General features: G+C 56.0%; 55 protein-coding genes (2 of these 55 cut by a window edge). 12 read left to right on the plus strand and 43 right to left on the minus strand.

Annotated features, from left to right (window positions below):
• Together phoQ and DW56_RS18795 are read left to right on the plus strand one after the other, a co-directional pair.
• On the plus strand, nucleotides 1–862 hold the 3' portion of the coding sequence (gene phoQ, locus DW56_RS18790; RefSeq protein WP_024551763.1) for a two-component system sensor histidine kinase PhoQ. Its footprint begins 644 nt before the window's first position; only the last 862 of its 1506 coding nucleotides appear in the window; its start codon lies off the left edge, out of view; its stop codon occupies nucleotides 860–862.
• Between the two features lie 49 nt (nucleotides 863–911).
• Nucleotides 912–2033, plus strand: a complete 1122-nt coding sequence (locus DW56_RS18795) for a ribosomal protein uL16 3-hydroxylase (RefSeq protein ID WP_024551762.1) — start codon at nucleotides 912–914, stop codon at nucleotides 2031–2033.
• Between the two features lie 105 nt (nucleotides 2034–2138).
• Here the strand turns inward: DW56_RS18795 and pepT are convergent, their stop codons facing one another.
• Nucleotides 2139–3365, minus strand: coding sequence for a peptidase T (gene pepT, locus DW56_RS18800; protein WP_024551761.1), 1227 nt, complete (start codon nucleotides 3363–3365; stop codon nucleotides 2139–2141).
• Nucleotides 3366–3521: 156 nt separating this feature from the next.
• A complete protein-coding gene (locus tag DW56_RS18805; RefSeq protein WP_029590173.1) occupies nucleotides 3522–4976 on the minus strand; it encodes a sugar porter family MFS transporter in 1455 nt (484 codons plus the stop codon).
• A 467-nt stretch (nucleotides 4977–5443) separates the two neighbouring features.
• Here DW56_RS18805 and potA point away from each other — a divergent pair, with 467 nt between their 5' ends.
• The 4 genes from potA to potD are packed head-to-tail and all read left to right on the plus strand — an operon-like array spanning nucleotide 5444 to nucleotide 9234.
• Complete coding sequence (gene potA / locus DW56_RS18810; RefSeq protein WP_024551759.1) at nucleotides 5444–6562, plus strand: spermidine/putrescine ABC transporter ATP-binding protein PotA; 1119 nt, start codon at nucleotides 5444–5446, stop codon at nucleotides 6560–6562.
• On the plus strand, nucleotides 6546–7403 hold the full coding sequence (gene potB, locus DW56_RS18815) for a spermidine/putrescine ABC transporter permease PotB (protein ID WP_024551758.1): 858 nt from the start codon (nucleotides 6546–6548) through the stop codon (nucleotides 7401–7403). The genes potA and potB overlap by 17 nt, the downstream gene beginning before the upstream one ends.
• Nucleotides 7400–8191 carry a spermidine/putrescine ABC transporter permease PotC gene (gene potC, locus DW56_RS18820; RefSeq protein ID WP_024551757.1) on the plus strand — a complete coding sequence of 264 codons (792 nt, stop codon included), beginning with the start codon at nucleotides 7400–7402 and terminating at the stop codon, nucleotides 8189–8191. Before potB ends, potC begins: the two co-directional genes overlap by 4 nt.
• Entirely contained in the window at nucleotides 8188–9234 is a 1047-nt protein-coding gene (gene potD, locus DW56_RS18825) for a spermidine/putrescine ABC transporter substrate-binding protein PotD (RefSeq protein ID WP_024551756.1), read from the plus strand. Before potC ends, potD begins: the two co-directional genes overlap by 4 nt.
• A gap of 108 nt (nucleotides 9235–9342) precedes the next feature.
• On the opposite strand, the gene cobB is transcribed toward potD, so the two are convergent.
• Genes cobB through lolC form a run of 5 tightly spaced genes read right to left on the minus strand, consistent with a single transcriptional unit; the run spans nucleotide 9343 to nucleotide 14245 of the window.
• A complete protein-coding gene (gene cobB, locus DW56_RS18830; RefSeq protein WP_024551755.1) occupies nucleotides 9343–10164 on the minus strand; it encodes a Sir2 family NAD+-dependent deacetylase in 822 nt (273 codons plus the stop codon).
• A 14-nt stretch (nucleotides 10165–10178) separates the two neighbouring features.
• On the minus strand, nucleotides 10179–11090 hold the full coding sequence (nagK, locus tag DW56_RS18835; protein WP_024551754.1) for an N-acetylglucosamine kinase: 912 nt from the start codon (nucleotides 11088–11090) through the stop codon (nucleotides 10179–10181).
• A 14-nt stretch (nucleotides 11091–11104) separates the two neighbouring features.
• Nucleotides 11105–12346, minus strand: coding sequence for a lipoprotein-releasing ABC transporter permease subunit LolE (lolE, locus tag DW56_RS18840; protein ID WP_024551753.1), 1242 nt, complete (start codon nucleotides 12344–12346; stop codon nucleotides 11105–11107).
• Between the two features lie 2 nt (nucleotides 12347–12348).
• On the minus strand, nucleotides 12349–13053 hold the full coding sequence (gene lolD, locus DW56_RS18845) for a lipoprotein-releasing ABC transporter ATP-binding protein LolD (protein ID WP_024551752.1): 705 nt from the start codon (nucleotides 13051–13053) through the stop codon (nucleotides 12349–12351).
• On the minus strand, nucleotides 13046–14245 hold the full coding sequence (lolC, locus tag DW56_RS18850; RefSeq protein WP_024551751.1) for a lipoprotein-releasing ABC transporter permease subunit LolC: 1200 nt from the start codon (nucleotides 14243–14245) through the stop codon (nucleotides 13046–13048). The genes lolD and lolC overlap by 8 nt, the downstream gene beginning before the upstream one ends.
• 140 nt (nucleotides 14246–14385) lie before the next feature.
• Between lolC and mfd the strand changes: the two genes are divergently transcribed.
• Together mfd and ldtC are read left to right on the plus strand one after the other, a co-directional pair.
• Entirely contained in the window at nucleotides 14386–17832 is a 3447-nt protein-coding gene (gene mfd / locus DW56_RS18855; protein WP_024551750.1) for a transcription-repair coupling factor, read from the plus strand.
• Nucleotides 17833–17974: 142 nt separating this feature from the next.
• Complete coding sequence (ldtC, locus tag DW56_RS18860; RefSeq protein WP_024551749.1) at nucleotides 17975–18946, plus strand: L,D-transpeptidase LdtC; 972 nt, start codon at nucleotides 17975–17977, stop codon at nucleotides 18944–18946.
• Nucleotides 18947–18989: 43 nt separating this feature from the next.
• On the opposite strand, the gene bhsA is transcribed toward ldtC, so the two are convergent.
• Nucleotides 18990–19247 carry a multiple stress resistance protein BhsA gene (gene bhsA / locus DW56_RS18865; protein ID WP_024551748.1) on the minus strand — a complete coding sequence of 86 codons (258 nt, stop codon included), beginning with the start codon at nucleotides 19245–19247 and terminating at the stop codon, nucleotides 18990–18992.
• Nucleotides 19248–19493: 246 nt separating this feature from the next.
• Between bhsA and DW56_RS18870 the strand changes: the two genes are divergently transcribed.
• Entirely contained in the window at nucleotides 19494–20129 is a 636-nt protein-coding gene (locus tag DW56_RS18870) for a TetR/AcrR family transcriptional regulator (RefSeq protein ID WP_024551747.1), read from the plus strand.
• Nucleotides 20130–20689: 560 nt separating this feature from the next.
• Here the strand turns inward: DW56_RS18870 and DW56_RS18875 are convergent.
• The 22 genes from DW56_RS18875 to yceD all read right to left on the minus strand — a co-directional run bounded on the left by DW56_RS18875 (nucleotide 20690) and on the right by yceD (nucleotide 39365).
• A complete protein-coding gene (locus DW56_RS18875; RefSeq protein WP_024551746.1) occupies nucleotides 20690–21229 on the minus strand; it encodes a glycine zipper 2TM domain-containing protein in 540 nt (179 codons plus the stop codon).
• Between the two features lie 196 nt (nucleotides 21230–21425).
• A complete protein-coding gene (locus tag DW56_RS18880) occupies nucleotides 21426–22730 on the minus strand; it encodes an NAD(P)/FAD-dependent oxidoreductase (RefSeq protein WP_024551745.1) in 1305 nt (434 codons plus the stop codon).
• 221 nt (nucleotides 22731–22951) lie between these two features.
• A complete protein-coding gene (gene ycfP / locus DW56_RS18885) occupies nucleotides 22952–23494 on the minus strand; it encodes an alpha/beta hydrolase YcfP (RefSeq protein ID WP_024551744.1) in 543 nt (180 codons plus the stop codon).
• A 42-nt stretch (nucleotides 23495–23536) separates the two neighbouring features.
• On the minus strand, nucleotides 23537–24562 hold the full coding sequence (nagZ, locus tag DW56_RS18890; RefSeq protein WP_024551743.1) for a beta-N-acetylhexosaminidase: 1026 nt from the start codon (nucleotides 24560–24562) through the stop codon (nucleotides 23537–23539).
• A gap of 26 nt (nucleotides 24563–24588) precedes the next feature.
• On the minus strand, nucleotides 24589–25404 hold the full coding sequence (gene thiK, locus DW56_RS18895; RefSeq protein WP_024551742.1) for a thiamine kinase: 816 nt from the start codon (nucleotides 25402–25404) through the stop codon (nucleotides 24589–24591).
• The gene (gene lpoB / locus DW56_RS18900) at nucleotides 25382–25999 is read right to left on the minus strand and encodes a penicillin-binding protein activator LpoB (protein WP_110875991.1); all 618 of its coding nucleotides are present in this window, start codon (nucleotides 25997–25999) and stop codon (nucleotides 25382–25384) included. Before lpoB ends, thiK begins: the two co-directional genes overlap by 23 nt.
• A 52-nt stretch (nucleotides 26000–26051) precedes the next feature.
• A complete protein-coding gene (locus DW56_RS18905) occupies nucleotides 26052–26429 on the minus strand; it encodes a YcfL family protein (RefSeq protein ID WP_024551740.1) in 378 nt (125 codons plus the stop codon).
• Between the two features lies 1 nt (nucleotide 26430).
• Nucleotides 26431–26790: a purine nucleoside phosphoramidase gene (hinT, locus tag DW56_RS18910; RefSeq protein WP_024551739.1), complete on the minus strand. Its 360-nt coding sequence runs from the start codon at nucleotides 26788–26790 to the stop codon at nucleotides 26431–26433.
• Nucleotides 26791–26937: 147 nt separating this feature from the next.
• Nucleotides 26938–28371, minus strand: a complete 1434-nt coding sequence (gene ptsG, locus DW56_RS18915) for a PTS glucose transporter subunit IIBC (protein ID WP_024551738.1) — start codon at nucleotides 28369–28371, stop codon at nucleotides 26938–26940.
• Between the two features lie 300 nt (nucleotides 28372–28671).
• Nucleotides 28672–29466 carry a metal-dependent hydrolase gene (locus tag DW56_RS18920; RefSeq protein WP_024551737.1) on the minus strand — a complete coding sequence of 265 codons (795 nt, stop codon included), beginning with the start codon at nucleotides 29464–29466 and terminating at the stop codon, nucleotides 28672–28674.
• An 8-nt stretch (nucleotides 29467–29474) separates the two neighbouring features.
• On the minus strand, nucleotides 29475–30482 hold the full coding sequence (holB, locus tag DW56_RS18925; RefSeq protein WP_024551736.1) for a DNA polymerase III subunit delta': 1008 nt from the start codon (nucleotides 30480–30482) through the stop codon (nucleotides 29475–29477).
• Nucleotides 30482–31120: a dTMP kinase gene (tmk, locus tag DW56_RS18930; protein ID WP_024551735.1), complete on the minus strand. Its 639-nt coding sequence runs from the start codon at nucleotides 31118–31120 to the stop codon at nucleotides 30482–30484. The genes holB and tmk overlap by 1 nt, the downstream gene beginning before the upstream one ends.
• Nucleotides 31110–32132 (minus strand): cell division protein YceG, encoded by a 1023-nt coding sequence (yceG, locus tag DW56_RS18935; RefSeq protein ID WP_024551734.1) that lies wholly within the window; start codon nucleotides 32130–32132, stop codon nucleotides 31110–31112. Before yceG ends, tmk begins: the two co-directional genes overlap by 11 nt.
• Before the next feature lie 9 nt (nucleotides 32133–32141).
• The gene (gene pabC, locus DW56_RS18940; protein ID WP_024551733.1) at nucleotides 32142–32942 is read right to left on the minus strand and encodes an aminodeoxychorismate lyase; all 801 of its coding nucleotides are present in this window, start codon (nucleotides 32940–32942) and stop codon (nucleotides 32142–32144) included.
• A gap of 108 nt (nucleotides 32943–33050) precedes the next feature.
• Nucleotides 33051–34292, minus strand: a complete 1242-nt coding sequence (gene fabF / locus DW56_RS18945; protein WP_024551732.1) for a beta-ketoacyl-ACP synthase II — start codon at nucleotides 34290–34292, stop codon at nucleotides 33051–33053.
• Nucleotides 34293–34380: 88 nt separating this feature from the next.
• Nucleotides 34381–34617 (minus strand): acyl carrier protein, encoded by a 237-nt coding sequence (gene acpP, locus DW56_RS18950; protein WP_000103754.1) that lies wholly within the window; start codon nucleotides 34615–34617, stop codon nucleotides 34381–34383.
• Between the two features lie 154 nt (nucleotides 34618–34771).
• A complete protein-coding gene (gene fabG / locus DW56_RS18955) occupies nucleotides 34772–35506 on the minus strand; it encodes a 3-oxoacyl-ACP reductase FabG (RefSeq protein WP_024551731.1) in 735 nt (244 codons plus the stop codon).
• Between the two features lie 13 nt (nucleotides 35507–35519).
• Nucleotides 35520–36449: an ACP S-malonyltransferase gene (gene fabD / locus DW56_RS18960; protein WP_024551730.1), complete on the minus strand. Its 930-nt coding sequence runs from the start codon at nucleotides 36447–36449 to the stop codon at nucleotides 35520–35522.
• Between the two features lie 18 nt (nucleotides 36450–36467).
• Nucleotides 36468–37421, minus strand: coding sequence for a beta-ketoacyl-ACP synthase III (locus tag DW56_RS18965; protein WP_024551729.1), 954 nt, complete (start codon nucleotides 37419–37421; stop codon nucleotides 36468–36470).
• Between the two features lie 79 nt (nucleotides 37422–37500).
• Nucleotides 37501–38580 carry a phosphate acyltransferase PlsX gene (plsX, locus tag DW56_RS18970; RefSeq protein ID WP_024551728.1) on the minus strand — a complete coding sequence of 360 codons (1080 nt, stop codon included), beginning with the start codon at nucleotides 38578–38580 and terminating at the stop codon, nucleotides 37501–37503.
• A 73-nt stretch (nucleotides 38581–38653) separates the two neighbouring features.
• Nucleotides 38654–38827: a 50S ribosomal protein L32 gene (rpmF, locus tag DW56_RS18975; RefSeq protein WP_024551727.1), complete on the minus strand. Its 174-nt coding sequence runs from the start codon at nucleotides 38825–38827 to the stop codon at nucleotides 38654–38656.
• Between the two features lie 16 nt (nucleotides 38828–38843).
• Entirely contained in the window at nucleotides 38844–39365 is a 522-nt protein-coding gene (gene yceD / locus DW56_RS18980; protein WP_024551726.1) for a 23S rRNA accumulation protein YceD, read from the minus strand.
• 139 nt (nucleotides 39366–39504) lie between these two features.
• Here yceD and DW56_RS18985 point away from each other — a divergent pair, with 139 nt between their 5' ends.
• Nucleotides 39505–40086 carry a Maf family protein gene (locus tag DW56_RS18985; RefSeq protein WP_024551725.1) on the plus strand — a complete coding sequence of 194 codons (582 nt, stop codon included), beginning with the start codon at nucleotides 39505–39507 and terminating at the stop codon, nucleotides 40084–40086.
• Between the two features lie 24 nt (nucleotides 40087–40110).
• Here the strand turns inward: DW56_RS18985 and rluC are convergent, their stop codons facing one another.
• Nucleotides 40111–41064: a 23S rRNA pseudouridine(955/2504/2580) synthase RluC gene (gene rluC, locus DW56_RS18990; protein WP_035897931.1), complete on the minus strand. Its 954-nt coding sequence runs from the start codon at nucleotides 41062–41064 to the stop codon at nucleotides 40111–40113.
• Nucleotides 41065–41634: 570 nt separating this feature from the next.
• Between rluC and rne the strand changes: the two genes are divergently transcribed.
• Nucleotides 41635–44808: a ribonuclease E gene (rne, locus tag DW56_RS18995; protein WP_024551723.1), complete on the plus strand. Its 3174-nt coding sequence runs from the start codon at nucleotides 41635–41637 to the stop codon at nucleotides 44806–44808.
• Between the two features lie 24 nt (nucleotides 44809–44832).
• Here the strand turns inward: rne and DW56_RS19000 are convergent, their stop codons facing one another.
• Nucleotides 44833–45825 (minus strand): LysR substrate-binding domain-containing protein, encoded by a 993-nt coding sequence (locus DW56_RS19000; protein WP_071789721.1) that lies wholly within the window; start codon nucleotides 45823–45825, stop codon nucleotides 44833–44835.
• A gap of 70 nt (nucleotides 45826–45895) precedes the next feature.
• Between DW56_RS19000 and DW56_RS19005 the strand changes: the two genes are divergently transcribed.
• A complete protein-coding gene (locus DW56_RS19005; protein WP_024551721.1) occupies nucleotides 45896–47122 on the plus strand; it encodes an MFS transporter in 1227 nt (408 codons plus the stop codon).
• 84 nt (nucleotides 47123–47206) lie between these two features.
• On the opposite strand, the gene flgL is transcribed toward DW56_RS19005, so the two are convergent.
• The 11 genes from flgL to flgB all read right to left on the minus strand — a co-directional run.
• Nucleotides 47207–48166 carry a flagellar hook-associated protein FlgL gene (gene flgL / locus DW56_RS19010; RefSeq protein WP_024551720.1) on the minus strand — a complete coding sequence of 320 codons (960 nt, stop codon included), beginning with the start codon at nucleotides 48164–48166 and terminating at the stop codon, nucleotides 47207–47209.
• Between the two features lie 14 nt (nucleotides 48167–48180).
• Nucleotides 48181–49842: a flagellar hook-associated protein FlgK gene (gene flgK, locus DW56_RS19015; protein WP_024551719.1), complete on the minus strand. Its 1662-nt coding sequence runs from the start codon at nucleotides 49840–49842 to the stop codon at nucleotides 48181–48183.
• 76 nt (nucleotides 49843–49918) lie between these two features.
• Nucleotides 49919–50872, minus strand: a complete 954-nt coding sequence (flgJ, locus tag DW56_RS19020) for a flagellar assembly peptidoglycan hydrolase FlgJ (protein ID WP_024551718.1) — start codon at nucleotides 50870–50872, stop codon at nucleotides 49919–49921.
• A gap of 111 nt (nucleotides 50873–50983) precedes the next feature.
• Nucleotides 50984–52081 carry a flagellar basal body P-ring protein FlgI gene (locus DW56_RS19025; RefSeq protein ID WP_024551717.1) on the minus strand — a complete coding sequence of 366 codons (1098 nt, stop codon included), beginning with the start codon at nucleotides 52079–52081 and terminating at the stop codon, nucleotides 50984–50986.
• A gap of 11 nt (nucleotides 52082–52092) precedes the next feature.
• A complete protein-coding gene (flgH, locus tag DW56_RS19030) occupies nucleotides 52093–52791 on the minus strand; it encodes a flagellar basal body L-ring protein FlgH (RefSeq protein ID WP_081711349.1) in 699 nt (232 codons plus the stop codon).
• A gap of 55 nt (nucleotides 52792–52846) precedes the next feature.
• Nucleotides 52847–53629 (minus strand): flagellar basal-body rod protein FlgG, encoded by a 783-nt coding sequence (flgG, locus tag DW56_RS19035; RefSeq protein ID WP_024551715.1) that lies wholly within the window; start codon nucleotides 53627–53629, stop codon nucleotides 52847–52849.
• A gap of 16 nt (nucleotides 53630–53645) precedes the next feature.
• Nucleotides 53646–54401: a flagellar basal body rod protein FlgF gene (locus DW56_RS19040; RefSeq protein WP_024551714.1), complete on the minus strand. Its 756-nt coding sequence runs from the start codon at nucleotides 54399–54401 to the stop codon at nucleotides 53646–53648.
• A gap of 20 nt (nucleotides 54402–54421) precedes the next feature.
• Complete coding sequence (gene flgE, locus DW56_RS19045) at nucleotides 54422–55681, minus strand: flagellar hook protein FlgE (protein ID WP_024551713.1); 1260 nt, start codon at nucleotides 55679–55681, stop codon at nucleotides 54422–54424.
• A gap of 24 nt (nucleotides 55682–55705) precedes the next feature.
• Nucleotides 55706–56392, minus strand: a complete 687-nt coding sequence (gene flgD, locus DW56_RS19050) for a flagellar hook assembly protein FlgD (RefSeq protein ID WP_024562064.1) — start codon at nucleotides 56390–56392, stop codon at nucleotides 55706–55708.
• Between the two features lie 11 nt (nucleotides 56393–56403).
• Complete coding sequence (gene flgC / locus DW56_RS19055) at nucleotides 56404–56808, minus strand: flagellar basal body rod protein FlgC (RefSeq protein ID WP_024552521.1); 405 nt, start codon at nucleotides 56806–56808, stop codon at nucleotides 56404–56406.
• Nucleotides 56809–56811: 3 nt separating this feature from the next.
• Nucleotides 56812–57148, minus strand: partial view of a flagellar basal body rod protein FlgB gene (gene flgB / locus DW56_RS19060; RefSeq protein ID WP_024552522.1) — the 3' portion only. The gene runs 80 nt beyond the window's last position; only the last 337 of its 417 coding nucleotides appear in the window; its start codon lies beyond the right edge, outside the window; the stop codon is at nucleotides 56812–56814.

Here is a 57148-nt window from a genome sequence, read left to right on the forward strand (position 1 = left end):
GTGGAGTTTGCGGCCCATCGAAGCGCTTGCGGGCGAAGTGCGCGAACTGGAAGAGCATCATCGCGACAGGCTCAACCCTGAAACCACGCGCGAGCTGACAAGCCTTGTGCGTAACCTCAACCGGCTGCTCAAAAGCGAACGTGAGCGCTACGACAAATATCGCCATACGCTGACTGATCTGACCCACAGCCTGAAAACGCCGCTGGCTGTGCTGCAAAGCACGCTGCGTTCGCTGCGCACCGGCAAGCTGGATGTGGAAAAAGCAGAGCCGGTGATGCTTGAGCAAATAAGCCGCATCTCCCAGCAGATCGGTTATTACCTGCATCGGGCCAGCATGCGCAGCGATAGCCTGTTGCTGAGCCGTGAGCTGCACTCGGTGGCGCCGTTGCTGGATAACCTCACCTCGGCGCTGAACAAGGTTTATCAGCGCAAAGGGGTTAACATCACGCTTGATATCTCGCCGGAAATCACCTTTATCGGTGAGCAGAATGATTTTATGGAAGTGATGGGCAACCTGCTGGATAACGCCTGCAAATATTGCCTGGAGTTTGTCGAAGTCAGCGCCCGCCAGAGCGATGACCAGCTGCGCCTGATTGTGGAAGATGACGGCCCGGGTATTCCGCAAAGTAAACGGGCGCTGGTGTTTGACCGCGGGCAACGCGTGGACACGCTGCGTCCGGGCCAGGGCGTCGGGCTTTCCGTCGCTCGTGACATTGTCGAGCAGTATGACGGCGAAATTCTCACCGCCGACAGCGAGCTTGGCGGCGCGCGCATGGAGGTGATTTTCGCCCGCCAGCAGCCTGCAACTGGCGAAGCTTCCGCCAGTTCGCGAAAAAACAACCTAAACAGCCACGCAGAGTGAGCGACGTCCGTTATAATCCGACTCATATTCTGAGCCTGCGGAACACAACATGGACTATCACGTAGAAATAAACTGGCCCGATTTTATTGAACGCTACTGGCAGAAACGCCCGGTGGTGTTAAAGCGCGGCATTAAAAACTTCATCGACCCGATTTCGCCGGATGAGCTGGCGGGTCTGGCGATGGAAAACGAAGTGGACAGCCGCCTGGTGAGCCATCTTGATGGCAAATGGCAGGTAAGCCACGGGCCGTTTGAAAGCTACGATCATTTGGGTGAGAACAACTGGTCGCTGCTGGTGCAGGCGGTGGATCACTGGCATGAGCCTACTGCCGCGCTGATGCGACCCTTCCGCGCCCTGCCCGACTGGCGCATCGACGATCTGATGATCTCTTTTTCTGTGCCGGGCGGCGGCGTCGGTCCGCATCTTGATCAGTATGATGTGTTTATCATTCAGGGCACTGGCCGCCGCCGTTGGCGCGTGGGTGAAAAAGCGGTGATGAAGCAGCACTGCCCGCATCCGGATCTGCTACAGGTGGATCCTTTCGACGCCATCATTGATGAAGAGATGGAGCCTGGCGACATTCTTTATATTCCGCCAGGCTTCCCGCACGAAGGCTATTCGCTGGAAAACTCGCTGAATTACTCGGTAGGCTTTCGCGCGCCGAGCGGCCGCGAGCTGATCAGCGGTTTTGCCGATTACGTGTTGCAACGTGAACTGGGCGGCCAGCGCTATGGCGACCCGGATGTGCCGCTGCGCGACCAGCCGGCGGATATCGTCCCGGCGGAGCTTGATAAACTGCGCGCCATGATGCTGGACCTCATCAACCAGCCGGCGAACTTCAACGCCTGGTTTGGCGAGTTCATTACCCAGTCTCGCCATGAGCTCGACGTGGCGCCGCCGGAGCCGCCTTACCAGCCGGATGAGATTTACGACGCGCTGAAACAGGGCGATAAACTGTCGCGCCTGGGCGGCCTGCGCGTGCTGCGCATCGGCGAAGAGGTGTTCGTTAACGGCGAGAAGATAGACAGCCCGCACCGCCCGGCGCTCAATGCGCTGGCAAACCACATGGTGCTGGATGAAGCGCTGTTCGCCGACGCGCTGGAAGATCCCTCCTTCCTCGCCACGCTGGCGGCGCTGGTTAACAGCGGCTACTGGTATTTCGCAGACTAATTGCCTGCAAGTATGAGGGGTGGCTGGCGCATTGCCTGGCCACCCTGTCAGCAGAGTTGAACGGCGGGTGTGCGCACTCTGCACCCGCCGCCTCTTTCAAAAAACCTACGCGCGCTGCGCCGTGAGTTCAGCAATACGCACGATAACCGCTACCGCTTTCTCCATTCCCTCCAGCGACGCGAACTCATGCTTGCCGTGGTAGTTATACCCGCCGGTAAAAATATTCGGGCAAGGCAACCCCATAAAAGAGAGCTGGGCGCCGTCGGTGCCGCCGCGAATAGGCTTCATCACGGGTTCGATATCGCAATCGCGCATCGCCTGTTCGGCGATAGTAATGATGTGCGGATGCTCCGCCACTTTTTCGCGCATATTGTAATAACTGTCTTCAATCACCAGTTCGATATAGCAATCCGGGTGTAATCCTTTGCCGATCTTTTTGGCAATTTCCATCATCTTGCGTTTGCGCGCTTCAAACCCGTCACGTTCAAAATCACGAATGATGTAGTGCATCTCTGCCCGGTCAACCGTGCCTTTGATGGTATGAAGATGGTAAAAGCCTTCGTAGCCCTCGGTATTTTCCGGGCTTTCATCGGCGGGCACCTCAGCATGAATGCGGGCCGCGAGCGACAGCGCGTTCACCATCACCCCTTTCGCCGTGCCGGGGTGAACATTGTTGCCGACGATTTTAACGGTGACCGAGGCGGCGTTGAAGTTTTCAAACTCCAGCTCCCCTATGCCGCCGCCATCCATGGTGTAAGCCCAGCGGGCGTCGAACGCCTCGACGTCAAAATGTTTCGCTCCTTTGCCCACCTCTTCGTCTGGCGTAAAGGCCACGCGAATATCACCGTGCGGGATATTCTTCTGCCTGATTGTCGCCAGCGCAGTCATGATTTCCGCCACCCCCGCTTTATCATCCGCGCCAAGCAGCGTTTTGCCGTCGGTCGTGATAAGCGTATGGCCCAGCAGTTGATGAAGCACGGGGAACATCACGGGCGAAAGCACCTCTTCACCTGTACCAAGCGCGATATCGCCGCCGCGATAGTTTTCGACAATCTGCGGGTTAACGTTTTTGGCGGTGAAATCAGGAGACGTATCAACGTGGGAAATAAATCCGATTGGCGGCACCGGCTTCGCCACATTAGAGGGCAGCGTGCCCATTACCGTACCGTGCTCGCTGAGAGTGACATTCACCAGCCCCAGCTCCTCCAGCTGGCTTTTCAGCAGCCGCAGCAGCTTCCATTGCCCCTCGGTGCTCGGCACCTGACGCACGCCAGGTTTCGACTGGGTATCCAGAGAGACATACTGTAGAAACCGCTCGAGTAATTTATCCATCGTGTCACCCTCTTCATTTTTGTGACCACATTATCAGTAACCCAGAAATAACAGTTATTGCGTCAGGTCACTTTTAGCCAGCACGCGGGGAAATAATCCCCCGCTGAATGCTTTTCTGTTTAGCACCACCTGTGGCGGCTACGCCACTTTTTTATTTCACAGGCTTGCCGCGTTATGCGCCTCTTTCGCTTCACCGAAGCGCTGGCGCATGTCAGTCTCAATCTGCTCAAGCGATTTGCCGCGGGTTTCAGGCAAGACCATGGCGACGAAAATCAACGAGCCGACGTTTATCACCGCGAAAATAAAGAATGTTGTGTTGCCGGCAACCGCCAGCAGCGGCGGAAAGGCAAAAGCGACGATGGCATTACAGATCCACTGAAAAGAAACCGCCGTGCCGGTCAGCGCGCCACGTACCTTCATCGGGAAAAGCTCAGACATGAGCAGCCAGTAAACCGGCGAAATACACATTTGCATAAAGAAGAGGAAAACCAGAATGCAGCCGAGCGCCAGCAGGCTTTGCGTCATATCCTGCGGCATAAAGATAAGCACCGACCCGAGCGCAATCTGCGCGCAGATAACAATACTAAGGCCGGTCATCAACATAGGCCGACGACCAAAGCGACTCACGCCTTTAATACCGGCTATCGCCGCCAGCACTGACACCACGCCATTGCCGATGGTCGCGGCAATAGACGCGCTGGTGCCCATGCCGGTCGTTTTCAGGATAATGGGGGTGTAATACATAAAAGCGTTAACGCCGGTGAACTGTAAAACAAACCCCATGCCCGCGCCGGTCAGCACCAGCCGAAGCACCCATTTCTCTTTAAGCAGCGCTTTTGTGGAAGGCCCCTGCCGGGATTCGCGGGCCTGTTGTTTCATGTCCGCAATCTCTTTTTGTACTTCGCGGGGATGTTCGCGCAGCTTTTTAAGCACGCGAAACGCATCGTTGACCCGGCCTTCCGCCACCAGCCAGTGCGGCGAGGCCGGAACAAAAAAAGTGCCAAGAAACAGCAGCACGCCCGGCACCATGGCCAGCGCCAGCATATAGCGCCACATATGCGGATCGTTGAGCAGATAGCTCATTAATGCGCTGACGATATACGCCACCAGCTGGCCTGAGACAATCATCAGCTCATTGCGGCTAACCAGCGGCGCCCGTTTGCGCGGGCCGGCGATTTCGGCGATAAAAACCGGCACGGTGGAAGAGCCGCCGCCCACGGCGACGCCCAGCAGAAAGCGCATGACAATCATGATATTGACCGTCGGCGCGACGGCGGTGCCCAGCGCGCCCAGTACAAAAAGCAGCGCCAGGCTGCGCAGGGTTATGCGTCTGCCGAAACGGTCGGAAAGGTAGCCGCTAAGAAATGCCCCCAGCGCGGCGCCGAAAATTAAAGAAGAGGTGACTAACCCTTCGGTAAAAGGGTTAAGCCCCAGCCCGCCCTGCGGCGCTGGCAAGGTCATAAATGGCAGCGCGCCGGAGATAATGCCTGTGTCGTACCCATAAGCCAGCGACCCCATCGTCGCCACCAGCACCACAAAAAAGAGGCGCTGGCGCACGCTATCCCCGGGCGTTTTTTCACTGTTTTCTTTCGCTTGCGATTCTTGTTCCATGCTGTCCCTTCCTTTGCGCTCAGGTCTGGCTAAGCCATAGCACAGGCGCTTTTATTGTTTAACGTTCCTTATAAATATAGGCAGCGGTTCGCTTAAGATGGCTTAATGTGATGAATATCACGCAAACCGGGCGATTCCCGGATTCCTCTTAAGCGCCGGGAGGGATGGGCTAAAGCAATAACTCGTGCCAGGCTTATAGCGCAGGCGCCGCAGCCCGGCGAATCTTTGCTTTTCATCTGTTATTTCGTTCAGAAAAGCCGCTTCGCTGTGGTGATAACGTTCCTGCCTGTTCAGGCGTCGCCCTTTTGCACCAGGGTGCGGCAACGAACCGACACAAGCATTGGCGATTTCAATGCTTTGCCGTAGAATGCCTGCCCTTAATTAAGTGCCAAACCCCAAGGTGGTTAATCACAAACCCCGCATCCGGTCAGCTTCCCGGTGCGTTCTTTACGGGACAGAGTTAAAAATTGAATACACAACCACGCGCGCTTTCCCCGCTGCTGCAACTGGCGGGCATTGAAAAAAGCTTTGATGGTAAGCACGTCATTTCTGATTTCTCTCTCACCATTAATCATGGTGAATTCCTGACGCTCCTTGGCCCTTCCGGCTGCGGCAAAACAACCGTATTACGGCTTATCGCCGGGCTGGAAAACGTCGACGCAGGCGAGATCGCGCTTGAAGGCCAGCTCATTACCGGGGTGCCAGCCGAGCACCGCCACGTTAATACCGTCTTTCAAAGCTATGCGCTGTTTCCGCACATGACGGTGTTTGAAAACGTCGCATTCGGCCTGCGCATGCAGAAAACGCCAGCCAGCGAAATCGCCCCGCGGGTAACCGAAGCGCTGAAAATGGTGCAACTGGAAACCTTCGCTGAACGCAAACCGCATCAGCTTTCCGGCGGCCAGCAGCAGCGTGTGGCGATAGCCCGCGCGGTGGTGAACAAGCCGCGCCTGCTGCTGCTTGATGAATCCCTCTCTGCGCTCGACTACAAGCTTCGCAAACAGATGCAAAACGAGCTTAAGGCCTTGCAGCGTAAGCTTGGCATTACCTTCGTGTTTGTCACCCACGACCAGGAAGAGGCGCTGACGATGTCTGACCGTATCGTTGTCATGCGCGACGGGCGTATCGAGCAGGATGGCACCCCGCGCGAGATTTACGAAGAGCCGAAAAATCTGTTTGTGGCGAGCTTTATCGGCGAGATCAATATCTTCGACGCCACCGTGATCGAGGCGCTGGCGGATAATCGTGTGCGGGCGAACGTGGAAGGCCGCGAGTGCTTTATCACCGTGCCTTTCGCTGTGGAAAAGAACCAGCGCCTGAAGGTATTGCTGCGCCCGGAAGATTTGCGTGTGGAAGAGATTAACGACGCCCGCGAAGCGGAAGGACTCATCGGCTACGTGCGCGAGCGCAACTATAAAGGCATGACGCTGGAATCAGTGCTGGAGCTGGAAAACGGCAAAATGGTGCAGGTGAGCGAATTTTTTAACGAAGACGACCCCGATTTTGACCACTCGCTGAACCAGAAAATGGCGGTGACCTGGGTGGAAAGCTGGGAGGTGGTGCTGGCCGATGAAGAGCTCGCGTAAATTCCAGAATGTGGTGATCGCCACGATCGTCGGCTGGCTGCTGCTGTTTGTCTTTTTGCCCAACCTGATGATCATCGCAACCAGCTTCCTGACCCGCGACGACGCGAACTTCGTCAAAATGGTCTTTACGCTGGATAATTACGCGCGTCTGCTCGACCCGCTTTACTTCCAGGTGCTGCTGCATTCGCTGAACATGGCGGTGCTGGCGACGCTCGCCTGCCTTGTGCTCGGTTACCCCTTCGCCTGGTTTCTGGCGAAGCTGCCGGAAAAAGTGCGCCCGCTGCTGCTGTTTTTGCTGATTGTTCCCTTCTGGACCAACTCGCTCATCCGCATTTACGGGCTGAAGATTTTCCTCAGCACCAAAGGCTACCTCAATACGTTTCTGCTCTGGCTTGGGGTGATCGATGAACCTGTGCGCATTATGTATACCCCTTACGCAGTGATAATCGGCCTGGTATATATTTTGCTGCCGTTTATGGTGATGCCGCTCTACTCGAGCATCGAAAAGCTTGATAAACCGCTGCTGGAAGCGGCGAAAGATCTTGGCGCCGGCAAACTGCAAACCTTTATCCGCATTATTATTCCGCTGACCATGCCGGGCATTGTGGCGGGCTGCTTGCTGGTGATGCTGCCCGCGATGGGGCTGTTCTATGTCTCGGATCTCATGGGCGGCGCGAAGAATTTGCTTATCGGCAACGTTATCAAAAGCCAGTTCCTGAATATCCGCGACTGGCCGTTTGGCTCGGCCACCAGCATTACGCTGACGGCAGTGATGGGATTAATGCTGCTCTTCTACTGGCGCGCGGCGCGCCTGCTTAACAAAAAGGTGGAACTGGAATGATCGGTCGACTGCTTCGCGGCGGTTTTATGGCCGCCATTTATGCCTACCTTTATATTCCGATCATTATTCTGATCGTGAATTCGTTTAACAGCTCGCGCTTTGGCATTAACTGGCAAGGCTTTACCACTAACTGGTACAGCCTGCTGGTCAACAACGATAGTCTGCTTCAGGCGGCGCAGCATTCCCTTACCATGGCGGTGTTTTCGGCGACGTTCGCCACGCTTATCGGCTCGCTGACCGCTGTGGCGCTTTATCGCTATCGCTTTCGCGGCAAGCCTTTCGTCAGCGGCATGCTGTTTGTGGTGATGATGTCGCCGGATATTGTCATGGCTATCTCCCTGCTGGTGCTGTTTATGCTGCTGGGCATTTCTCTGGGCTTCTGGTCCCTGCTCTTCTCGCACATCACTTTTTGCCTGCCGTTTGTGGTAGTGACAGTCTATTCGCGCCTGAAAGGCTTTGACGTGAAGATGCTGGAGGCGGCGAAAGATCTCGGGGCGAGCGAGGTGACTATCCTGCGTAAAATCATCCTGCCGCTGGCGATGCCCGCCGTAGCCGCAGGCTGGCTGCTGAGCTTTACGCTTTCCATGGACGATGTTGTGGTTTCGTCGTTCGTGACCGGGCCGGGCTATGAAATTTTGCCGCTTAAGATCTACTCCATGGTGAAGGTTGGCGTGTCGCCGGAAGTGAACGCGCTCGCCACCATTTTGCTGGTACTCTCGCTGGTTCTTGTGCTTGCAAGCCAGCTCATCCTTCGTGATAAAACGAAAATTCAGGGGACGTTAAAATGATGAAATGGTCACGCCACCTGCTTGCGGCGGGCGCTTTGGCTCTCGGCATGAGCGCCGCGCACGCTGATGACAGCAAAACGCTTTACTTCTACAACTGGACCGAATATGTGCCGCCGGGTCTGCTTGAACAATTCACCAAAGAGACGGGCATTAAGGTTATCTACTCGACTTATGAGTCGAATGAAACCATGTACGCCAAGCTGAAAACGTACAAAGACGGCGCCTACGATGTAGTGGTCCCCTCCACCTACTTTGTCGATAAAATGCGCAAAGAAGGCATGATCCAGAAGATAGATAAAAGCAAACTCAGCAACTTTCATAACCTCGATCCGGCGATGCTAAACAAGCCGTTCGATCCGGGCAATGACTACTCTATTCCTTACATCTGGGGCGCGACGGCGATTGGCGTAAACAGCGACGCGGTGGATCCGAAGACCGTAACGAGCTGGGCCGATCTCTGGAAGCCGGAGTATAAAGGCAGCCTGCTGCTGACTGACGACGCCCGCGAAGTGTTCCAGATTGCGCTGCGTAAGCTCGGCCTTTCCGGCAACACCACCGACCCGAAAGAGATCGAAGCCGCCTATAAAGAGCTGCAAAAGCTGATGCCGAACGTGGCGGCGTTCAACTCCGATAACCCGGCGAACCCTTATATGGAAGGCGAAGTGAATGTCGGGATGGTATGGAACGGCTCGGCGTTCGTGGCGCGCCAGGCGGGCACGCCGCTGGAAGTGGTCTGGCCGAAAGAAGGCGGTATTTTCTGGATGGACAGCCTGGCCATTCCGGCTAATGCGAAAAACGTCGACGGCGCGCTGAAACTCATTAACTTCCTGCTGCGCCCGGATGTGGCAAAACAGGTGGCGGAAACCATCGGCTACCCGACGCCGAACCTCGAAGCACGCAAGCTGCTGAGCAAAGAAGTGGCTAACGATAAAACGCTTTATCCGGATGAAGCGACTATCAAAAATGGTGAATGGCAGAACGACGTAGGCGACGCCAGCGCAATTTATGAGTCGTATTATCAGAAACTGAAAGCGGGACGTTAAAGCGATTCTGGCGGGTGAGGCTTTGCTTACCCGCCCTGCACTTGCGTGAATGCTGAAGGGTTTTCCAGGGTGGGCAAGCACAAAGCCCCACCCTGTTTAAGCCGGCGCTTAGAGGCCTTTTAGCAGCTTGTCTACGAACTCCGGCACCACCTGGCTTGCCAGCCCGTAATGCTTCTCTTCGAATTCGCTGCCTACCTGGCTCGGCTCAAGATTGAGCTCTACCGTATGCGCGCCCTGTAGCTTCGCCTCATGAACAAAACCGGCCGCCGGGTAAACGTGGCCGGAGGTGCCGATGGCGATAAAGACATCCGCCATCGCCAGCGCTTCATAAATGCGGTCCATACCGAGCGGCATTTCGCCAAACCAGACCACGTGCGGGCGCAGCGGCGCCGGGAACTGGCAGCAATGGCATTTGTCTTGCGCCGTTACGTCGCCGGTCCACTCCAGCACCTGACCGCTCTGCGAACAACGCACCTTCAGCAACTCGCCGTGCATGTGCAGCACGTTTTCATTACCCGCTCTTTCGTGCAGGTTGTCGATGTTCTGCGTTATTAGCAAAAAGCGGTCCCCCAGCTCCTGCTCCAGACGCGCCAGCGCCTGGTGCGCGGCGTTGGGCTGAATTTCCGGTTGCTGAAGCTGGCGGCGGCGCTCGTTGTAAAAACGCTGAACCAGCGCCGGATTACGGGCGAACCCCTCCGGCGTCGCCACATCTTCCACATGATGCTCTTCCCACAAGCCATCCGCCGCGCGGAAAGTTTTAATGCCCGATTCAGCAGAAATCCCCGCGCCCGTCAGTACCACGACTCTTGGTTTTTCCATCACTTCCGGCACCCCTGTATCTCTGAAAAAAATGCGCTGACGCAACCGCTCGCGCAGCCGACGTTTGTTCCTTCGAAACCGGCTTAGCCGGTGTTGACGACGCGATAGCATAACCACTCCGGATGTTAATCGGTCAGATGCAGGAAAGCTGCGCCGCGCATCCCGCCGGCGTCGCCATGTCGGGCAGCCTCGATGCGCGGCGCTTTCGCTACCGGCAATAAATGCGGCGCCAGCCGCTGCGGCAGTTGTTCCACAAGCCAGGAAAAATTCGACAGGCCGCCGCCCAGCACCAGCAGATCCGGGTCTATGGCGGTCAGCACATTGCCAAGGCAAACCGCCAGCAGGTCCACAAATCGCTCAACGTGTTCGCGCGCCTGCGCATCATGCTGCTGCCAGCGATGGATAATTTCGGGCGCGCTTAATGATTGATGGTAGAAGTGATGGTGCAGCCATGCAAAGCCGCCGCCTGACAGCAGCGTCTCCATGCAGCCGGTTTTACCGCAGCCGCAGCGGATGAGCGGCACGTCGCGCCCGATAACCTCCAGCGCATCCACGGGCAGGCGCATGTGGCCGAACTCCCCGGTGATAAAACGGCTTCCGCTTATCGCTTTGCCGTTATAGACGAGGCCGCCGCCCACGCCCGTACCGAGGATAAGCCCCATCACCAGCGGATAGCGGCGGAACTCATCGTCCCAGGCTTCCGATAGCGCAAAGCAGTTGGCGTCGTTTTCCATACGCACCTCCCGCCCGAGCAGTGCAGATAAATCCGCCTGCAACGCCCTGCCGCTGGCGGCGGGTAGATTCGCGGCATAAAGCGTGCCGTCATCAGTAACCGGCATGCCGGGAATACCGATGCCGACGCGTCCGGTAACGCTAAAGCGGCGGTCGGCCTCTTCCACCAGCTCGCGCAGCGCAGCGAGAAACTGCGCGTAGCTGTCATGCGGCGTGGCGACGCGCTTCTCCCATTGCAACTGGCGGTCCTGGTCGTACACGCCGAGGGCGATTTTACTGCCCCCGATGTCGAAGCCGTAATACATAGCCGCTCCTGAAATTATTGTCCGCTTAACACCCGCGCCGGGTCGATACGGCTTGCGCGACGCGCCGGATACCAGCTCGCCAGCAGGCTCAGCAGCAGCGCCGTTATCAACACATAGACGACATCCAGCCAGTGCAGCTCCGATGGCAGGAAATCGATAAAGTAAATATCGCCCGAGAGGAAATGGTGGCCGAGCAAGGTTTCAAGAAAACGAATCAGGGGCGTAAGCTGCCACGAAGCCAGGACGCCGACCACCACGCCGCTTACGGAACCAAGCAGACCTGCGAGCAACCCGTACCAGACAAAAATGGCGCGGATCAGGCCATCTTTCGCGCCGAGCGTGCGCAGCACCGCAATGTCGCTGCTTTTATCTTTCACCGCCATCACCAGTGTGGAAACGATGTTGAAGCAGGCGACGCCAATCACCAGCACCATCGCCAGGTACATAATGGCGCGGATCATCTGGATATCGCGGTACATATAGCCGTAGGTGCCTATCCAGCTTTTGATGTAAACATAAGCGTTAGTCACCTCGCCCGCGTCGCGCACCAGTTTGTTGGCGTTAAACACATCGTTAACCTTGATAGCGATACCCGTGACACTGTCACCCATTTCCAGATACTGCTGGGCGTCCTGCATCGGGATCATGGCGAAGCTGTGATCGAGCTGGCCGCTGAGTTGCAGAATGCCGGTAACGTGCAGGCGCACTCGCTTGGGTTGCAACAGCTTATGCGCCGCATCGGCGTTCGGGATCATGATGGAAATCCAGTCGCCCTGCTTCACCTTCAGGGCATCGGCGACCCCTTTGCCGAGAATAATCTGCTGCTCGCCCGCCTTGAAGCTTCGCCAGGCATTGTTTTGCACAAAATTTGGCAATGCGCTCAGGCGTGTTTCCTGTTGCGGATCGACCCCTTTCACCTGAATGGCGCGCAGGTTTACCCCGCTTTCCACCAGGCCTGTGAAATTAACGTAAGGGGCAGCGGCGGCCACGCCGTTGACCTTCTCAACCCGTTGCAGCACATCGCCCCAGCCGTTCCAGGGCTGGTTTACCGGCTCGATTTCACCGTGCGGCACGACGGCCAGGATGCGGTTGTTAAGCTCACGCTCAAAACCGTTCATCGCGCTAAGCCCCACAATCAGCACCGCCACGCCAAGCGCGATGCCGATAGTGGAAATAATCGAGATGAGCGACACCATGCCGCTACGACGACGCCCGCGGCTAAAACGCAGGCCAATCAACAATGATAAAGGCGACATGCTCAATCCGCCCCCATCAGGGTCAGTTCCGTATTCAGACGCCCGTCGCGCATTTCCAGGCGGCGCGACATACGCTTCGCCAGCTGGAGGTCATGGGTCACCACCAGAAACGCGGTTCCCTGCGTGCGGTTAAGCTCGCCGAGCAGCGCGAAGATAGCGTCCGCGTTGCGGGCGTCCAGGTTGCCGGTGGGTTCATCCGCCAGCACGAGGCGCGGGTTATTCACCAGCGCGCGGGCGATGGCCACTCGCTGGCGTTCGCCGCCGGAAAGCTCGGAAGGACGGTGCCCGGCGCGGTGATCAAGCCCTACCGCTTTAAGCATCTCAAGCGCCCGCGATTCGGTTTCCGCCCCTTTCTTTTTGCCGATAAGCAGCGGCATCGCCACGTTTTCCAGCGCGGTGAAATCCGGCAGCAGATGGTGAAACTGATAGATAAAGCCCAGCTCGCGGTTGCGCAGCTCCGCTTTCGCCGCTGACGACAGCGTGCTCATCGGCTGGTTGTTGAAAATAACGTCGCCGGAGGTAGGCGTGTCCAGCCCGCCCAGCAGGTGCAACAGGGTGCTTTTGCCGGAGCCGGAGCTGCCGACAATCGCCATCGTCTCGCCCGCATTGATGCTGAAGCTGACATTGTGCAACACGTCCGTTTGCACTTTGCCTTCCTGGTAGCGTTTGCACAGGTTGTCGCACTGTAACAGCACAGTCTTACTCATAACGTAAAGCCTCAGCGGGTTGGGTGGCGGCCGCGCGCCAGGAGGGGTAAAGCGTGGATAACAGCGCAATCGCCATTGCCAGCAGCGCAATGCCAATCACCTGTAAAGGTTCAATAACGACAGGCAGCGCCGCGCCGTCAAGAAATGCGCCGATAATCGGCATCAAATTGTTAAGCTGACTGGCCAGCAGCGCGCCAAGCACGGCGCCAAGCAGCGCGCCGATAATGCCAGCGCTGGCGCCTTGCACCATAAACACCGCCATGATCTGGCGGCGCGTCAGCCCCTGGGTTTGTAATATCGCCACCTCGCCTTGTTTCTCCATGACCATCAGGCCCAGCGAAGTAATGATATTGAACGCGGCGACCGCGACGATAAGGCTTAACAGCAGCCCCATCATATTTTTCTCCATGCGCACCGCCTGGAAAAGCTCGCCCTTGCGTTCGCGCCAGTCTTTCCACTCAACGCCCTGCGGCAGCGCCTGCTGGCTAAGCTCGTCGACTTTGAGCGGTTCGTTAAGCCACAAACGCCAGCCGGTGATATTGCCCGCCGGGTAGCGCATGAGTCTGGAGGCGTCCTGAATGTTCATCAGCATCTGGTAGCCGTCCACTTCGCTGTTGGCGGCAAAGGTGCCGATAACAGTGAAAAGGCGCTGGCTCGGCACACGCCCCATTGGCGTGAACTGGCTGGCGGAGGGCACCATGACGCGGATTTGATCGCCACGTTTAACGCCCAGTTGTCCGGCAAGCTGTTCGCCAAGGATAACGTTATATTTGCCCGCAGTAAGATCGCTCTGCTTAACGTTGACCAGATATGGCGTGAGCGGGTCTTTTTGCTGCGGGTCAATGCCAAGCATCACCCCCACCGACACGCTGCGGGCGCTTTGCAGCACCACATCGCCAGTCGTTAGCGGGGCAACGCGGTTAACGCCCTGTAGCTTCAGTTCGTTCGCCGGCAGTTGGTCAGGCTTGATGGAGCCTTTCTGCGAAGTGATAAGGGCCTGCGGCATCAGCCCCAGGATGTTGTTTTGCAGCTCGCGCTCAAAGCCGTTCATCACCGAGAGCACCGTTACCAGCGCCAGCACGCCGAGGGTAATGCCGATGGTGGACAACCAGGAGACAAAGCGACCGAAACGGTCCGCTGCACGCCCGCGCATGTAACGCAGGCCTATAAATAACGCGACAGGTTGATACATGAAATCCGTCTTGTACGGTTGCTAATGCAAAGTGATCAACGATAATAAAGCCCAGATCTGATTTATGGAACCACTAACCCACTCTGTCGCCGGGTTTTTATCCCGGCCTTACGGCACAACCGGAGCGCGTTTCGTCTTCTATGCCTGAACAATATCGTTATACTCTGCCTGCCAAAGCGGGCGACCAGCGTCAACTGGGCGAGCTGACCGGGTCAGCTACCGCCTGCGAAGTGGCGGAAATCGCCGAACGCCACACCGGGCCTGTGGTGCTTATTGCGCCGGATATGCAAAGCGCCCTGCGCCTGCATGATGAAATTCAGCAGTTTACCGATAACCTGGTGATGAACCTTGCGGACTGGGAAACGCTGCCTTACGACAGCTTCTCGCCCCATCAGGACATTATTTCCTCGCGGCTTTCCACGCTCTATCAGCTTCCCGCCATGCAGCGCGGCGTGCTGATAATGCCGGTAAACACGCTGATGCAGCGCGTTTGCCCGCACAGCTTCCTGCACGGCCACGCGCTGGTCATGCGCAAAGGACAGCAGCTTTCGCGCGATACGCTGCGCAGCCAGCTTGACCAGGCGGGCTACCGTAACGTCGACCAGGTCATGGAGCATGGCGAATACGCCACCCGCGGCGCGCTGCTCGATCTCTACCCGATGGGCAGCACCCAACCTTATCGCATCGACTTCTTTGACGATGAAATCGACAGTCTGCGCCTGTTTGATGTGGATACCCAGCGCACGCTGGAAGAGGTGGAAGCGATTAACCTGCTGCCCGCCCATGAATTTCCTACCGATAAAGCGGCCATTGAGCTTTTCCGCAGCCAGTGGCGCGACCGTTTTGAAGTGAAGCGCGACGCCGAGCATATCTATCAGCAGGTTAGCAAAGGCACCTTGCCGGCGGGCATCGAATACTGGCAGCCGCTCTTTTTTAGCGAGCCGCTGCCGCCGCTTTTTAGCTATTTTCCAAAAAACACGCTGGTGGTCAGCACCGGCGAGCTGGAAACCAGCGCCGACAGATTCTGGGCGGACACGGTCGCCCGCTTTGAGAACCGGGGCGTTGACCCGATGCGCCCGCTGCTGGCGCCAGACATGCTGTGGCTGAAAACCGACGAACTGTTTGGCGAACTGAAGCAATGGCCTCGCGTACAGTTAAAGAACGACAAGCTCGCTGACAAAGCGGCGCACGCTAACCTTGGTTACCAGCCGCTGCCGGATATCGCCTTCCAGGCGCAGCAGAAAGCGCCGCTCGACAGCCTGCGCCAGTTCCTGGAAAGCTTTGACGGCCCGGTGGTTTTTTCAGTGGAAAGCGAAGGCCGCCGCGAAGCGCTGGGTGAACTGCTCGCCCGTATTAAAGTGGCGCCAAAGCGTATTTACCGGCTTGATGAAGCCGCTAACACCGGACGTTACCTGATGATCGGCGCGGCGGAGCGCGGGTTTATCGACACGCTGCGCAACCGGGCGCTGATTTGCGAAGGCGATTTGCTGGGCGAGCGTGTTACCCGCCGTCGCCAGGATAACCGCCGCACCATCAACCCGGATACGCTTATCCGCAACCTGGCGGAACTGCATCCGGGTCAACCGGTGGTGCACTTCGAGCATGGCGTAGGCCGCTATGCGGGCATGACCACGCTTGAGGCTGGCGGCATTAAGGGCGAGTATTTGATGCTCACCTATGCGAACGACGCGAAGCTTTATGTTCCGGTCTCTTCTTTGCATCTGATCAGCCGCTACGCTGGCGGCGCCGAAGAGAATGCGCCGTTGCATAAGCTTGGCGGCGACGCCTGGTCGAAAGCGCGGCAAAAAGCGGCGGAAAAAGTGCGCGACGTGGCAGCGGAACTGCTCGATATTTACGCCCAGCGCGCGGCGAAACACGGTTTTGCGTTTAAACACGATCGCGAACAGTATCAGCTTTTTTGCGAAGGTTTCCCGTTTGAAACCACGCCAGACCAGGCGCAGGCGATTAACGCCGTGCTGAGCGATATGTGCCAGCCGCTGGCGATGGACCGTCTGGTCTGCGGCGACGTGGGCTTCGGTAAAACAGAAGTGGCCATGCGCGCGGCCTTCCTCGCCGTCGAAAACAACAAACAGGTGGCGGTGCTGGTGCCTACCACGCTGCTCGCGCAACAGCATTTTGATAATTTCCGCGACCGTTTCGCCAACTGGCCGGTGCGCATCGAACTGCTTTCGCGTTTTCGCAGCGCCAAAGAGCAGGCGCAGGTGCTGGAGCAAGCCGCCGAGGGCAAAGTCGATATTCTTATCGGCACCCATAAGCTGCTGCAAAGCGACGTGAAGCTGAAAGATCTCGGCTTGCTGATTGTCGATGAAGAACACCGCTTCGGCGTGCGGCACAAAGAGCGCATTAAAGCGATGCGCGCGGATGTCGACATCCTGACGCTGACCGCCACGCCGATTCCGCGCACGCTGAATATGGCAATGAGCGGCATGCGCGATCTGTCGATTATCGCCACGCCGCCTGCCCGCCGTCTGGCGGTAAAAACCTTTGTGCGCGAGTACGACAACCTTGTGGTGCGCGAAGCTATCCTGCGTGAAATTCTGCGCGGCGGTCAGGTTTACTATCTTTACAACGACGTGGAAAACATCCAGAAAGCCGCTGAACGCCTGGCGACGCTGGTGCCGGAGGCGCGTATCGCCGTTGGCCACGGGCAGATGCGCGAGCGGGAACTGGAGCGGGTGATGAATGATTTCCACCATCAGCGCTTCAACGTGCTGGTTTGTACCACCATCATTGAAACCGGCATCGATATTCCGACCGCGAACACTATTATCATCGAGCGCGCCGACCACTTCGGCCTGGCGCAGCTGCACCAGTTGCGCGGACGCGTAGGCCGTTCTCACCATCAGGCCTATGCCTGGCTGCTGACGCCGCACCCCAAAGCGATGACCACCGACGCGCAAAAACGACTGGAGGCTATCGCTTCGCTGGAAGACCTGGGCGCGGGCTTTGCGCTGGCTACCCATGACCTTGAGATCCGCGGCGCCGGCGAGTTGCTTGGCGAAGACCAGAGCGGGCAGATGGAGAGCATCGGCTTCTCGCTCTATATGGAACTGCTTGAAAACGCTGTGGATGCGCTTAAAGCGGGCCGCGAACCTTCCCTTGAGGATTTGACCAGCCAGCAAACCGAAGTGGAGCTTCGCATGCCTTCCCTGCTGCCGGATGATTTCATCCCGGATGTTAACACCCGGCTCTCCTTCTATAAGCGCATCGCCAGCGCGAAGAAAGAGAGCGAGCTGGAGGAGCTGAAGGTGGAGCTGATTGACCGCTTCGGCCTGCTGCCGGACCCGGCGCGCAACCTGCTGGGTATCGCCAGGTTGCGTCAGCAAGCGCAGAAGCTCGGCATTCGCAAAATCGAAGCCAATGAAAAAGGCGGCACGATTGAATTTGCAGAAAAAAACCATGTCGATCCGGGCTGGCTGATTGGGCTACTGCAAAAAGAGCCGCAGCACTACCGGCTGGACGGCCCGACCCGGCTGAAATTCACCCAGGATCTGGCCGAGCGTAAAATTCGCATGGAGTGGGTGCAGAAGTTTATGCATCAACTGGCGGAAAACGCCCTCGCCTGATCGACTTACGCGGCGCGCATCTCACCGACGCGCCGCGTATCTTTACAATCATTTTCACTCGTCAGGCTTTCCCGTACGCTTTCCCCGCCATACTTGCGCTTAACACTCTAATAAAGCTGGATTAAACGCACAGGATATTGCGATGAACCTTGTTTCTGCCTCGCTTTACCGCTGGATGACCCTCTTCTCTTTTGCCGCCATGGCTTTTTACGCCAGTTCGGCCAATGCCAACACCTACCCGCTTCCTGATCCGGGCAGTCGCCTGGTCGGCGAGACGCTTTATCATACCGTTGCTGATGACGGTGGTTCGCTTGAGGCAATTGCAAAGCGCTATAACGTGGGTTTTCTGGCGCTTTTACAGGCCAACCCGGGCGTGGACCCCTATGTGCCGCGGGCAGGCAGCGTGTTGACCATTCCCCGGCAGATGCTGCTGCCGGATGCGCCTCGTGAAGGCATCGTGATTAATCTCGCTGAATTGCGGCTTTATTATTATGTCCCTGGCGAAAAGCGCGTTACGGTTTATCCGGTAGGCATAGGGCAACTGGGCGGCGATACGCTAACGCCAACCATGGTCACGCGCATTTCTGAAAAGCGCGCTAACCCAACGTGGACGCCCACTGCGAATATTCGCGCGCGCTACCTTGCCCAGGGCATTGAACTGCCGCCTGTCGTGCCTGCTGGCCCGGAAAATCCGATGGGTCATCATGCGATTCGTCTTGCGGCTCACGGCGGAGTCTATCTCCTGCACGGCACCAATGCGGATTTCGGCATCGGCATGCGTGTAAGCTCAGGCTGCATCCGCCTGCGTGACGACGATATAAAACACCTGTTCAGCACCGTGCCGGTAGGCACGAAAGTCACCATTATTAACGAACCGGTGAAAGCGTCGCTGGAGCCTGACGGTCGCCGCTGGATTGAGGTACATCAGCCGCTCTCTGAACACATTGATGACGATCCGAAAACGCAGCCCATCACGCTTACAGGGCAGTTGCAAAATTTTGCATCGCAGGCGCAAACCGACAGCGAAACGATCGATCAGGCGCTGAGGCTTCGCGCGGGCGTGCCTGTGGAGGTGAGTGCGCCGCCAGGAGCAGCTCAGGCGAATGAGATATAAAAAAAGGCCCTGCATTGCAGGGCCTTTTTATTAGCGTTAAAGCTTATTTATAGATTACTGCGGTGCCGTGCATCACGTTGTCACCGGTTACAGAAGTGATGCGCCAGGATTTTGCACCCATCGCTTCTGCTTTCTGCGACAGCGCCTGCTCAACAGAACTGAGGTTGCTGCCGCCCATAGCGGAAACCGTGCCCGCTTTATGCTGATCGGCTGGCGCAGACTGTACCTGAACAGCAGCGACGCTTGCGAAAGACAAAGAACTTAATACGGCGACGGCAAGCAGGTTTTTAATGGTTTTCATGATTGTTGTCCTGATAGGTAAGCACATAGAGGGTCGTTAGCTGTTTAAGTTAACGATCGATAAGTAAATACTAAGCGTGATCTGCATCACGGTCAACATTATTTTATAATGATCATTAGATAATTTAACTTTTATTTAATTATCAATGACATAATTAAACATAATTTAATCCCACCCTGCTGTAGCGCAGGGGAAGGTTTATTTTTATAATGGGCATTAAGAAGACAAACAGAGGTAAACGGCACCATGACCACTGAAGCAGCAGGTTGTACAAAAAAAAGCCGTGGCCGACCAAAAGTGTTCGACAGGGAAGCGGCGCTGGACAAGGCCATGACACTGTTCTGGCAGCATGGGTACGAAGCGACATCGCTTGCCCATCTGGTGGAAGCGACGGGCGCGAAAGCCCCAACACTCTATGCAGAATTTACTAATAAAGAAGGGTTATTCCGGGCGGTACTCGATCGCTACATCACGCGCTTTGCAGAAAAGCAGGAAGCGTTGTTGTTTGACGACAGCAAAAGTGTGGAGCAGGCGCTGGAATCTTACTGTTCGGAAGTAGCGGCTTGTTTTACCAGTACGGATACGCCGGCAGGCTGTTTTATTATTACCACCTCCGCCGCGCTCGCCGCCTCTTCTGACGAAATAGCCAGCGCGATTAAAGCGCGGCATACGCAACGCGAGCAGATACTTTCGCGATTTTTTGCCCAGCGCCAGGCGCGAGGTGAACTGCCAGCGTCCTGTAATATTGATTCACTGGTGCGCTTTGTTTCCTGCATGCTGCATGGCATGTCCGTCAGCGCCCGTGAAGGTGCGAAATGCAGCGAGTTAAAAGAAGTAATTCATACCCTTTTACGTCTGTGGCCACAGTTGGTTAACGCTTAAACGAAGCGGCGACAGCCGCTTCCCTCCTCGCTTTCCCCCACGCCCCACTCATACGATAGGCTTAGACTATTTAAACAATAGGCGGCGCTTATCAGCCAAAAGTGTGAGATTGACTAAAATTTTAAGCAACATGATGATTGTTTTCAGGCTAATGATTAGCACCGTTCTTATTTTTACCGAACGGCACTACACATCGCCCTTAAGGCGAGAGCAGGAATGAAACATCATTTTATTGCGACAGTTCCCGTATGGATTACAAGAGACGCATTTTGGCTATGCACATTCAGAAGGATAATGGACATGATTTTGCTATTACCATTATTTAAGGTGTTAATAGTAATTACAGTGTTATTTAGCCTTTGGTTGTTATGTGGTGGCTCTATCCTCTTCGCTTTTGTTTCAGTGTTGATCACCGGTTTTTTGTTGATCAAAGAACATAACGCCATTTAACACCACGCATTGCCCGCTTATCCTTGCCGATAAGCGGGCAATATTCCGTTTGCTGCAAAAAAAGAACCCCTCTGCCTGAGTACAAGAGGGGTTAAACGCAGAGATCTGCTTTACGCTTTATTATTCAGTATCAGTTGCCCGTTACTGTCGAGCGGGATACGCGTTCCCGGATCGTTATCCATACGTACCTTGCCCTGCTGATCGCCAATCTTGTAGGTCACATCATAGCCGAGCATTTTTTCTGATTTTTCATAAACGGTTTTGCAGCGCTGCTGAGTGGTGGTGTATGTGTCGCGCTCCTGCATGGCGCCCTGTACCTGGTTTCCGGCATAGCCGCCGCCCAGCGCGCCAACGACTGTCGCCACATCCTTGCCGCGTCCGCCGCCAAACTGATGTCCGATAACGCCACCCGCTACCGCGCCCAGTACAGAGCCGGCGATGCGATTTTCATCCTGCACAGGACGACGATGCGTTACGGTCACGTTGCGACATTCCTGCCGCGGCGTTTTAACCGTTTCTTTAATCGGCGTAGCGGAAACCACCTGGGCGAATTCCGGGCCACGATTGAAGACATTCATGCTGGCGACAGCCGCCACGCCCAGGGCGGCAGCCATGCCAATACCGATACCGGCTAACATTGATTTATTCACAGGAAAATCCTCCTGGCTGTGCTACTGCTAACTATTTTGCAACCGGATGTGAAGCAAGCAACCAGGAATAAGGCTAAAAATTGTTAGTTTATTGGGGCAATTCAATGGATTGGGAGAAGTCTGAGGCGGAAATTGTGATTAAGGTAAAATTTCGTTGCGTCTCCCCTCGCCTTAGCGAAGGGAGAGACTGTGGCTTTTAGTGAAGTTTGAGTCGGGGACGGATCACCCGGTTAATACTGCCCACCAGCATCATCAGACCGGTTTTGAAGTAGCCATGCAGCGCAATCTGGTGCATGCGATAAAGCGAGATATAAACAAAGCGCGCTATACGCCCTTCAACCATCATTGAGCCGCGCATCAGGTTGCCCATCAGGCTGCCGACCGTCGAGTAGTTAGAAAGCGAAACCAGCGAACCGTGATCCTTATAAACATAAGCTTTAAGCGGCTTGCCTTTGATTTGCGCCAGGATGTTATCCAGTGCGCAGTCAGCCATCTGGTGCGCCGCCTGGGCGCGTGGCGGCACGAAACCGCCTTCCGGGCGAGGGCAAGAGGCGCAGTCGCCGATGGCAAAAATATCCGCGTCACGGGTAGTTTGCAGCGTGGGTTCCACGACCAGCTGGTTGATACGGTTAGTTTCCAGACCGCCGATCTCTTTCATGAAATCAGGCGCCTTGATGCCCGCCGCCCAGACCATTAAATCCGCTTCGATAAACTCGCCGCTTTTGGTGTTCAGGCCGTGTGCTTCAGCGCTCGTCACCATCGTATTGGTGAGTACGCGTACGCCCATTTTAGTGAGCTCGTTATGCGCAGCGCCCGAAATACGCGGCGGCAGCGCAGGCAGAATGCGCTCGCCTGCTTCAACCAGCGTTACATTCAGCGCTTCGTTGGTAAGCCCTTTGTAGCCGTAGCTATGGAGCTGTTTAACGGCGTTATGCAGCTCTGCGGAAAGCTCAACGCCCGTTGCGCCGCCGCCCACGATAGCGATGTTAACTTTGCCGTTAGCGCCCAGATTCGCGGAGTGCTTCAGGAACAGATTAAGCATTTCCTGATGGAAACGACGCGCCTGATGCGGGTTATCCAGGAAAATACAGTGCTCTTTTACGCCTGGCGTATTGAAGTCGTTGGAGGTGCTGCCAAGGGCCATGACCAGCGTGTCATAAGCAACCTTACGCTCCGGCACCAGCAGTTCGCCTTTTTCATCACGCACTTCAGCAAGCGTAATTGTTTTCTGTTCGCGGTTGATATCCATGACGGAACCAAGCTGGAACTGGAAATGATGGTTACGCGCGTGCGCCAGATAGCTCAGCGCGTCAACGCCTTCATCCAGTGAACCCGTCGCGACTTCGTGCAGCAGAGGTTTCCACAGATGGCTATGGTTGCGATCGACCAGCGTGATTTTCGCTTTTTTACTGCGACCAAGCTTATGCCCGAGCTGCGTTGCCAGCTCAAGCCCACCTGCGCCCCCGCCGACAATAACGATCTTTCTTAATGGCGTAGTCAACATGACCCCCTTAAAATATTAACCAATTGTTAATTAAAGGTTATATAAATAACTTTTAATTAACAACAAGTTAGCGTTCTAAAGTCACTCATCTCTATCGAGAATAACATGAACGGTGCATTGGTCATACCAAAATTGATGTACGTCAATTTTTCTGCCGAATAGATAAACAAAAGGGCCAGCCGTAGCTGACCCTTTCAGTATGAGATGATAACGCAGACTTAGCCCAGCGTCTTAAACGCCTTGATGCGTTGCAGGTGTGGCGAGATGTTTTTAAACTTGTGCGTTTGCTCTTCGTCCCAGACTATTTCGTAATAGTGGTGCAGCAATGACGCAGAGCGCTGGCTGTCGAGCGCTTCGTCCTGGCGGGAGAGAATAACGAGGCAGCGGTCGCGGTTTTTCTCCCGGAAATTCTCCACGCACTTGGTAGCGATATCGACATATTCTTCCGGACGGTCAATTTTGCCTTCCATGTTTTCATAAGGAAACAGGTTAGGGTTAAAGATGACCTGGCGCACGTCGCACAAGAAACCAATCCGTTCCGCCCAGTAGCCGCCCAGCCCGACGCCGCAAATAAGCGGACGATCGTCCACGTTCAGTTGCAGCATTTTGTCGACCTCTTTGAGTAAATGCTGCATATCGTGTTTAGGATGGCGCGTGCTGTAGCTGATAAGCCGCACGTCCGGGTCAATAAATTGCAGTTGCAGCACTTTTTCATGGTTGCCTGGGCTGTTCGAATCAAAACCGTGTAAGTAGATAATCATCGCATCCTCACCACAGTAAAGCGTTAAACCGCCAGCGGCGCGTTAACGCCCCGCCTTATGCGCCTGCCAGCGCGCGTTCAGCGCTTCAAGCTGGTTGTGCGCTGTTTTCCAGCGCGTTGACGCCATTAACTCCTGACGCGTAAATGAACCTTTATGATACAAATTGGTAACACGTTCTGCTTTGATCGGCGACAGGTTATCCAGCACGCTTACCGCGCCTTTACGATTATTGCAGACGAGGATCATATCGCAACCTGCGTCCAGCGCGGCCTGCCCGCGTTCGGCATAACTTCCCATAATGGCTGCCCCTTCCATTGAAAGATCATCAGAGAAAATAACGCCATCAAAGCCAAGTTCTTTTCTGAGAACGGTTTTAAGCCAGTAAGGCGAACCGCTGGCAGGCCTTGGGTCTACGTCGCTGTAGATAACGTGCGCGGGCATAACGGCATCCAGTATGTTGTAACTAATCAGCTCGCGGAAAATAGCCATATCGTGCTGGCGAATCACCTCAGCGGGTCTGTTATCGCGCGGCGTCTCTTTGTGCGAATCTGCGGTTACGGCGCCGTGCCCAGGAAAATGCTTGCCGGTGCTTTTCATTCCGCCTTCGCGCATTCCTTCAATAAAGGACACAGCGAGAGCGAGCGCTTTTTCAGGCTCGGCATGGAAGGCGCGCTCACCTATTGCTGCGCTGATGTGCCCGATATCCAGCACCGGCGCGAAGCTAATATCGATATCCATCGCTATCATTTCAGATGCCATCAGCCAGCCCGCTTCGCGGGCAAGCTCTGCCCCCTTTTCCAGCCCGAGCAGCGCGCCGTATGACTGCGCTGCGGGTAAAGCGGTAAAACCTTCGCGAAAACGCTGTACGCGGCCCCCTTCCTGATCAACCGCCACCACCAGATGGTTTCGTGAAGCGGCGCGGATTTGCCTTACCAGCTCGCGCAATTGCTCGGGATCGTGGTAGTTACGGGTAAAAAGGATGAGCCCCCCTACCAGAGGATGCTGAAGGATTTCACGCTCCTCGCCATCCAGCTCATAACCTGCCACATCTAACATTACCGGACCCACATTGACCTCTCTTACATCCTGATAAGCTACCGCTGGCGCCACGCATCGTCCGCCAGCGCAATAAATTGTTGATTCCCCGTTTCCCGCCAGCGCAACTCGTACCATCCGGCCAGAAGCAGCCTGACCCAAGGCCGCCAGCGCTTTACCTGGCGTTGCAGCGCGGTCGCGTTAAGCTTTGCACGCGAAGCATAAGCGGCTACCAGCGCTTCGCGCTCGCGCTCTTCAAGCCAGACCGAGGCCAGCTCCAGCGCAATATCCCCATCGCCTGCATATTCCCAGTCAATGAGCTTCAGGCCTGCCGGCTGATGCACCAGATTACCCGGATGAATATCCATATGCAGCGGCGCTAAGCGCAGCGGTTTCGGTTCACCCTGGCGCCGCACTGTTTTTAAGGCGCGCAACCAGCCCGGCGTTCTTCTGGCGGGATCACAAGCTTGCCAGTACCGCTCCAGTAAAGGAAGCATCTGGATACGCCAGCCGAAACGAGGTTGATGATGCAGATGATACAGCAGAGAAGCGAGTTGCGGGACTGATGGCATCGTCGGTTTTATCGCACCGGGCAGATAGTCGACCACAAGCCAGCCTTGAGCCAGAAAGCAAGGCTTTGGCGCAAGGCTTGCGGGCATGCGCCGCAATGCCCTGTACTGCCGGGAAAAAGTGACGCCGCTTTGCGGGGTATCGCTTTGCGCACGAGCCACGAGTGTGTGATCGCCAAGCGCGACGCGGCAGGCGCCGCCGGATAACCCCTGAAGCTCAGATAAAACACCGGCGGCCGAAGCCGCCGGGAAATGTCGTGACAGGAGCAACTGCAACGCAGTTTTACTGGGTTTGTTGTACCGCACCTTTTCCTGACCAGATAATTTCGCCAGTCTGCACCAGCATGAGCTGCATTTGCAGCGTCGGCGAGCTAACGCTGCCGCTGGCGTTGCTGTAAAGCACATACTGAGCGCCCACATTGCGGGCGATGCCGATCGCTTTACTGCGCGACCCCAGGCTATCCTGCGGCGAAAGCCCCAGTTGCTGTTTCGCTGTCGCCAGCTGCTGCGCGGATACCAGCGTAAACTTGTTGTTATTGGCGAGCGCGCCGCGCAGGGCTTCGGTTGCGGCGGAGGTTTGCAGAGAGCCATTAGTACGGTTATTAACGCTATCTACCAGCAGCACGCTGCCTGCATTCACCCCCTGGGCCTGCAACATCTTGCCGACCATCGGCTGCATAGCGCCACTCCAGTCGTATGTACGCACTTTTGGCTCAGCGGGCGCCGTTTCCTGCGGATGCTCAATTGGGCCAGGCTGTGTCGGCACGCTTGGTACGGAAGGCACGGTCGGCACCGGTTGCGTTGGCGGCAACGGTTGGGTAGGTTGCTGAGGCGTCGGTTGCGCCTCTTCTACCGGCGCAGGCTGCTGCTCGCCGCGCATGATACACCCGGAAAGCAGCATGGCTATGATGCCAGGCAGCACATAGCGAGAGATTCTGATCAAGTTTCACCCCTTACAGATAAATATAGAGACGCACCTTACGCGCGCCGATAAACGGCGAGCTGGCCGTGACGGTCACCTGCCCTGTGGCGGGCACGATAATTGTTTTAGGTACTTCCAGCGGCTGTACTTCCAGTCCCTTTTCATCGTACCAGTAGAAACGATAATGAACGGCGACAGCGCTGCCTCTTTCATTGTAAATCGTTGACGAGGCCGTAGGCCGTCCTTCTGGCAGAGAAAAATCTGGTTTTTCCGCAGTGATGCCAGCGGCAAGGAGGCTGGACTCCATCACCAGCGCCTGTTTGTCGTTAACGGTAATCGCAGGGCGCGAACTGCACCCCACAACCGTTAACGTTGCCGCCAGTACCCATACAAGGCGAGAAAATGTCATCTCAGGCATCCCGGCGAGTAAGCATCGGTCCTAACGGACGCCCTCCAACCAGATGCATATGGATGTGGTACACCTCTTGCCCGCCGTGACGGTTGCAATTCATGATAAGGCGGTAGCCATCCTCAGCGATGCCCTCCTGACGCGCGATTTTCGCGGCCACTGTGAACATCCGGCCCAGCGCCTGTTCGTGCGCTTCCGTGACGTCATTTACAGTGGGAATAAGGAGATTGGGAACGATAAGAATATGGGTGGGCGCCTGCGGCGAAATATCCCGAAACGCGGTAACCAGCTCATCCTGCCAGACGATATCGGAAGGGATTTCCCGACGAATAATTTTACTAAAAATGGTTTCTTCGGCCATGACGCAATCCTTCAACATTAACCTGTGAAGGGAGTATGAGCGAGATATTCCTTATCTTTCAACCTCAACGGGCGTTTTCTTTTTTAACTGCTGCCCTTTAAAACAAAAAAAGGAGGCTTTCGCCTCCTTTTGTCTCCCCACATAGCGTTAGCTATTGCGGATGTAATCATCCATTTCAGTTTTCAGGTTATCGGACTTGGTGCCGAAAATCGCCTGAACGCCTGAACCTGCAACCACGACACCTGCCGCGCCCAGTTTCTTCAGGCCAGCCTGGTCAACTTTTGCGACATCAGCCACGCTAACACGCAGACGAGTAATGCAGGCGTCCAGGTTCGTGATGTTCTCTTTACCACCGAAAGCGGCCACCAGCGCAGGCGCCATTTCGCTGGTCGCGCCAGCTTTAGCGTCTTCGGTCGCGTCTTCACGGCCCGGCGTTTTCAGATCAAGCGCTTTGATCATCACGCGGAACACGGTGTAGTAAATCGCCGCATAGCACAGGCCAACAATCGGGAACAACCACAGCTTGCTGCCGTTACCGCTCAGCACGATGAAGTCGATAAGACCGTGCGAGAAGCTGGTGCCGTCACGCATACCCAGAAGGATACAGATCGGGAACGCCAGGCCAGCCAGAACCGCGTGGATAGCGTACAGAACCGGCGCAACGAACATGAAGGAGAACTCGATCGGCTCAGTGATACCGGTCAGGAACGAAGTCAGCGCAGCGGAGATCATGATGCCGCCCACTTTCGCGCGGTTCTCTGGTTTAGCAGAGTGCCAGATAGCGATAGCAGCAGCCGGCAGGCCATACATTTTGAACAGGAAGCCGCCAGACAGTTTGCCCGCAGTCGGGTCGCCTGCCATGTAGCGCGGGATATCGCCGTGGAAAACCTGACCAGCCGCGTTGGTGAATTCGCCGATTTGCATCTGGAAAGGTACGTTCCAGATGTGGTGCAGACCAAACGGCACCAGGCAACGTTCGATAAAGCCATAAATGCCAAAGGCAACGACCGGGTTCTGGTAAGCAGCCCACTGCGAGAAGGTCTGAATGGCAGAGCCAATCGGCGGCCAAATAAAGGAGAGAATGACGCCGAAAATAATAGCAGTCAGACCAGAGATGATCGGCACAAAACGCTTGCCAGCAAAGAAGCCCAGATACTCAGGAAGCTTGATGCGATAGAAGCGGTTGAACATATAGGCCGCGATTGCGCCCGCGATGATGCCGCCGAGAACCCCGGTGTCCGCGAGGTGTTTGGCCGCAATCTCTTCAGCAGGCAGATGGAGCACCAGCGGCGCGACCACAGCCATGGTTTTAACCATGATGCCGTAAGCAACGACCGCAGCCAGACCGGATACGCCGTCGTTATTGGTGAAGCCCAGCGCTACGCCGATGGCGAAAATCAGCGGCATGTTGGCGAAAACAGAACCGCCCGCTTCTGCCATGACATGAGAAACCACTGCCGGCAGCCAGCTGAAGTTTGCGGAACCGACGCCCAGCAGGATACCTGCTATAGGCAGTACGGATACCGGCAGCATCAGCGATTTACCTACCTTTTGCAGGTTAGCAAATGCATTCTTAAACATAATTGAGAGTGCTCCTGAGTATTTGTGCTTTTATACGCGATTCACGCATGAGCCTGAGGGGAGAACCAGGCCATAAACAGGGCATCTGAGCGCCCTTTTATTTATTACGCAGAGTAAAATAAATCACTCAATGGTTGTTTGACCGTTATCACGTTTCGGAAAATGGTCGAGTGAAAACTTGCATATCTTTACATTAATCGTGTCTGGATGTGTCCAGATGTGCTTTCACCGCCCTTTTCTGGGCGGTGAACTTTACTCGGTTTACCTATTAATTACGAGCTTTAAAATAACTGCTCATTTTCAGGCAGAGTGCAGGCGGGCAGCGTCGATATGAAACAGTTTAGAGAAATTTTGCGTAGTGGCTTGCGCCAGCTCATCGACGGAAACGCCTTTCAAAACAGCCATATACTCTGCGACGTCCCTGACAAGCGCGGGTTGGTTCTCTTTACCCCGGTGCGGTACGGGAGCAAGATAAGGTGAATCGGTTTCGACCAGTAAGCGATCCAGCGGGACATATCGCGCCGCTTCGCGCAGCTGTTCCGCGTTGCGAAAAGTCACAATCCCGGAAAACGAAATATAAAAGCCAAGATCAAGCAGCTTACCCGCCGTTTCGCGGTCCTCAGTAAAACAGTGTAGTACGCCTGAGCAGTCCATCACCTTTTCTTCACGCAGAATCGCCAGCGTGTCTTCACGCGCATCGCGGGTATGAACGATAACTGGCTTATTAAGCTCGCGGCCTATGCGTATATGGTTGCGAAACGACGCCTGCTGGCGCGCCTTCGTTTCCGGCGTGTAAAAGTAATCCAGCCCGGTTTCGCCCATAGCGACCACGCCCGGCTCCGCGGCAAGCGCTCTCAGCATTTCCACCTCATATTCTTCATCCTGGTTCAAAGGGTGCACGCCGCAGGAAAAAACGACATTATTACGCTCCCCCACTAATTCCCGCATTGCCCGGTAACCCGGCAACGTCGTGGCGACGGCCAGGAAAAATTTCACATCTCTTGCCGCCGCTTTCGCCAGGACATCGTCTACATCTTTGTGCAGGGTTTCGTAATTCAGACCATCGAGATGGCAGTGGGAGTCGACTAAAAACATAACGTCTCTCAAATTGCAGAAGAAGGAAGTTGAGCTCCGGGGCGCTGATAACGCTCCCAGGTCAATAACATTTCGCTTAGCAGCAGTTCGCGGTTAAGCCCTGCCACCGTTGCCAGTTGTTCGCGACAGTGAAAAATATCGTTTAGCATTGCCTGCAACACGGCGGCGGGCAGTTGACTGGCAAGCCCGGCGACCAGCGGCCGACTGTCGATGTTGGTCAGCCATTCCCCCGCTCCCTGCTGAAGCTTGCGCGCATCAACCAGCAGCGCGGCGAGCCAGAACAACCGCTGGTTAACCTGCTCATGATTAAGCACCGTCAGCAGTGAAAGCCAGTCGTGGTTATGCAATGTCTGGCTCAGTTTTTCATTCAGCGTATTACGCTGCTGCCACTGTTCGGGCTGTAATAACGCCAGCGCGGCGGCAGGGGCGCCGCTGCTTAAGCGCAGCGCGGCATTGTGCTCTTCGTCGGTCGCCGGAATTTCACGCGCAAGCCATGCCTGGGCATAACGAGTTTCAGGCGGGGCGAGATAAAAGTAAAAGCAGCGGCTTCGCAAGGTGGCCAGCAGTCGCTCAGGTTCACGGCAACCGAGAAAGAACCAGGTATTTTCGGGCGGCTCCTCCAGGGTTTTCAACAGCGCGTTGGCCGCCGCTTCCGTCAGTTGCGCTGCGTCCTTAAGCCAGACGACTTTAGCGCCGCCCTGGCGCGCATGATCGTAAAGCTTTTCGCTGATGGCGCGCACCGCATCAATGCCGAGCGTGGTTTTGCCTTTCTCCGGCTCAGCCACGTAGTAATCGGGATGCGTGCCCGCCTGCATAAGCTGGCAGCCGCGGCACTCGCCGCAGCTTTTCTGGCCTTGCGGGTTTTGGCATAGCAACCAGCGATTAAGCGCATAAATCAGCGCGTCTTCGCCCATACCAGGAAGCGCATGTATTAATAATGCGTGGTGTCCCCGTCCGGCCTGATAAGCGGTAATTAATTGCTCAAAGGAAGGACGTAGCCAGGGATACCATTTCATTACGCCTGCTCCTTCACCCACCGGGTAACCGTTTCGCGCACAGCGGACGTGACCTGCTCCAGCGTCTGGCCGGCATTAATGGTTTTGATGCGGCTATCCGCGTCGGCCAGTTCGAGATAACGGGCGCGCGTGCGATTAAAAAATTCAAAAGATTCTTGTTCAATACGATCAAGCTCACCGCGCGCTCGGGCGCGCTCCAGCCCGACGCGAGGATCGACATCCAGATAAAGCGTCAAATCCGGCGCGAAATCACCCAAAACGGCATCGCGCAATGTGGTCAGCAGATGGCGATCAATGCCGCGTCCGCCGCCCTGGTAGGCCTGAGTAGAGAGATCGTGGCGATCGCCAATCACCCATGCGCCCCGCGCCAGCGCCGGCTTAATCACCGTTTCCACCAGCTGTACGCGCGCTGCATAAAACATCAGCAGCTCGGCTTTATCAGTGATGACTTCATCGCCAACCGATTTAATATCCAGAATCAGGCTTCGCAGCTTTTCAGCCAGGATGGTGCCGCCTGGCTCGCGTGTAAAAATAATCTCTGTTACACCAAGCTCGCCGAGCGTTTCAACCACAATGTTTCGCGCCGTGGTTTTACCGGCTCCTTCCAGCCCCTCGATGACAATATATTTACTGCTCATTTTTATCCTTTAGCACTTTCAGATAATCCTGCACCGCCTTGTTGTGGCTGGCGAGATTGGTCGTAAAGGTATGTCCGCCTTTACCGTCTGCAACAAAGTAAAGGTATGGCGTTTTGGCCGGATGGGCTGCCGCTTTCAGTGAAGCCTCGCCTGGGATGGCGATAGGTCCTGGCGGCAACCCGTTGATAACATAGGTGTTATAGGGAGTCGGGGTTTCTAAATCGCTTCGTGACAGCTTGCCGTTATACTTTTCCCCCATTCCGTAAATCACGGTCGGGTCAGTTTGCAGGCGCATACCAACGCGCAGGCGGTTGATAAACACTGAAGCAACCCGATCGCGCTCGCTTGCCACCGCCGTCTCTTTTTCAATAATAGAGGCCATGGTGACGAGCTGATTAGGATCTTTATAAGGAAGGTTTTCTACACGGCTCTGCCATACGGCGTCGACCACTTTCGCCATTTTCTGGTGAGCGCGTTTTAATATGGCGACGTCGCTGGTATTGGCAGTATAGAGCCAGGTATCGGGCCAGAACCAGCCTTCGATCCACTGCGGATTTTCGAGCTTAAGCGCCTCGGCTACAGCGGCATAGTCGTCAGATTTCAGCGTATGTTTGATATAAGGCGCTTCACGCAGCTGTTTTAACCAGTCGCTCAGGCGCATGCCCTCGACAAAGCGCAGCGGAAACTGCGCCTCTTTGCCGCTTGCCAGCAGGGATAACATTTCCCGAACGCTCATGCCTGGCGTAAAGCGGTAAGTGCCCGCTTTGAAATGGGAAAGTTCAGGCTCCACGCGTAATAACCACTGGAGAACTCGCGGGCGATTAATAACATGCTCATCATAAAGCTGTTGCCCCAGCGCCAGTCTGCCGGTGCCCGCTTTGAGGGTGAAAATCTTTTCTTCCTTAATGGTGATTTGGCTTTTCGCTAGCTGGCGCACTTTCCAGTACCCCACGCCCGCGGCTATCCCCAGAATAACCAGCAGCAAAATCACCAGGCGCAACAATTTTTTCATTAGATCAACTTACTCACAGTGGGGAGCTAAAAACTCATATAACTCGCGTGACGCATAGGTTTTTTCTGCGACCTTACGCACGGGCGCAATGGGCAGCAGTGCGTTGCAGATAAGAAGCTCATCGGCATCATTTAGCGTATCTACCGTTTCGCGCACTTCTTGCGCATGCCAGCGAGAAGCCTGCAAACGCTGCAAAATCCGCTGACGCATAAGGCCATTCACGCCGGCCTGATCCACGTAAGGGGTGAACACCTGGTTTCCCTTGCGCCAGAATAAATTAGCCGCACAGCATTCCGTAAGCCACCCTTCGCTGTCAAGCACCAGCGCCTCATGAGCGGTAGTCTGTTCAAGATGCGCGCGAATAAGCACCTGCTCCAGGCGGTTCAGATGCTTAATCCCGGCAAGCGCGGGGTTTCTGCCAAGCCTCACGGGGCTGAGCGCAAGCTCAATGCCTTCGCGTTGCCACCGCGAATAGAATTCAGGAAAGGCAGAGAGGGAAATGATGCGGGAAGGCTCCTTGCAGCCAGCCATACTGTAACCGCGCCCGCCAGCGCCGCGCGTGAGAATTGCCTTCAACACAGCCAGTGGCTTCGCGTTAGCGACTTTCGCCATCTCCTCTGCAAGGCGGTCCCAGTCGGGCTGGGGCATAGCCAGTCTTTGGCATCCCTGGCGTAAACGCTCCAGATGAGCTTCAGGCATTTGAATGTTGCCGTTTACGACGCGGGCGGTAGTGAAGCAACCGTCGCCAAACTGGACTGCGCGATCGTTTGCCGGCAGCGAATCCTGCCAGGTTCCATTAATCAAGAACATGTCGGCTCCTTAATCGGGTCGCCGGGTAGTGTGGCAGGATGACCAGAACGGAGCAAGCGGAGAACTCTCAGGAAAAAGGCCCGGATAACCGGGCCTCAAAAGCAGGATTTAGATCTTTTTAAAGATCAGCGAACCGTTGGTGCCGCCGAAGCCGAAGGAGTTACACAGTGTGTACTCCAGGCCCGAAACCTGACGCGCTTCGTGAGGAACGAAGTCCAGGTCGCAACCTTCATCCGGATTATCCAGGTTAATGGTTGGCGGAACAGCCTGATCGCGTAGCGCAAGGATAGAGTAGATGGATTCTACCGCACCCGCCGCGCCTAACAGATGGCCGGTCATCGATTTGGTGGAGCTGACCATGACGCTTTTCGCCGCGTCGCCAAAGACAGATTTCACTGCCTGCGCTTCCGCTACGTCGCCTGCCGGCGTGGAGGTGCCGTGAGCGTTAACGTAACCAATCTGACCCGGTTCAACGCCTGCGTCGCGCAGAGCGTTGGTCATCGCCAGCGCCGCGCCAGCGCCATTTTCCGGCGGAGACGTCATGTGATAGGCGTCGCTGCTCATGCCAAAGCCGACGATTTCACAATAAATTTTCGCGCCGCGCTTTTTAGCATGCTCGTACTCTTCAAGCACGATCATACCTGCGCCGTCACCCAGCACGAAACCATCGCGGTCTTTATCCCACGGACGACTTGCGGCTTGCGGATTGTCGTTACGTGTAGAAAGCGCACGCGCCGCGCCAAAGCCGCCCACGCCAAGCGGGGTGCTGGCTTTTTCCGCACCACCGGCCACCATCACGTCCGCATCGCCGTAAGCGATAATACGCGCCGCATGACCGATATTGTGCACGCCGGAAGTACAGGCCGTGGCGATAGAGATGCTTGGACCGCGCAGACCATACATGATGGTCAGATGGCCAGCCACCATGTTAACAATGGTTGAAGGTACGAAGAATGGGCTGATCTTGCGCGGACCGCCCTGCACCAGCGAGCTATGGTTTTCTTCGATCAGGCCAAGTCCGCCGATTCCAGAACCAATCGCAGCCCCCATGCGGGTGGCGTTTTCTTCCGTCACCACCAGACCTGAATCCTGCATGGCCTGTACGCCGGCAACAATTCCATATTGAATAAAGGCATCCATCTTGCGCTGTTCTTTGCGCGAGATAATGTCTTCGCAGTTAAAATCCTTTACTAAGCCAGCAAATTTCGTTGCATAGGCGCTAGTATCGAAATGGTCGATCAGGCTGATGCCACTCTGACCGGCAAGGAGAGCTTTCCAGGTAGACTCTACGGTATTGCCGACAGGAGACAACATGCCCAGTCCGGTCACAACTACACGACGCTTAGACACGTTTGTCCTCCAGGGAGGGAAAAATAAGATACTTGTGGGACAAAAAGATAAAACTCAGGCGGTCGAGCGACCGCCTGGAGATGTTCACTTACGCCTGGTGACCGTTGATGTAATCAATGGCAGCCTGAACGGTGGTGATTTTCTCAGCTTCTTCGTCCGGAATCTCAGTATCAAACTCTTCTTCCAGAGCCATTACCAGCTCAACGGTGTCAAGAGAATCAGCGCCCAGGTCTTCAACGAAGGAAGCATTGTTGGTAACTTCTTCCTGCTTAACGCCCAGCTGTTCGCCGATAATTTTCTTAACGCGTTCTTCGATAGTGCTCATACTCTTAAATTTCCTATCAAAACTCGCTTTCGCGATGGTTTTCGTAGTGTATAAAATGTTGAAAAAGATGCAACTAAATCCCGGCAGGTCTTACCACGATTTTACGCTATTTTGAGGGTTTTTGCCCTGATAACGCAAATAATTTTAATCGTGGTTAAACCATGTACATTCCGCCGTTGACGTGCAGTGTCTCACCAGTGATGTAACCTGCATCGTCAGAGGCTAAAAATGCAACCGCGCTGGCGATTTCTTTTGCGTCGCCTAAACGACCCGCAGGAACCTGCGCCAGAATACCCGCACGCTGATCGTCTGACAGCGCACGCGTCATGTCCGTTTCAATAAAACCCGGAGCAACAACGTTTACAGTAATACCGCGGGACGCGACTTCACGCGCCAGCGACTTACTGAAACCGATTAGACCCGCCTTCGCCGCAGCGTAGTTGGCCTGACCGGCATTTCCCATGGTACCGACCACAGAACCGATAGTGATAATACGACCGTGACGCTTCTTCATCATAGCTCGCATTACCGCTTTTGACAGACGGAAAACCGATGACAGGTTGGTCTCCAGAATATCGTTCCACTCATCGTCTTTCATGCGCATCAGCAGATTATCGCGAGTGATCCCGGCATTATTAACCAGGATGTCCACTTCGCCAAACTCTGAGCGAATATTTTCCAGAACGGATTCAATAGATGCCGGATCGGTCACATTCAACATCAGACCTTTACCCTGCGCGCCCAGATAATCGCTAATGGCCTGGGCTCCGCTCTCGCTGGTGGCTGTGCCGATAACCTTCGCGCCGCGAGCGACGAGCGTTTCAGCGATAGCACGGCCGATTCCACGGCTTGCGCCCGTAACCAGCGCGACTTTTCCTTCAAAACTCATGGTTTTCCTCGTTTTATTGCGCAAGTGCCGCTGACAGGCTGGCAGGCTCGTTAATGGCTGCCGCCGTCAGGGTGTCAACAATACGTTTCGTCAGACCGGTCAACACTTTGCCCGGCCCCACTTCATAAAGCTGCGTAACGCCCTGAGACGCCATAAACTCAACGCTCTTCGTCCACTGGACAGGGCTATAAAGCTGGCGAATCAGCGCATCGCGAATGGCGTCAGGCGCCGTTTCGCATTTCACATCCACATTATTCACGACCGGAATTTGCGGCGCGTTAAAAGTAATTTTTTCAAGCTCTGCCGCGAGTTTTTCCGCTGCTGGCTTCATCAATGCGCAATGCGACGGCACACTGACTGGCAGTGGTAAAGCGCGCTTGGCGCCGGCAGCTTTACAGGCTGCGCCCGCACGTTCAACCGCCTCTTTTTGACCGGCGATAACCACCTGCCCCGGCGAGTTGAAGTTCACCGGGGAGACGACCTGCCCCTGTGCCGCTTCTTCGCACGCCTTAGCGATTGACTCATCATCCAGACCAATGATCGCTGACATGGCGCCTGTGCCTTCCGGCACCGCTTCCTGCATAAATTTGCCACGTAGCTCGACCAGACGAACCGCATCAGCGAAATTCAGCACGCCTGCGCATACCAGCGCCGAGTATTCGCCAAGGCTGTGTCCTGCCATCATGACAGGCGCTTTACCGCCCTGCTGCTGCCATACGCGCCACAGGGCGACGGAGGCCGTCAGCAGCGCCGGCTGGGTTTGCCAGGTTTTGTTAAGCTCTTCAGCAGGGCCATTCTGGACCAGCGCCCATAAGTCGTAGCCCAGCGCAGCGGAAGCTTCGCGGAACGTTTCCTCAATAACCGGAAACTCAGCGGCCATCTCAGAGAGCATGCCCACGGCCTGGGAACCCTGGCCTGGAAACACAAAAGCAGATTGCGTCATGTTTTTAATCCTTATTAATCAAAAACGAACCAGCGCGGAACCCCAGGTAAAGCCGCCGCCGAAAGCTTCAAGCAGCACAAGGTGCCCTGGTTTGATGCGCCCGTCGCGCACGGCTTCATCCAGCGCGCTGGGAACTGAGGCGGCAGACGTGTTGCCATGTCTGTCCAGCGTCACCACGACATTGTCCATCGACATGCCAAGTTTTCTGGCAGTCGCGCTGATGATGCGCAGGTTAGCCTGATGCGGCACCAGCCAGTCAAGCGCAGCGCGATCGAGCTGGTTCGCTTCGAGCGTTTCGTCAACAATATGCGCAAGCTCGGTGACGGCGACTTTAAAGACTTCATTGCCCGCCATGGTTAAATAGGTAGCGCTATCCGGATTAAGGCGATCCTGATTCGGCAGGGTGAGTAACTCACCGTAGCTGCCATCCGCATGCAAATGCGTGGAGAGGATGCCTGGCTCTTCAGAAGGGCCGAGAACAACGGCGCCCGCGCCGTCGCCAAAAAGAATGATCGTGCCACGATCGTTAGGATCAAGCGTGCGCGCCAGCACGTCGGAGCCAATTACCAGCGCGTTTTTCGCCGCGCCGGATTTTACATACTGGTCGGCAATGCTTAAACCATAGGTAAAGCCTGCGCAGGCGGCGGCAACATCAAAAGCCGGGCAGCCTTTAATGCCGAGCAGCGCCTGAACCTGGCAAGCCGCGCTTGGGAAAGCGTGGGTCGCAGAGGTGGTGGCAACAATAATCAGGTCTATTTGATCTTTATCCACCTGGGCCATTTCAAGCGCTTTCAGCGCCGCCTGGGCACCCATAGTAGCAACCGTTTCGCCTGGCGCAGCAATGCGGCGTTCACGGATACCGGTACGCGTGACGATCCATTCGTCAGAGGTATCCACCATTTTTTCCAGATCGGCGTTAGTCCGCACTTGCTCGGGCAAATAGCTGCCTGTACCAATAATCTTTGTATACATGTACGCTCAGTCACTCTTGGGTAATATACCCGCTTTGTTCAGGCCGTTTACGGAAAGCCGTACTGTCCGGTTTAGATAATTAATTCTTTTCCGGCGTAATGTCGGGCTTATTGTCTTCCCGCAGCGCAAAACCGGCAGGGTATAAAGATTCCAGGCGCGCGGCAATCCGCTGAGGAACTTGCCGCTGCACCGCCTGCACTGCCTGCTCGATAGCGACAGCAAATGCTCGCTGATTGGCGGCTCCGTGGCTCTTAATTACGGTGCCGCGCAATCCTAACAGACAGGCGCCATTATACTGGTCGGGGTTGAGGTTACTGAATCGCCTGGAGAGGCTTTTTTGTAACCAATGCTTTAATAAAATCCACCACCACGACCGTTTTTTTCCTTCGCCCTGCGATTTCAGCAGCGAAAGAAACATTCTTACCACCCCTTCCATCGTCTTGAGGGTGACGTTGCCGACAAAACCGTCGCAGACAAGCACATCGGTTTTACCGGTCAATAATTCATTGGCTTCAAGGTAACCAATGTAGTTAATTTCTGGCACCGTTTTGAGCCGTGTTGCCGCATCGCGAATGCTATCCAGCCCCTTGCTTTCTTCTTCGCCGATGTTCAGTAACGCCACGCGGGGACGTTGAATACCGAGCACCTCTTCGGCCATCACCGAGCCCATAATAGCGAATTGCGCAAGCATGGTGCTGTCGCAGTCGACATTAGCGCCTAAATCCAGCACTACCGTCTTACCTTTTTGCTGATGCGGCAAAACCGTCATTAACGCCGGTCGCTCAATGCCTTCGAGCGGTTTAAGCAAAAGTTTGGCAAGCCCCATTAGCGCGCCGGTGTTGCCTGCGCTAATGCAAGCTTGCGCGCGCCCTTCTTTAACCAGTTCCAGCGCAACACGCATGGAAGTGCCACGGCTGTTGCGTACGGCTTGTGAAGGTCGGACATCACTGGCGATAACCGATTCCGCAGGAATAATCTGCAACCTTGAACGTTGTTCAAAATCAGCTTTAGCGAGTAATGGCGTGATGGCGTCGGGATCGCCGACAAGAAGGAGATATAATTGCGAATTCGAGTCCAGTGCCTGCAGGGCTGCAGGCACTGTCACGGAGGGACCGAAATCCCCACCCATGGCATCTAACGCAAGGGTTAGACGTGTCAAGGTATCGCCTGGTGACGTGAATCCCCCGCTTGCACGGGGAACTGACACTAAGCAGAATCACGCTTGCGCGTGATTACTTAGCGATTACCTTGCGGCCGCGGTAGTAACCATCGGCGGTGACGTGGTGACGCAGATGGGTTTCACCAGAAGTCTTATCTACAGACAGGCTGGTAACAGCGGTCAGCGCGTCATGGGAACGACGCATGCCACGTTTGGAACGGGTTGGTTTATTCTGTTGTACGGCCATGGACCTTACTCCTCAATTACTTACGCTTTAAACTGGCTAATACGGCAAATGGATTTGGTTTTTGTGCCTCTTCAGGCAGTTCGCCAAAGACCATGTCCGCCTCGGACACTTCACAGTGTTCAGAATCATGCACCGGAACTACAGGCAAGGCGAGGATGATTTCATCTTCCACCATTGCCAGCAGATCGATTTCACCGAATTCGTTAACCTCAATCGGCTCATACGCTTCCGGGAGTGCTTCAGCCTGCTCGCTTGTGGCGACCGGACTGAAACAATAGGTTGTATGGACATCGTGGCTAAACGGCTTACCGCAACGCTGGCATTCGAGCGTTACCGTCACCTTCGCATCGCCTTTTAATACAGCGAGACGCTGGTTATCGATAGCAAACGACATGACGCATTCCACATCGCTGTCCACACTGACCACAGATTCGGCGACACGCTCAACCTGTTCAGGAGTATACATACCCTGGTAATCAAGGCGTTTTTGAGCCGTACGAACCGGATCAAGAGTCAGGGGTAATTTTACCTTTTGCATAGGGCGCGCATATTAACTTTGTAACGTCATAGAGTCAAAGAAAAAGGCAGTTTTCACTGTCCTTTTGCCATTTATTCGCACACAGGGCGGTCCTCAGTTTAAAATAGGGTATAACGAACCGCTATTTTGGCCGTAACCTATGACCCCTGTCGTACTTGCTTCCACCTCCCCTTTTCGTCGCCAGTTGCTTGAAAAGTTAGGATTGCCGTTTATTACCGCCGCTCCTGAGGTGGATGAAACACCATTGCCGGGAGAAAACGCCCGTCAATTAGTATTAAGGCTCGCCAGCGCAAAAGCGCAAGCTCTGGCGAAACAATTTCCCGCACATTTGATTATCGGCTCCGACCAGGTCTGCGTACTGGAAGGCCAGATAACCGGCAAGCCGCATAACGAACAAAACGCTATTGCCCAGCTTCGTAAAGCCCGTGGAAATATCGTCTCGTTTTATACCGGCCTTGCTTTATATAACTCCGCAAACGGCAATTTGCAGCGTGAATGCGAACCTTTTGACGTCCATTTCCGGCATCTCAGCGATGCGGAGATTACGGGCTATGTCCGCCTTGAGCGGCCTTTCCAGTGCGCCGGCAGTTTTAAAAGCGAGGGTCTCGGGATAGCGCTTTTCGAGCGGCTCGAGGGACGCGATCCTAATACGCTGATAGGTTTACCGCTTATCGCGCTCTGCGCGATGTTGCGCCACGAAGGCTACAATCCGCTGCTATAAAAAACTCCGCCGCAGCGGAGTTGGTTATATCGCTTCGCGTAGAACTTTCAGGCATCGGCGCAGCTGATCATCCAGCGGCGCTTCAACCCGCATCGTTTCGCCAGTATGCGGATGCTCGAAACGCAGCGCCGCCGCGTGCAGGAACAAGCGATTCAACCCGGTTCCCGCCAGTTGGCGATCAAACTCGCGATCGCCATAACGATCGTCGAATGCAATAGGATGGCCGGCGTGCTGGGTATGTACGCGGATCTGGTGCGTACGCCCGGTAACCGGACTGCAACGCACAAGCGTCGCGTTCGCGTAACGCTCTTCTACTTTAAAGCGTGTTTGAGAAGGTTTTCCTTCCTGATTGACGCGCACGATACGTTCGCCGCTCTGGAGAATGTTTTTAAGCAGCGGCGCCTGCACGACTTTGACATGCGACTGCCACTGCCCGCGCACCAGAGCGAGATAATCCTTCTGCATCCCTTTTTCGCGCAGTTGCTCATGGAGCGAACGCAGCGCAGAACGCTTTTTGGCCACCAGCAGCACGCCGGAAGTATCACGATCGAGGCGATGCACCAGCTCAAGGAAACGCGCTTCGGGGCGCAGCGCGCGCAGCCCTTCGATGACGCCGAAGCTCAACCCGCTGCCTCCGTGAACGGCGGTGCCGGAAGGCTTATTCAGCACAAGGATATAATCATCTTCATAAATAATGACATCGCTTAATGCCGCCACTTTTTGCAGGTGCGGTGATACCGCCTCTTCTTCACGCTCGGCCACGCGAACAGGCGGGATGCGCACTTCGTCGCCCGCCTCGAGTTTGTATTCCGGCTTGATGCGTTTTTTGTTCACGCGCACTTCGCCTTTACGCAAAATGCGGTAAATCATGCTTTTTGGCACGCCTTTAAGCTGAGTACGCAAAAAGTTGTCAATACGTTGCCCGGCTTCGTCAGCGGAAACCGCAACGATTTTTACGGATGGAGTCTCTGTTTTCATGGGGGGCGATTCTAAATAGAGCACGCTGATAGCGCCACACATTTTTATGTGCTTATATTACTGGCAAACCGATTCTCACAGCTTATGTTTTCTGCGCTGGCGGTTAAAGCGTCAGCTGGAAATCAAAAAGTTAAAAAACTGTGAGTAACCCGGTGATAAATGGCAAAAGTCAGCTTGCTATAACAAGCCTGGCAATGGAATAATGTTGCCGTTTTCCGTGTTGAGACTTGTTAAGACAAGGAATTTTGCGGAATTACCAGTTTTGCCTGAATGTCCATCCACGCAGCAATGGCGTAAGACGTATTGAACTTTCAGGCAGTTAGCGGGCTGCGGGTTGCAGCCTGGCCGGTAAATGGAAGCGTCTCTGGAGAGTACTCCCAGGCTGTTCCTTTTTGATAATTGCGCTGTATTTCCAGTTGAAATACAGGCTACCGACACTCTGCGCCTCTTAAGCGTACGACAGCCGTGAGGTTGACGGCGTGAACAGTCACGAGGCCATCGGTTCACTCCCGGTCAACGTCACCATGCCCGCAGCTTTATCGTCAATGTAAGAATAACGAGTAAGTTACGATGAAAAGAATGCTAATTAACGCAACTCAGCAGGAAGAGTTGCGTGTCGCCCTTGTTGATGGGCAACGCCTGTACGACCTGGATATTGAAAGCCCAGGGCACGAACAGAAAAAAGCGAACATCTACAAAGGCAAAATCACTCGTATTGAACCCAGTCTTGAAGCCGCATTTGTTGACTATGGCGCTGAAAGACACGGTTTCCTCCCGTTAAAAGAAATCGCCCGCGAATATTTCCCCGCCAGCTACGCCTCCCATGGTCGTCCCAACATCAAAGATGTACTGCGCGAAGGCCAGGAAGTTATCGTTCAGATTGATAAAGAAGAGCGCGGCAATAAAGGCGCGGCGCTGACCACCTTTATCAGCCTGGCGGGAAGCTATCTGGTGCTGATGCCGAATAACCCGCGCGCGGGCGGTATTTCGCGCCGGATCGAAGGCGACGATCGCACCGAATTAAAAGAGGCGCTTTCCAGCCTCGAATTGCCGGATGGCATGGGGCTGATTGTGCGCACCGCAGGCGTCGGCAAATCCGCCGAAGCGTTGCAGTGGGACTTAAGCTTCCGCCTGAAGCACTGGGAAGCGATTCAGAAAGCCGCTGAAAGCCGCCCTGCCCCCTTCCTGATCCATCAGGAAAGCAACGTCATCGTTCGCGCGTTTCGCGATTACCTGCGCCAGGACATCGGCGAAATCCTCATCGATAACCCGAAAGTGCTTGAGCTGGCCCGCCAGCATATCGCCGCGCTGGGTCGTCCGGATTTCAGCAGCAAAATTAAGCTCTACACCGGCGAAATCCCGCTGTTCAGCCACTACCAGATCGAATCGCAAATCGAATCCGCCTTCCAGCGTGAAGTGCGTCTGCCTTCCGGCGGCTCGATTGTCATCGACACCACCGAGGCGCTGACCGCCATCGACATCAACTCCGCTCGCGCTACTCGCGGCGGCGATATCGAAGAAACGGCATTTAACACCAACCTGGAAGCGGCGGATGAAATCGCCCGTCAGCTGCGCCTGCGCGACCTCGGCGGCCTGATTGTCATCGATTTCATCGATATGACCCCGGTGCGCCATCAGCGCGCGGTCGAGAACCGCCTGCGCGAAGCGGTGCGCCAGGATCGCGCCCGCATACAGATTAGCCATATTTCCCGCTTCGGCCTGCTGGAGATGTCCCGCCAGCGCCTGAGCCCGTCACTTGGCGAGTCGAGCCACCACGTCTGCCCGCGCTGTAGCGGCACCGGCACCATCCGTGACAACGAATCGCTTTCTCTCTCCATTCTGCGTCTTATCGAAGAAGAAGCGCTGAAAGAGAACACGAAAGAAGTTCATGCCATCGTGCCTGTGCCCATCGCCTCTTATCTGCTGAACGAAAAACGCGAAGCGGTAAACGCGATTGAAAAACGTCAGGGCGGCGTGCGTTGCATCATCGTTCCTAACGATCAAATGGAAACCCCGCACTATTCCGTTCTGCGCGTACGCAAAGGCGAAGAGACGCCGACGCTCAGCTACCTGTTGCCGAAGCTGCACGAAGAGGCCATGGCGCTTCCTTCTGACGAAGAGTACGCCGAACGTAAACGTCCTGAGCAGCCGGCGCTTGCTACTTTTGTCATGCCGGATGTGCCGCCGATGCCGCAGGAAAGCGCGCCGGCAGAGAAACCAGCCGCGCCGAAAGCCCCTGTACAGCCGAAAGCGGAAAGCCATGCTCCGCAGTCTGGCTTTATGAGCCGCCTGGTCAGCGCCGTTAAAAAACTGTTCGCCGGTGAAAGCGCCAGTGAAGCGGTGGCTCAGCCAGAAGAGCAAAAAGCCCCTGTACAGGAAAAACCGCAGGAGCGTCGTAACAACCGCCGTCAGGGCCCGCGTCGCGAGCGCAACGAGCGTCCGAACCGCGAAGCCCGTGCTGAAAACGGCGAAGCGCGTGAAAATGCCCGTGAGGAAAACCGCCGTAATCGTCGCCAGGCGCAGCAGCAGAACGCCGAAGTGCGCGAAGTTCGCCAGCCGGTTGCGGAAGAAGCCGATAAAGCCAAGCCGCGTGACGAACAGCAGCCTCGCCGCGAGCGCAATCGCCGCCGTTCGGAAGAGAAACGCCAGGCTCAGCAGGAAGTGAAAGCGCTGACTCGCGAAGAAGCGCCGGAGCAGGAAGCCGAGCAGGAAGAACGCGTGCAGGTTATGCCGCGCCGCAAACCTCGCCAGCTCAGCCAGAAAATCCGCATTGAGTCCGCTGAAGCCGCGCCGGTAGTGGATGAAGTTGTTGAAACCGCGCCGACTGCGGATGTCAGCACCAGCACCGAAGTGGCGACTATCCCTCTGCCTGCCGTCGTGGAAAGCGCTGTTGAGCAGGAAGAGCAAGGCGAAGGCCGCGCCGATAACGCCGGTATGCCGCGTCGCTCCCGTCGTTCGCCGCGCCACCTGCGCGTGAGCGGCCAGCGCCGCCGTCGCTATCGCGATGAGCGTTACCCCACCCAGTCGCCGATGCCGTTGACCGTTGCCTGCGCTTCGCCGGAAATGGCTTCCGGTAAAGTCTGGATCCGCTATCCGGTCGCCCGTGCGCAGGATGAAGTGCTGGAAGAGCAACTGGAGCAAGCGACCCCGGCAGTTGCTGAAGCGCCGGTTGAAGCGCCTGTCGCTGCCGCGGCGAACGTCCCGGCTGAAGAAGCGGTTGTGGTTGAACCGGCTGGCGAAGCTCAGGCCGAAGCGCCGCAGACGCCTGCAATTGAAACGTCTCACCCGGAAGTTATCGAAAGCCCGGTAGACGCCCAGCCGAAGCTTATCGAACCGCAGGAAGAAGCGATTGCGGAACAGGTGATTGAATCAGCCCAGCCGGCAACTGAAGAAGAGCCGGTTCGTGAAGCTCAGGCGGCGGAAATTGCCGAAACCGCACCGCTTTCCGTAGCGCCGCCAGAGCAGGATGAACAGGTTCAGCCGCGTGAAGAGAAGCCGCAGCCGCAAGATGAGAAACCCGCTGAAGCGCATTCCGTCGCCATTCAGCAGGAAACTCAGGTTGGCCGCAGCTACGCCAGCGCGCCGATGACCCGCGCGCCAGCGCCGGAATATACCCCGGAACCGCCGCGTCACAGCGACTGGGTTCGTCCGGCCTTCGACTTTAGCGGTAAAGGTGCGGCGGGCGGTCACAGCGCCACCCACCATGCCTCTGCGCCTGCAACCCGTCCTCAAGCTGTAGAATAAGCCTCTGGCGTAAAAAAAAGCCGGTCACAGACCGGCTTTTTTATTGTCCTCAATTCGCCTCATTCCCGTTAGTTCCGGCATGGCTTCGCGCATCAGGGCTAAAAATTTGCGCAGGCGCGCCGGGTAATAACGCGCATAGGGGTAAACCAGATACATCGGCAACGGTGAAGCCTGCCACTCCGGCAGCAAATGCACCAGCCGCCCCTGCGCCAGATCGTCCAGAACCACCCACGCCGAAACGATACCTGCTCCAATGCCGTTCAATACTGTTCTGCGCACCGCGTAGAGACTGTCTGAACTTAAGCGTGGGCTGATGGTGAAAGAGACAGGCTCGCCGGTTTGCCCATGGCTTAGCGTGACTTCCCGGCGATAAAAGGTACTTAACGCCACCCAGGGAAGCGCGGAAAGCTCGCCCGGATGCGTCACGCCCGGATGCTGGCTCAGCAGCTGCGGCGCAGCGACGACAATACGCGGCACCTCCGCAAGCGGCACGGCGATACAGGCCGGGTCGAGATCCGGCCCCACATGAATGGCGCAGTCGATATTCTCACCGATAAAATCGGGAGATTTATCGTTAAGCGTCCACTCTATCGCAAGCTTTGGATGACGATTAAGGAAGGTAGTCAGCGGCGCGATAAGCTGGTCCTGACCAAAAGCGTGCGGGGCGCGTACGCGCAAAACGCCAACGGGCTCATCCTCGGCATTTTTCAGTTCATCCTCCAGCGCCGCCCAGTTCCCGATAATGCCTTTAGCGTGCTGATAACAACGCTCGCCGTCATCGGTAAGTTTCATGGCATGGGTGGTTCTCAGCAGCAATCTGGCGCCCAGCAATGCCTCCAGCGTTTTCAACCTGCGGCTCACGGTTGCCTGCGTTGTGCCAAGTTGTACGGCGGCGGCGGAAAGCGACCCGCTTTCAATAATGCGTACAAAAGTATGCATTAACTCCAGACGGTCTATACGTTCAGATGGCAACCTTTTTCTCCCGGTCATACGCTTGACGTATAACTGTTTTATCATGTCGCGCTCTACCACGCTACCTGCCGCGCGCCGACAATAAGCGCATACATTCAATGCCGAGGAAATCATTGTGAAACCTGCACACACTGCGTCGCACGCAACCCGCGCCTCTCTGCCCACCGGGCTTATTCTGGTGCTGGCCTTCGCCACCGGGCTGAGCGTGGCGTCAATTTATTACGCCCAACCTATTCTGCCGCTGATAGGAAATGCCTTGCATCTTGATATCAACGGCATGGGACTTATCCCGACACTTACGCAACTGGGCTATGCGCTGGGTATTTTCTTTTTACTGCCGCTTGGCGACCGCTATGACCGCCGTCATCTTATTCTGTTGAAATGCGTCCTGCTCGCTCTGCTGCTGGCGTTCTATAGCTTTTCAGAAAGCCTGAGCGGATTGCTTGGTTTGAGCCTGCTGGTGGGGATGGCCGCGACGGTAGCGCAGGATATTGTTCCGGCAGCGGCCATCCTCGCGCCCGCTGGCAAGCAGGGGAAAATGGTCGGAACGGTCATGACAGGGCTGCTGCTCGGTATATTGCTTTCCCGCTCGGTGAGCGGCCTGGTGGGCGCCGCTTTTGGCTGGCGGGCAATGTATCAGCTTGCGGCGGTCAGTATCGCGTTTATCGGCCTGCTGTTGTGGCGTGTGCTGCCAAACTTTGCCGCCCATTCCGAGCTTGGCTATCCGGCGCTGATGAAATCACTGGTGACGCTGTGGCGCCGCTATCCGGCGCTGCGTCAGGCGGCGTTAGCGCAGGGGTTTTTATCGATAGGCTTTAGCGCATTCTGGTCGATGCTGGCGGTGATGCTGCATGATACCTATCACGTCGGCAGCGCAGCCGCTGGCGCTTTTGGTCTGGCGGGCGCGGCGGGCGCGCTGGCGGCGCCGCTCTCCGGCACGCTTTCAGACCGCTTTGGCCCGCAAAGAGTCACACAGCTTGGCGCCGCGCTGGTTAGCTTCTCTTTTGCTCTGATGTTCGCTTTACCGTTCTTTAGTCCTGGCATGCAGCTTGCCATTATCGCCATTGCCGCCATTGGTTTTGACTTAGGGCTGCAATCCACGCTCGTGGCGCACCAGACGGTGGTTTATAGCCTTGAGCCGGCCGCACGGGGCCGTCTTAACGCCCTGCTCTTTACGGTGGTGTTTATTGGGATGGCGCTGGGTTCGGCGCTGGGCAGCAAGGTGTATGCGCTGGCCGGCTGGCCTGCGGTGGTCGCGCTCGCCACGCTGGTAAGCCTGGTAAGCCTTGCGATACGCCTGCTGGGAAAATCGTCGCCGCTTAGCGCCGCGGCGGCGCGCTGAAGATAAAAAAAGGCCCGCTGCGCAGTGCGCAAGCGGGCAGATAAAGCATGCCCAGTTTCATGACATGCTCCAAACTTTTTAATGTTATTTATTCAGTTGAAACAGCGACATGCCTTGCATGTCAGTAAAGGTTTTATAGGAAGCCTGAAGCGCTGCCTGCTGCATGGTGTAAGAAGAGATAACCGAGTTATAGTCAACGTCCACCAGATCGCTCATTTGCTGCGTTAGCGTCAGTGAGCGGTCATCACCGGAAGCATCAAGCGCCGAAAGTTCATTAAGCTGCGTGCCCAGCTCCGCGCGCACGGTCAAAACGTTGTTATAAGAATTTCTCATGCCGCGGTTAGCGCTGTCGATAGCGGCAGTAAAGGTTTCCCGCGCCGTATCATCACCCTCTGCAATAGGCGTTTTCAGTGCAGAAATCGCCTTATCAAGCGTCGCAAACATATCGCTCTGAACCGAATCATCCGGCTCTTTTACCGCATTGCTGGTCACGGACTGAAACACCTGCTTGCCGGTATGACCGATGGTCATGCTGCGAGCCGTGTCGACGGTTTGCGTAATTGTCTCTTCTCCGCCTGCATACGTCACGCCGCTCGGGCCATCGACAAACGGCGCAGACTCCGTTTTATAACCTGCAAATATATAGCGGCCGTTGCCATCGGTACTGTTCGCCAGGTTTAACAGTTGATCCCGAAGCCCTTGCAGGTCTGTTGCCAGCGAGGCGCGGTCATCGTTACTGAGCGTACCGTTGCCTGCATTGACGAGTTTTTCCTGCACGCTCTGAATCGCTGTCGTGACCTGGCCCAGAATGTTCTCTTCCAGAGAGACTTTCTGCGTAGCGAAAGTGCGCGCCAGTTCATACTGACTGTTTTGCGCCTGCGCCTGTGAAACCACCACTGCCTGAGAGGCGGCGATAGGATCGTCAGAAGGCCGGTTTACACGTTTACCGGTAGACATCTGTTCGCCATAGCCAAGCCACGCGCTCTGGCTGTCAGTGATGCCGCGCATGTTTTGCTGATACATCATCTGTGTACTGATACGCATCGTATTACTCTCCGTTAGCGAATCGACAGCAGAGCGTCGAACAGAGTGGAAGCCGTCTGTAACACCTGCGCGTTAGCGAGGTAATACTGCTGGAAGCGTTGCAGGTTGCCATATTCTTCATCCAGGTTAACCCCGGAAATGGATTGCTGCTGTTTGGTCAGCTGTGTCACAACATTGCCCTGCGTTGTGCTGGTGACCTTCAGGGTGCTGGTTTTGTTCCCGATGTCACTGACCAGCGAGGCGTAGGCATCGTTCAGCGTTTTGTTGCCGCCCACGATTTTGCTGCTTTGCAGGGCGAGTAACGCCTGACCGTTACGGTTATCGCTTTCGCCCGCGCCCGCCTCGCTGGCAAGAGCGAGTTTAGATTCGTCTTTAATCGCAACGCTCATATTCACAATGGCGTTGACGACCGGCTTCACCGTAAAGGTATCGTTGGTTGTCGCAGTGCCGCTGATATCTACTTTAAGACCATCGAACTCAAGGCCGGTATAAGGACCGCCAGCAGGCGTCTGATTAGCCGTTACGGTACTATTGTCAGACAGACGCGTTACCTGCCAGTCGCTGCCGTCAAAAACCACTTTGTAGTCTGTCGCCTGAACCTGAGCGCCGTCCGTGACGGAAGCCGTCAGCGTAGCCTCTGGCGTTTTACTGTTTTTACTGTTGCTGAGCACAGCCGGGCTGCCGATATTAAAGAATTCGCCGCCATCCGCGCCGCTCGCATCAACGCCTTTTTCATGCTGCTTGTTAAACGCATCGGCAAAAGAGAGCGCGAGCTGGTTGAGCGTGTTGCGCGTCTGGTCAAGATCCTCGGAGCGAAATGCCAACATACCGCCCAGGGATCCCGTCGTCAGTAATTTCTCGGGGATTTCAATATTGCCAGCGGTTTTATCGACATAAGCCACCGTCACGCGAGCGGGATCGTTGCTGGAAGGCACGGCGGCCAGCTGGCTGGCATTGCTGCCCTGCACCAAAGAATAACCATTCCCGATGGTGATGTTATAGGTGCCGCTGTCCTGCACGCTGACTTCCACGCCAACGACTTTATTGAGCTCGCTTACCAGCTGATCGCGCTGGTCAAGCAACGCGTTCGGCGAAGCGCCTGCCCCTGCGGCGGTCAGCTTGGCTATCTGGTCATTCAGGTTCGCTATCTGTTTTGCGTAGTTATTTACCTGATTCACACTGGAGGAAACGGCTGAATTAACCTGGCTGTTCTGGTCGCGCAGATACTGGTCCGCTACCTTGAACTGGTTAACAAGACCTTCGGCTTTACCCAGCAGGGTTTGACGTGCAGCCGGATCTTCAGCGTTGCTGACCAGCGTTTGCAGGCTTGAGAAAAAACCCTGTAGCGAGGATGAAAGGTTATTGGTGCTGCCAGAGAACATATCGTCAATTTTCGACATCTGCTCATAGCGCGACGTTAATCCGCTGCCCTGGCTTTCCGCATTACGCAACTGGTTGGTAATGAACGCATCATATTCACGCTGCACGCCAGTAACATAAACGCCGTTGCCGGTATAGCCACCCGCTCCCAGCGTGCTGTTGGCCGACGCCAGTATGGTGTTCTGACGGGAATAGCCCGCCACGTTATAACTGGAAATGTTGTTACTGACGGTATTCAGCGCAGCCTGGGCTGCGCCAAGGCCACTCATGGCACTGTTAATTAAGCTACTGGACATGGGGGTTCCTTATGAACATTCTGGCTCGGGGTCCTGTCGAGAAGTATCGGCACTCTGCGACAAAACTTGAGCGTTTTCAGAAGAGCGTCGACAAATCGCTGCCGTAAGCTTTACTCACTTTTTCAGACATCGATTTCAACTGCTGGATCATCGATGTCAGCTTGCGCGCATAGTTAGGATCGGTTGCGTAGCCTGCGTTTTGCAGCGCTTGCGCCCCCTGCTCAGCCGTCGCGGCATTGGTGACCGCTTCGTAGCGCGGATTGCGCGTCAGCAGCCCCACATAGTCGGAGAGCGCTTCAAGGTAAGAGCTATAAACACGGAATTTGGCTTTCACTTTTTTCGCTTCGCCATTCTCATATTCCGTGGTGGTGATTTCCGTTACCGGCCCTTTCCAGCTGGAGGTCGCTTTTACGCCAAAAAGGTTGAAACTCGGCTCGCCGCTCTCGGTGCGGATCTGCCGCTGGCCCCAGCCCGACTCCAGCGCCGCCTGGGCCAGGATCAGGTGATGCGGAATGCCGCTTTTCTCCGCCGCCAGGCGCGCCGGCAGAGAGAGCTGCGCGAGGAAGTCTTTGCTGTCGCCAGACAACGGCTCATCGTTTGAAGGCGCTTTCGGCATGGCGCTGCGCACGATTTGCGTCAGCGTCTGGTTGCGCCAGGTGTTTACGGTGTCGATATCGAATTTCATCGGCGCCGTCTGTATATTTTGCGCATCAGGCTCGGCGGCCTGCTCGCCGCCCATCTGTTTCACCAGAACATCGGCAAACCCCAGCCCCTTGCCGGCAGTCATCTGCTGGGCGATTTGCTGGTCATACATACTGGTATAAAGCCGCGTCTGGTCGCTGCTGAACAGGCCATCTTTGGGCAGCGCTTCACGCATGCTTTTCAGCATCATCTGCACAAACACCCCTTCCATCTGCCGGGCGACTTCTTTGATATTGCCCTTTGGATCTTGTCCCGCTTTGGCTTTCAGATCGTTTAGCGATTGCGCGTCCCAGGCCGCGCTGGACATCAGACGGGTGTCGTTCAGCATGAAGCTGTTCCTCAAAAGGTTAACCCGCCTGAGGCGTTTATAACGCCGCGGGCGGGAAGAACAGAAAACGACGGCCTTCGCCTCAACGTGACAGGAAGGCCGTTATACCGGTTAGATAATTTCCAGTTTCGCGCGCAGGCAACCTGCGCTTTGCATCGACTGCAAAATCGACATCAGGTCGATAGGCGTCGCGCCCAGCGCGTTCAGCGCCCGCACCACGTTGTTCAGGCTTGCGCTTTCACGCACCGTCTGCAACGAGCCGCCGCTCTGGCGCATATCAATTTGCGTCTGCGGCGTAACAACGGTCTGCCCGCCGCCAAACGGCGTATCCGGCTGGCTGACATTCGCCTGGCGGTTCACAGTGACGGAGAGGTTGCCCTGCGCCACGGCGCAAGAATCAAGCATCACTTCGCGGTTCATCACTACCGAACCGGTGCGGGAGTTGATGATGACTTTCGCATCCTGCGCCCCTACGTTGACCTCCAGATTCTGGATATCCGCCAGCATGCGCACCTGCGAGCTGCCGCCTGTCGGCACGCGAATTTGTACGGTGCGGGCATCCAGCGCCGTGGCGCTGCCGTAGCCGCGGGCGCGGTTGATAGTGTCGGAGATCTGCTGCGCCATCGTGAAATCTTCATTGTTCAGTTGAAGATTAATGGTATTGCCGTTGCCGAACTGGCTTGGCAACTCGCGCTCAATGATGGCGCCGTTGGTGATGCGCCCGCCGTTGACCTGGTTGACCTGCACGCTGCTGCCGCCTGCGGAAGCGCTCGCCCCGCCGATTAAAATGTTGCCCTGCGCCAGCGCGTAAACCTGGTTATCGACCCCTTTCAGCGGGGTCATTAACAGCGTACCGCCACGCAGGCTCTTCGCGTTACCCATTGAAGAGACCACCACGTCGATGGTTTGTCCCTGGCGGGCAAAGGCCGGGAAGCTCGCGGTTACCATTACCGCCGCCACGTTTTTCAGCTGCATATTGGTGCCCGCGGGCACGGTAATGCCAAGCTGCGAAAGCATGTTGTTTAAGCTTTGGGTGGTAAAAGGCGTTTGTGTCGTCTGGTCGCCCGTGCCATCCAGGCCGACCACCAGCCCGTAGCCGATCAGGGAGTTTTCACGTACGCCCTGTACGCTTGTCAGGTCGCGAATGCGGTCTGCCTGCGCAAAGGTTGCGACCAGCAGAAGCATGACCCCGAAAAGGGATTTAAACATTGCTCACCTCGTTACATCGGCGATAAGTTGAGGAAGAAGCGCTGTAGCCAGCCCATATTCTGCGCTTCGTTGATATAGCCGTTGCCGACATATTCGATTCTGGCGTCCGCCACCTGGGTGGACGGTACGGTATTGCTGCCGCTAATGGTGCGGGGGTTGACCACACCGGAGAAGCGGATAAATTCTGTGCCCTGGTTGATGGCTATCTGTTTTTCGCCCACCACGTGCAGGTTGCCGTTGGCAAGCACCTGGTCGACGGTCACCGTCAGCGTGCCGCTGAAGGTGTTGCTGGCGTTAGCGCCGCCTTTGCCGTTAAACGCGTTGGAGCCGGAGGAGTCCACATCCGCCCGGGCGTTGCCGAACAACCCTTGCAAATAACGAGGCACGGTGTCTAAGCCAAAGCTGGTCTTGCCGTCGCGGCTGGCGTTCGCTGAAGAGCTTTTGCTCGCGCTGACGTTTTCCTGTAGCTGGATGGTGAGCGTGTCGCCGATATTGCGCGGACGACGGTCCTCAAACAGCGGCTGGTAGCCGTAGTTAATAGGCTGAACGGACTGAAATATTGACCCGTTAACCACCGGCGCGGGCGAAGGCGCGGGCTGCGCGGTGGTAGCCCCCTGAACCAGCGGGGTGGAAGGCACCCAGGCGCAGCCGGAAAGGGTCAGCGCGAGCGCAATCGCATAAGGGTAAAGTGGCGCACCGGTTTTTTGCATGGCTTTCATCTTGAGTTCGGGTATCCGGCGCAGCTTACGCCGCGCCGAAGGGACCTTAGAGTTGCGTCAGTTTTTGCAGCATCTGGTCGGTCGTGGAGACCGCTTTACTGTTGATCTCATAGGCGCGCTGCACCTGAATCATGTTTACCAGCTCTTCCGCCACGTTAACGTTAGAGGTTTCAACATAACCCTGATAAAGCAGACCCGCGCCATTCAGGCCCGGCGTGCTTTCATTCGGCGCGCCGGAAGCCTGAGTTTCGATGTAAAGGTTTTCACCCACGCTTTCCAGACCGCTGTCGTTCATGAAGGTGGTCAGGTTGAGCTGCCCTACCTGCACCGGGTTAGCCTGGCCCTGCTGGGTTGCGCTCACCACGCCGTCGCGACCAATGGTAATGCTCAGGGTGTTAGCCGGAATGGTAATCGCAGGCTGTACCTGAAAGCCGCCTGCGGTAACCAACTGGCCGTTCTGGTCTACCTGGAAAGAACCGTCGCGGGTATAAGCCGAAGAGCCGTCCGGCAGCAGCACCTGGAAAAAGCCCTGACCTTTGATAGCCACATCTTTGCTGTTATTGGTCTGGGAAAGGTTGCCCTGGCTGTGCAGACGCTCGGTAGCGACCGGGCGTACGCCGGTGCCGATCTGCAAGCCTGAAGGCAGCGTGGTTTGCTCGGAAGACTGCGCGCCTGGCTGGCGAATCGTCTGGTAGAGCAAATCTTCAAATACCGCGCGCTGGCGCTTAAAACCATTGGTGCTGACGTTCGCCAGGTTGTTGGCGATAACGTCCATATTGGTTTGCTGGGCGTCCAGACCGGTTTTGGCGATCCATAATGAACTGATCATAGTGGCGTCCTGTTACTTAACTTAATGACAGCAGCTGATTAGCGCGCTGTTCGTTATCATTGACGCTGGAGATGACTTTCATCTGCATCTCAAAGCGGCGGGCGTTGGCTATCATGTCGGTCATCGCTTCAACCGGCTTGACGTTGCTGCCTTCCAGCACGCCCGGCATCACGCGAACCGTCGCGTCGGCCTGTAGCGCCGCGCCGCGCTCAGCCTGCGCCTGCGGGCTTACGCGAAACAGGCCGTCATCGCCGCGCACCACGTCGCGCGGTTCCGCTTTTACCAGCTTCAGCCGGCCAACCGGCGCCACGGTATTTGGCGGGTCGCCAGGGTTAAGCGCGGAAATGGTGCCATCCGCCGCGATAGTGATTTGCGAGCCTTCCGGCACGACAATCGGACCGCCCTCGCCCATCACCGGGTTGCCCTGAATGGTCAACTGGCCGGTCGGCCCCACCTGGATGTTGCCGTTGCGGGTATACGCTTCAGCGCCGTCGGCAGCCTGCACCGCCAGCCAGCCATCCTGCTGCACCGCCACATCCAGCGGACGGGAGGTGTAGTTGAACTCGCCCTGGCTCATGTTCGCGCCTGGGGTCGAGGCGGTGACCAGCGTGCGGGTGTTGAGCGAAAGCCCTTCCACCGGCACGGCGCGCAGCGCGTTTAGCTGAGCGCGAAAACCTGGCGTGGAGGCGTTGGCGAGGTTGCTCGCCGTCACCGCCTGCTGGTTCAGCGTCTGGCTTGCCGCGCCCATGGCGGTATAGATTGCGTGATCCATTAAGCCCTTCCTTCAGCCGCTTAGCGCAGGTTAACCAGCGTGTTAAGGATCTGGTCCTGGGTCTTGATAGTCTGCGCGTTAGACTGATAGTTACGCTGCGCGACAATCATGTTGACCAGTTCTTTACTCAGATCGACGTTGGAAGCTTCCAGCGCGCCGTTGGTCAGGGTGCCGAAGTTGCCGGTGCCGGCGGTGCCAAGCAGCGCCACGCCGGACGCATTAGAGGTCGCCCAGACGTTATCGCCCTGAGAAGTCAGCCCTTCCGGGTTAGCGAAGTTCGCCAGCACAATCTGGCCCAGCAGCTGCTGCTGTTCGTTGGAGTAGGTACCAACTACGGTGCCGTCATCGTTGATCTGATAGCTCACCAGGTCGCCCGGCTTATAGCCGTTCTGGGTGGTGGAAACGATGTTATTAGAGCCGGTGTTCTGCTGCATGGAGCCAAGGAAGTTCAGTGCGAAGACCGCAGGCGTAGCGCCGTTGATGCCGCCCGTCGTCACGTTGAACGTCGGCGGGTTGGTTACGGTGCCGGCGGCTGCATCGGCAGCGGTTGCGGCAAGGCCGGTCAGGGTGCCGTTTTCATCGAACTTCATGTAGGTATTTGCCGGCGTGTTGGCGACCCACGGGGTATTGACGCTGGAGTCTTGCGTATAAACCGCCCAGGTGTTGGCGTCGGTTTTCACGTAAAAGACGTTCATGTCATGGGCGTTACCCTGGCTGTCGAATACGGTGACGGAACCTTTCTTGTTATAGGTATCGGAGTCTGTCGGATCGAACGGGGTTTTGGTCGGCAGTTTGTCGGTGGAGTTCAGGTTAACCACCATTTCCGCTGTGGTGGTGGTTTTCGCCGCCATCAGGGTGTTAGGGATCGTCAGCCCTACCGGGTTTGCGCCCTGCTGAATGGTCGGCGGCGTGCCGGTGGCCGGGTAGCCGGTCAGTTGCAGGCCCTGCATGTTGACCAGGTTGCGGTTCTGGTCCAGCTTGAACTGGCCGTTGCGGCTGTAATAAACGGAGCCGTTGCTGTCTACCAGACGGAAGAAACCGTTCTGACTAATCGCCACATCCAGACCACGGCCGGTGTTGGTGGTGGTGCCGTCGCTGAAATCCTGGGTAATGCCCGCCACTTTCACGCCGAGGCCCGCTTTTGAGCCTGCGAACATGTCGGCGAAGGAGACAGAACCCGATTTAAAACCGTAGGTCGCGGAGTTGGCAATGTTGTTGCCAATTACGTCCAGGTTGGTGGCCGCGGCATTCAGGCCGCTGACCGCTTGAGAAAACGCCATGTCTTACTCCTGATAAAGGTTGAATCAGATAATTTGTCTGACTTCGTCGAGGGTGGTGGTGCCGTAAGTTCCTAAATCCAGCAGGCTGCCGTTTGCGCTCTTGGTCACGCCGTTAACAAGCGCGAAGTTGAGCGGCTGGGCGACCAGCTGGGTGCCGTTGCTGCTGGCGGAAATAGAGACGTTGTAAGCGCTGTCCGGCGCGCTGGTGCCGTCGGCTTGTTTGGCGTCCCAGCTAAAGGTGTGAACGCCTGCGCTCAGCGCGCCGAGGTCGATAGTGCGCACGACTTTGCCGCTCTGATCGGTGATCGTGGCGGTCACTTTGTCAGCGCCCTGGGTCAGTTCCACGCCAAACGGCGTACTGGTTTCTTTACCCACGAGTACCGTCGTGCCTGGCACCATAACGCCATGGCCAATCAGGGTGCTTGCCTGCAAAGACTGGTTGTTATTGAGCTGCCCGGAAACGGCGCCGAGGGTAGTATTGAGTTTTTCAATGCCGCTAACGGTGCTGATTTGCGCAAGCTGGGTGGTCAGCTCGTTGTTTTGCAGCGGGTTGGTAGGATCCTGGTTTTTCAACTGCGCAACCAGCAGCGTCAGGAAGCTGCTTTGCAGGTCAGAGGAGCTGCTGGCGCTGGTAACGCTGCCGGAACTGGCACTGCTGGCGCCAGTAACGCCGCTATTCGTCGGGTCATTGACGTTAACAGAAATCGACATTCCCTTCTCCTTTATTGACCGAGGGTAAGCGTTTTCATCATCAGGGATTTGGTGGCGTTGAGCACTTCCACGTTAGCCTGATAACTGCGGGAGGCAGACATGGTGTTAACCATCTCGCCCACGACATCGACGTTCGGCATACGTACATAGCCTTTCGCATCGGCAAGCGGGTTGCCCGGCTCATAGACGAGCTTATCCGGCGCCTGGCTTTCCACGACGTTCGTCACTTTAACGCCGCCCGTGGGCGTGCCTGGCTGGGCGTCCACCTGGAACACAACCTGTTTCGCGCGGTAAGGCTGGCCGTCCGGCCCGGTCACGCTGTCGGCGTTAGCGAGGTTGCTTGCCGCCACGTTCAACCGTTTAGACTGCGCGGTCATTGCGGAACCGGCGATATCAAAAATATTCAGCAGCGCCATCCGTTATCCTTCTGATTGCAGCACAGACATCATGCTTTTAATTTGTCCGCCAAGAACCTGAAGATCGGACTGGTATTTCAGGCTGTTATCCGCGAATTGCGTACGCTCGCGATCCATATCCACGGTGTTGCCGTCCATTGCGGGCTGATCGGGGATTCGATAGAGCAAATCAACATTCGGCGCGGTGTTGTTCTGGGCAGGGATATGACGGGCGGAGGTCATCGACAGTGCAATGGAACTTCCTTCCGTGCGGCCCCGCTCCATTACCTTTTTGAGTTCACTGGCGAAATCAATATCCCGCGCCTGATAACCTGGGGTATCGGCGTTGGCGATATTGGAG

Source organism: Franconibacter helveticus LMG 23732, from assembly GCF_000463115.2.
In the GTDB taxonomy this organism is placed as follows: domain Bacteria; phylum Pseudomonadota; class Gammaproteobacteria; order Enterobacterales; family Enterobacteriaceae; genus Franconibacter; species Franconibacter helveticus.

What these genes read in the sequence shown, in the direction of transcription:
- DW56_RS18795 (WP_024551762.1), top strand. Translation starts at nt 912, where the DNA reads ATGGACTATCACGTAGAAATAAACTGGCCCGATTTTATTGAACGCTAC.
- pepT (WP_024551761.1), bottom strand. Translation starts at nt 3,365, where the DNA reads ATGGATAAATTACTCGAGCGGTTTCTACAGTATGTCTCTCTGGATACC.
- DW56_RS18805 (WP_029590173.1), bottom strand. Translation starts at nt 4,976, where the DNA reads ATGGAACAAGAATCGCAAGCGAAAGAAAACAGTGAAAAAACGCCCGGG.
- potB (WP_024551758.1), top strand. Translation starts at nt 6,546, where the DNA reads ATGAAGAGCTCGCGTAAATTCCAGAATGTGGTGATCGCCACGATCGTC.
- potC (WP_024551757.1), top strand. Translation starts at nt 7,400, where the DNA reads ATGATCGGTCGACTGCTTCGCGGCGGTTTTATGGCCGCCATTTATGCC.
- potD (WP_024551756.1), top strand. Translation starts at nt 8,188, where the DNA reads ATGATGAAATGGTCACGCCACCTGCTTGCGGCGGGCGCTTTGGCTCTC.
- cobB (WP_024551755.1), bottom strand. Translation starts at nt 10,164, where the DNA reads ATGCTATCGCGTCGTCAACACCGGCTAAGCCGGTTTCGAAGGAACAAA.
- nagK (WP_024551754.1), bottom strand. Translation starts at nt 11,090, where the DNA reads ATGTATTACGGCTTCGACATCGGGGGCAGTAAAATCGCCCTCGGCGTG.
- lolE (WP_024551753.1), bottom strand. Translation starts at nt 12,346, where the DNA reads ATGTCGCCTTTATCATTGTTGATTGGCCTGCGTTTTAGCCGCGGGCGT.
- lolD (WP_024551752.1), bottom strand. Translation starts at nt 13,053, where the DNA reads ATGAGTAAGACTGTGCTGTTACAGTGCGACAACCTGTGCAAACGCTAC.
- lolC (WP_024551751.1), bottom strand. Translation starts at nt 14,245, where the DNA reads ATGTATCAACCTGTCGCGTTATTTATAGGCCTGCGTTACATGCGCGGG.
- mfd (WP_024551750.1), top strand. Translation starts at nt 14,386, where the DNA reads ATGCCTGAACAATATCGTTATACTCTGCCTGCCAAAGCGGGCGACCAG.
- ldtC (WP_024551749.1), top strand. Translation starts at nt 17,975, where the DNA reads ATGAACCTTGTTTCTGCCTCGCTTTACCGCTGGATGACCCTCTTCTCT.
- bhsA (WP_024551748.1), bottom strand. Translation starts at nt 19,247, where the DNA reads ATGAAAACCATTAAAAACCTGCTTGCCGTCGCCGTATTAAGTTCTTTG.
- DW56_RS18870 (WP_024551747.1), top strand. Translation starts at nt 19,494, where the DNA reads ATGACCACTGAAGCAGCAGGTTGTACAAAAAAAAGCCGTGGCCGACCA.
- ycfP (WP_024551744.1), bottom strand. Translation starts at nt 23,494, where the DNA reads ATGATTATCTACTTACACGGTTTTGATTCGAACAGCCCAGGCAACCAT.
- lpoB (WP_110875991.1), bottom strand. Translation starts at nt 25,999, where the DNA reads ATGCTGCTTTCCGGGTGTATCATGCGCGGCGAGCAGCAGCCTGCGCCG.
- DW56_RS18905 (WP_024551740.1), bottom strand. Translation starts at nt 26,429, where the DNA reads ATGACATTTTCTCGCCTTGTATGGGTACTGGCGGCAACGTTAACGGTT.
- hinT (WP_024551739.1), bottom strand. Translation starts at nt 26,790, where the DNA reads ATGGCCGAAGAAACCATTTTTAGTAAAATTATTCGTCGGGAAATCCCT.
- ptsG (WP_024551738.1), bottom strand. Translation starts at nt 28,371, where the DNA reads ATGTTTAAGAATGCATTTGCTAACCTGCAAAAGGTAGGTAAATCGCTG.
- DW56_RS18920 (WP_024551737.1), bottom strand. Translation starts at nt 29,466, where the DNA reads ATGTTTTTAGTCGACTCCCACTGCCATCTCGATGGTCTGAATTACGAA.
- holB (WP_024551736.1), bottom strand. Translation starts at nt 30,482, where the DNA reads ATGAAATGGTATCCCTGGCTACGTCCTTCCTTTGAGCAATTAATTACC.
- tmk (WP_024551735.1), bottom strand. Translation starts at nt 31,120, where the DNA reads ATGAGCAGTAAATATATTGTCATCGAGGGGCTGGAAGGAGCCGGTAAA.
- yceG (WP_024551734.1), bottom strand. Translation starts at nt 32,132, where the DNA reads ATGAAAAAATTGTTGCGCCTGGTGATTTTGCTGCTGGTTATTCTGGGG.
- pabC (WP_024551733.1), bottom strand. Translation starts at nt 32,942, where the DNA reads ATGTTCTTGATTAATGGAACCTGGCAGGATTCGCTGCCGGCAAACGAT.
- acpP (WP_000103754.1), bottom strand. Translation starts at nt 34,617, where the DNA reads ATGAGCACTATCGAAGAACGCGTTAAGAAAATTATCGGCGAACAGCTG.
- fabG (WP_024551731.1), bottom strand. Translation starts at nt 35,506, where the DNA reads ATGAGTTTTGAAGGAAAAGTCGCGCTGGTTACGGGCGCAAGCCGTGGA.
- fabD (WP_024551730.1), bottom strand. Translation starts at nt 36,449, where the DNA reads ATGACGCAATCTGCTTTTGTGTTTCCAGGCCAGGGTTCCCAGGCCGTG.
- DW56_RS18965 (WP_024551729.1), bottom strand. Translation starts at nt 37,421, where the DNA reads ATGTATACAAAGATTATTGGTACAGGCAGCTATTTGCCCGAGCAAGTG.
- rpmF (WP_024551727.1), bottom strand. Translation starts at nt 38,827, where the DNA reads ATGGCCGTACAACAGAATAAACCAACCCGTTCCAAACGTGGCATGCGT.
- yceD (WP_024551726.1), bottom strand. Translation starts at nt 39,365, where the DNA reads ATGCAAAAGGTAAAATTACCCCTGACTCTTGATCCGGTTCGTACGGCT.
- DW56_RS18985 (WP_024551725.1), top strand. Translation starts at nt 39,505, where the DNA reads ATGACCCCTGTCGTACTTGCTTCCACCTCCCCTTTTCGTCGCCAGTTG.
- rluC (WP_035897931.1), bottom strand. Translation starts at nt 41,064, where the DNA reads ATGAAAACAGAGACTCCATCCGTAAAAATCGTTGCGGTTTCCGCTGAC.
- rne (WP_024551723.1), top strand. Translation starts at nt 41,635, where the DNA reads ATGAAAAGAATGCTAATTAACGCAACTCAGCAGGAAGAGTTGCGTGTC.
- DW56_RS19000 (WP_071789721.1), bottom strand. Translation starts at nt 45,825, where the DNA reads ATGATAAAACAGTTATACGTCAAGCGTATGACCGGGAGAAAAAGGTTG.
- flgL (WP_024551720.1), bottom strand. Translation starts at nt 48,166, where the DNA reads ATGCGTATCAGTACACAGATGATGTATCAGCAAAACATGCGCGGCATC.
- flgK (WP_024551719.1), bottom strand. Translation starts at nt 49,842, where the DNA reads ATGTCCAGTAGCTTAATTAACAGTGCCATGAGTGGCCTTGGCGCAGCC.
- flgJ (WP_024551718.1), bottom strand. Translation starts at nt 50,872, where the DNA reads ATGCTGAACGACACCCGTCTGATGTCCAGCGCGGCCTGGGACGCGCAA.
- DW56_RS19025 (WP_024551717.1), bottom strand. Translation starts at nt 52,081, where the DNA reads ATGTTTAAATCCCTTTTCGGGGTCATGCTTCTGCTGGTCGCAACCTTT.
- flgH (WP_081711349.1), bottom strand. Translation starts at nt 52,791, where the DNA reads ATGCAAAAAACCGGTGCGCCACTTTACCCTTATGCGATTGCGCTCGCG.
- flgG (WP_024551715.1), bottom strand. Translation starts at nt 53,629, where the DNA reads ATGATCAGTTCATTATGGATCGCCAAAACCGGTCTGGACGCCCAGCAA.
- DW56_RS19040 (WP_024551714.1), bottom strand. Translation starts at nt 54,401, where the DNA reads ATGGATCACGCAATCTATACCGCCATGGGCGCGGCAAGCCAGACGCTG.
- flgE (WP_024551713.1), bottom strand. Translation starts at nt 55,681, where the DNA reads ATGGCGTTTTCTCAAGCGGTCAGCGGCCTGAATGCCGCGGCCACCAAC.
- flgD (WP_024562064.1), bottom strand. Translation starts at nt 56,392, where the DNA reads ATGTCGATTTCTGTTAACGTCAATGACCCGACGAATAGCGGCGTTACT.
- flgC (WP_024552521.1), bottom strand. Translation starts at nt 56,808, where the DNA reads ATGGCGCTGCTGAATATTTTTGATATCGCCGGTTCCGCAATGACCGCG.